General features: G+C 67.2%; 45 protein-coding genes and 2 rRNA genes (2 of these 47 cut by a window edge). 35 read left to right on the plus strand and 12 right to left on the minus strand.

Features of this window, described 5'->3' with window-relative positions; all coding sequences use genetic code 11:
* The 3 genes from HH110_RS00090 to HH110_RS00100 form a co-directional block, all read left to right on the plus strand.
* Positions 1-2031 (plus strand): 23S ribosomal RNA (locus HH110_RS00090) (it extends 848 nt beyond the left edge of the window).
* A 125-nt stretch (positions 2032-2156) separates the two neighbouring features.
* Positions 2157-2271, plus strand: a 5S ribosomal RNA gene (gene rrf / locus HH110_RS00095).
* Positions 2272-2520: 249 nt separating this feature from the next.
* Positions 2521-2751: a hypothetical protein gene (locus HH110_RS00100; protein ID WP_176987768.1), complete on the plus strand. Its 231-nt coding sequence runs from the start codon at positions 2521-2523 to the stop codon at positions 2749-2751.
* A gap of 433 nt (positions 2752-3184) precedes the next feature.
* Here HH110_RS00100 and HH110_RS00105 read toward each other — a convergent pair whose 3' ends face one another.
* From HH110_RS00105 to hemH, 3 genes are all read right to left on the minus strand, one after another.
* On the minus strand, positions 3185-4915 hold the full coding sequence (locus tag HH110_RS00105) for a methyl-accepting chemotaxis protein (RefSeq protein WP_176987769.1): 1731 nt from the start codon (positions 4913-4915) through the stop codon (positions 3185-3187).
* 364 nt (positions 4916-5279) lie between these two features.
* Complete coding sequence (locus tag HH110_RS00110; protein ID WP_176987770.1) at positions 5280-6128, minus strand: alpha/beta fold hydrolase; 849 nt, start codon at positions 6126-6128, stop codon at positions 5280-5282.
* Positions 6125-7087 (minus strand): ferrochelatase, encoded by a 963-nt coding sequence (gene hemH / locus HH110_RS00115; protein ID WP_176987771.1) that lies wholly within the window; start codon positions 7085-7087, stop codon positions 6125-6127. The genes HH110_RS00110 and hemH overlap by 4 nt, the downstream gene beginning before the upstream one ends.
* A 187-nt stretch (positions 7088-7274) precedes the next feature.
* Between hemH and HH110_RS00120 the strand changes: the two genes are divergently transcribed.
* The 4 genes from HH110_RS00120 to tatC all read left to right on the plus strand — a co-directional run bounded on the left by HH110_RS00120 (position 7275) and on the right by tatC (position 9770).
* A complete protein-coding gene (locus HH110_RS00120; protein ID WP_121041012.1) occupies positions 7275-8171 on the plus strand; it encodes a YSC84-related protein in 897 nt (298 codons plus the stop codon).
* 73 nt (positions 8172-8244) lie between these two features.
* Positions 8245-8472 (plus strand): Sec-independent protein translocase subunit TatA, encoded by a 228-nt coding sequence (gene tatA, locus HH110_RS00125; RefSeq protein WP_019185586.1) that lies wholly within the window; start codon positions 8245-8247, stop codon positions 8470-8472.
* A 15-nt stretch (positions 8473-8487) separates the two neighbouring features.
* The gene (gene tatB / locus HH110_RS00130; protein ID WP_176987772.1) at positions 8488-9024 is read left to right on the plus strand and encodes a Sec-independent protein translocase protein TatB; all 537 of its coding nucleotides are present in this window, start codon (positions 8488-8490) and stop codon (positions 9022-9024) included.
* Positions 9021-9770: a twin-arginine translocase subunit TatC gene (tatC, locus tag HH110_RS00135; protein ID WP_176987773.1), complete on the plus strand. Its 750-nt coding sequence runs from the start codon at positions 9021-9023 to the stop codon at positions 9768-9770. The genes tatB and tatC overlap by 4 nt, the downstream gene beginning before the upstream one ends.
* Before the next feature lie 43 nt (positions 9771-9813).
* On the opposite strand, the gene HH110_RS00140 is transcribed toward tatC, so the two are convergent.
* The 3 genes from HH110_RS00140 to HH110_RS00150 all read right to left on the minus strand — a co-directional run bounded on the left by HH110_RS00140 (position 9814) and on the right by HH110_RS00150 (position 13379).
* Positions 9814-10713: a BPSS1780 family membrane protein gene (locus HH110_RS00140; RefSeq protein ID WP_176987774.1), complete on the minus strand. Its 900-nt coding sequence runs from the start codon at positions 10711-10713 to the stop codon at positions 9814-9816.
* A 136-nt stretch (positions 10714-10849) separates the two neighbouring features.
* Positions 10850-11569 (minus strand): glutamine amidotransferase, encoded by a 720-nt coding sequence (locus HH110_RS00145; RefSeq protein WP_176987775.1) that lies wholly within the window; start codon positions 11567-11569, stop codon positions 10850-10852.
* Positions 11541-13379, minus strand: coding sequence for a GspE/PulE family protein (locus HH110_RS00150; protein WP_176987776.1), 1839 nt, complete (start codon positions 13377-13379; stop codon positions 11541-11543). Before HH110_RS00150 ends, HH110_RS00145 begins: the two co-directional genes overlap by 29 nt.
* Positions 13380-13460: 81 nt before the next feature.
* Here HH110_RS00150 and glyQ point away from each other — a divergent pair, with 81 nt between their 5' ends.
* The 6 genes from glyQ to HH110_RS00180 all read left to right on the plus strand — a co-directional run bounded on the left by glyQ (position 13461) and on the right by HH110_RS00180 (position 28158).
* Positions 13461-14372, plus strand: a complete 912-nt coding sequence (gene glyQ, locus HH110_RS00155) for a glycine--tRNA ligase subunit alpha (RefSeq protein WP_176987777.1) — start codon at positions 13461-13463, stop codon at positions 14370-14372.
* A complete protein-coding gene (gene glyS, locus HH110_RS00160; RefSeq protein WP_176987778.1) occupies positions 14369-16471 on the plus strand; it encodes a glycine--tRNA ligase subunit beta in 2103 nt (700 codons plus the stop codon). The genes glyQ and glyS overlap by 4 nt, the downstream gene beginning before the upstream one ends.
* Positions 16472-16748: 277 nt before the next feature.
* Positions 16749-18533 carry an autotransporter assembly complex family protein gene (locus HH110_RS00165; protein WP_176988451.1) on the plus strand — a complete coding sequence of 595 codons (1785 nt, stop codon included), beginning with the start codon at positions 16749-16751 and terminating at the stop codon, positions 18531-18533.
* The gene (locus tag HH110_RS00170) at positions 18530-22375 is read left to right on the plus strand and encodes a translocation/assembly module TamB domain-containing protein (protein WP_176987779.1); all 3846 of its coding nucleotides are present in this window, start codon (positions 18530-18532) and stop codon (positions 22373-22375) included. The genes HH110_RS00165 and HH110_RS00170 overlap by 4 nt, the downstream gene beginning before the upstream one ends.
* A gap of 107 nt (positions 22376-22482) precedes the next feature.
* Positions 22483-24630 carry a S46 family peptidase gene (locus tag HH110_RS00175; protein ID WP_176987780.1) on the plus strand — a complete coding sequence of 716 codons (2148 nt, stop codon included), beginning with the start codon at positions 22483-22485 and terminating at the stop codon, positions 24628-24630.
* A 78-nt stretch (positions 24631-24708) separates the two neighbouring features.
* Complete coding sequence (locus HH110_RS00180) at positions 24709-28158, plus strand: PAS domain-containing hybrid sensor histidine kinase/response regulator (protein ID WP_176987781.1); 3450 nt, start codon at positions 24709-24711, stop codon at positions 28156-28158.
* A gap of 30 nt (positions 28159-28188) precedes the next feature.
* Here the strand turns inward: HH110_RS00180 and HH110_RS00185 are convergent, their stop codons facing one another.
* The 3 genes from HH110_RS00185 to acs all read right to left on the minus strand — a co-directional run bounded on the left by HH110_RS00185 (position 28189) and on the right by acs (position 31864).
* Complete coding sequence (locus HH110_RS00185; protein ID WP_176987782.1) at positions 28189-28767, minus strand: manganese efflux pump MntP family protein; 579 nt, start codon at positions 28765-28767, stop codon at positions 28189-28191.
* A gap of 282 nt (positions 28768-29049) precedes the next feature.
* Positions 29050-29715, minus strand: coding sequence for a response regulator transcription factor (locus tag HH110_RS00190; RefSeq protein ID WP_070470067.1), 666 nt, complete (start codon positions 29713-29715; stop codon positions 29050-29052).
* Between the two features lie 205 nt (positions 29716-29920).
* Complete coding sequence (gene acs, locus HH110_RS00195; RefSeq protein WP_176987783.1) at positions 29921-31864, minus strand: acetate--CoA ligase; 1944 nt, start codon at positions 31862-31864, stop codon at positions 29921-29923.
* Between the two features lie 430 nt (positions 31865-32294).
* Between acs and HH110_RS00200 the strand changes: the two genes are divergently transcribed.
* The 4 genes from HH110_RS00200 (at position 32295) to xth (ending at position 37845) form a co-directional block, all read left to right on the plus strand.
* Positions 32295-33722, plus strand: coding sequence for a DcaP family trimeric outer membrane transporter (locus tag HH110_RS00200; protein ID WP_176987784.1), 1428 nt, complete (start codon positions 32295-32297; stop codon positions 33720-33722).
* 61 nt (positions 33723-33783) lie between these two features.
* The gene (locus HH110_RS00205) at positions 33784-35439 is read left to right on the plus strand and encodes an MFS transporter (protein WP_176987785.1); all 1656 of its coding nucleotides are present in this window, start codon (positions 33784-33786) and stop codon (positions 35437-35439) included.
* Positions 35440-35618: 179 nt separating this feature from the next.
* Positions 35619-37034 carry a coniferyl aldehyde dehydrogenase gene (locus HH110_RS00210; protein WP_176987786.1) on the plus strand — a complete coding sequence of 472 codons (1416 nt, stop codon included), beginning with the start codon at positions 35619-35621 and terminating at the stop codon, positions 37032-37034.
* A 43-nt stretch (positions 37035-37077) separates the two neighbouring features.
* Positions 37078-37845 (plus strand): exodeoxyribonuclease III, encoded by a 768-nt coding sequence (xth, locus tag HH110_RS00215; RefSeq protein WP_088432299.1) that lies wholly within the window; start codon positions 37078-37080, stop codon positions 37843-37845.
* 63 nt (positions 37846-37908) lie between these two features.
* Here the strand turns inward: xth and HH110_RS00220 are convergent, their stop codons facing one another.
* A complete protein-coding gene (locus HH110_RS00220; protein WP_038685456.1) occupies positions 37909-38160 on the minus strand; it encodes a GlsB/YeaQ/YmgE family stress response membrane protein in 252 nt (83 codons plus the stop codon).
* A 90-nt stretch (positions 38161-38250) separates the two neighbouring features.
* Between HH110_RS00220 and HH110_RS00225 the strand changes: the two genes are divergently transcribed.
* From HH110_RS00225 to HH110_RS00290, 14 genes are all read left to right on the plus strand, one after another.
* Positions 38251-38850, plus strand: coding sequence for a 4'-phosphopantetheinyl transferase superfamily protein (locus HH110_RS00225; protein WP_176987787.1), 600 nt, complete (start codon positions 38251-38253; stop codon positions 38848-38850).
* A 59-nt stretch (positions 38851-38909) separates the two neighbouring features.
* Positions 38910-39548: a 16S rRNA (guanine(527)-N(7))-methyltransferase RsmG gene (gene rsmG / locus HH110_RS00230; RefSeq protein ID WP_176987788.1), complete on the plus strand. Its 639-nt coding sequence runs from the start codon at positions 38910-38912 to the stop codon at positions 39546-39548.
* Between the two features lie 201 nt (positions 39549-39749).
* Positions 39750-40547, plus strand: a complete 798-nt coding sequence (locus tag HH110_RS00235; RefSeq protein ID WP_176987789.1) for a ParA family protein — start codon at positions 39750-39752, stop codon at positions 40545-40547.
* A complete protein-coding gene (locus HH110_RS00240) occupies positions 40547-41470 on the plus strand; it encodes a ParB/RepB/Spo0J family partition protein (protein WP_176987790.1) in 924 nt (307 codons plus the stop codon). Before HH110_RS00235 ends, HH110_RS00240 begins: the two co-directional genes overlap by 1 nt.
* A gap of 35 nt (positions 41471-41505) precedes the next feature.
* Positions 41506-41814: a helix-hairpin-helix domain-containing protein gene (locus HH110_RS00245; RefSeq protein ID WP_176987791.1), complete on the plus strand. Its 309-nt coding sequence runs from the start codon at positions 41506-41508 to the stop codon at positions 41812-41814.
* 42 nt (positions 41815-41856) lie between these two features.
* Entirely contained in the window at positions 41857-42582 is a 726-nt protein-coding gene (locus HH110_RS00250; RefSeq protein WP_176987792.1) for a suppressor of fused domain protein, read from the plus strand.
* 45 nt (positions 42583-42627) lie between these two features.
* Entirely contained in the window at positions 42628-43593 is a 966-nt protein-coding gene (locus HH110_RS00255) for an SDR family NAD(P)-dependent oxidoreductase (protein ID WP_176987793.1), read from the plus strand.
* An 87-nt stretch (positions 43594-43680) separates the two neighbouring features.
* The gene (locus tag HH110_RS00260) at positions 43681-44403 is read left to right on the plus strand and encodes a glycosyltransferase family 2 protein (RefSeq protein ID WP_176987794.1); all 723 of its coding nucleotides are present in this window, start codon (positions 43681-43683) and stop codon (positions 44401-44403) included.
* Complete coding sequence (locus HH110_RS00265; protein ID WP_121040949.1) at positions 44403-44744, plus strand: lipid-A-disaccharide synthase N-terminal domain-containing protein; 342 nt, start codon at positions 44403-44405, stop codon at positions 44742-44744. The genes HH110_RS00260 and HH110_RS00265 overlap by 1 nt, the downstream gene beginning before the upstream one ends.
* 118 nt (positions 44745-44862) lie before the next feature.
* Positions 44863-46650: a DUF885 family protein gene (locus HH110_RS00270; RefSeq protein ID WP_176987795.1), complete on the plus strand. Its 1788-nt coding sequence runs from the start codon at positions 44863-44865 to the stop codon at positions 46648-46650.
* A 100-nt stretch (positions 46651-46750) separates the two neighbouring features.
* On the plus strand, positions 46751-47131 hold the full coding sequence (locus HH110_RS00275; protein ID WP_176987796.1) for a DUF2946 family protein: 381 nt from the start codon (positions 46751-46753) through the stop codon (positions 47129-47131).
* Between the two features lie 54 nt (positions 47132-47185).
* The gene (locus HH110_RS00280; protein WP_176987797.1) at positions 47186-48466 is read left to right on the plus strand and encodes a TolC family protein; all 1281 of its coding nucleotides are present in this window, start codon (positions 47186-47188) and stop codon (positions 48464-48466) included.
* Positions 48463-49452 carry an efflux RND transporter periplasmic adaptor subunit gene (locus tag HH110_RS00285; RefSeq protein WP_176987798.1) on the plus strand — a complete coding sequence of 330 codons (990 nt, stop codon included), beginning with the start codon at positions 48463-48465 and terminating at the stop codon, positions 49450-49452. The genes HH110_RS00280 and HH110_RS00285 overlap by 4 nt, the downstream gene beginning before the upstream one ends.
* Before the next feature lie 35 nt (positions 49453-49487).
* A complete protein-coding gene (locus HH110_RS00290) occupies positions 49488-52661 on the plus strand; it encodes an efflux RND transporter permease subunit (RefSeq protein WP_176987799.1) in 3174 nt (1057 codons plus the stop codon).
* 43 nt (positions 52662-52704) lie between these two features.
* Here HH110_RS00290 and HH110_RS00295 read toward each other — a convergent pair whose 3' ends face one another.
* Both HH110_RS00295 and HH110_RS00300 read right to left on the minus strand, forming a co-directional pair.
* Positions 52705-53406: an NYN domain-containing protein gene (locus tag HH110_RS00295; RefSeq protein WP_194243552.1), complete on the minus strand. Its 702-nt coding sequence runs from the start codon at positions 53404-53406 to the stop codon at positions 52705-52707.
* A 142-nt stretch (positions 53407-53548) separates the two neighbouring features.
* The gene (locus tag HH110_RS00300; protein WP_176987801.1) at positions 53549-54799 is read right to left on the minus strand and encodes a glycosyltransferase; all 1251 of its coding nucleotides are present in this window, start codon (positions 54797-54799) and stop codon (positions 53549-53551) included.
* Between the two features lie 317 nt (positions 54800-55116).
* On the opposite strand from HH110_RS00300, the gene rpmB reads away from it, so the two are divergent.
* The 4 genes from rpmB to HH110_RS00320 form a co-directional block, all read left to right on the plus strand.
* Positions 55117-55353, plus strand: coding sequence for a 50S ribosomal protein L28 (gene rpmB / locus HH110_RS00305; RefSeq protein WP_019185625.1), 237 nt, complete (start codon positions 55117-55119; stop codon positions 55351-55353).
* Between the two features lie 10 nt (positions 55354-55363).
* Entirely contained in the window at positions 55364-55531 is a 168-nt protein-coding gene (rpmG, locus tag HH110_RS00310; RefSeq protein WP_172407465.1) for a 50S ribosomal protein L33, read from the plus strand.
* Between the two features lie 154 nt (positions 55532-55685).
* Positions 55686-57104, plus strand: a complete 1419-nt coding sequence (gene cls / locus HH110_RS00315) for a cardiolipin synthase (protein ID WP_176987802.1) — start codon at positions 55686-55688, stop codon at positions 57102-57104.
* A gap of 36 nt (positions 57105-57140) precedes the next feature.
* A protein-coding gene (locus HH110_RS00320; protein WP_176988452.1) for an FAD/NAD(P)-binding protein crosses the window boundary here: on the plus strand, positions 57141-57671 show its 5' end (the start). The gene runs 861 nt beyond the window's last position; only the first 531 of its 1392 coding nucleotides appear in the window; it begins with the start codon at positions 57141-57143; the stop codon falls past the right edge of the window.

Here is a 57671-nt window from a genome sequence, read left to right on the forward strand (position 1 = left end):
CTGTTATGGCTAGGGGGTCATCGCGACTTACCAAACCATTGCAAACTCCGAATACCGAGACGGACTGTATGGGAGACACACGGCGGGTGCTAACGTCCGTCGTGAAAAGGGAAACAACCCAGACCCACAGCTAAGGTCCCAAATTCACTGCTAAGTGGAAAACCATGTGGAAAGGCACAGACAGCCAGGAGGTTGGCTTAGAAGCAGCCACCCTTTAAAGAAAGCGTAATAGCTCACTGGTCGAGTCGGTCTGCGGGGAAGATTTAACGGGGCTAAGCAGTGAACCGAAGCTTGGGGTGTGCATATTTATATGTACGCGGTAGAGGAGCGTTCCGTAAGCCGTTGAAGGTGGATTGAGAAGTCTGCTGGAGGTATCGGAAGTGCGAATGCTGACATGAGTAACGATAATGCGGGTGAAAAACCCGCACGCCGAAAGCCCAAGGTTTCCTTGCGCAACGTTAATCGGCGCAGGGTGAGTCGGCCCCTAAGGCGAGGACGAAAGTCGTAGTCGATGGGAAGCAGGTTAATATTCCTGCACCTCGCGTAAGTGCGATGGAGGGACGGAGAAGGTTAGGTGTACCCGGCGTTGGTTGTCCGGGGGAAAGGAGGTAGGTTTGGATCTTTGGCAAATCCGGGATCCTTTAAGACCGAGCACCGAGACGAGCCTTTAAGGCGAAGTCACTGATACCACGCTTCCAGGAAAAGCTCCTAAGCTTCAGCTTACGCAGACCGTACCGTAAACCGACACAGGTGGGTAGGATGAGAATTCTCAGGCGCTTGAGAGAACTCGGGTGAAGGAACTAGGCAACATGGCACCGTAACTTCGGGAGAAGGTGCGCCCTTTTTGGTGGCTCATGCGAGCTATAGCTGAAGAGGGCCGCAGAAACCAGGCCGCTGCGACTGTTTATCAAAAACACAGCACTCTGCAAACACGAAAGTGGACGTATAGGGTGTGACGCCTGCCCGGTGCTGGAAGGTTAATTGATGGGGTCAGCCGCAAGGCGAAGCTCTTGATCGAAGCCCCAGTAAACGGCGGCCGTAACTATAACGGTCCTAAGGTAGCGAAATTCCTTGTCGGGTAAGTTCCGACCTGCACGAATGGCGTAACGACAGCGGCGCTGTCTCCACCCGAGACTCAGTGAAATTGAAATCGCTGTGAAGATGCAGCGTTCCCGTGGCAAGACGGAAAGACCCCGTGAACCTTTACTATAGCTTTACACTGAACGTTGAGTTCGTCTGTGTAGGATAGGTGGGAGGCTATGAAACTGTGGCGCTAGCTGCAGTGGAGCCATCCTTGAAATACCACCCTGTCGTGCTTGACGTTCTAACCTAGGTCCATAATCTGGATCGGGGACCGTGTATGGTGGGTAGTTTGACTGGGGCGGTCTCCTCCTAAAGAGTAACGGAGGAGCTCGAAGGTACGCTCAGCGCGGTCGGACATCGCGCACTGTGTGCAAAGGCATAAGCGTGCTTGACTGCAAGATCGACGGATCAAGCAGGTAGGAAACTAGGACTTAGTGATCCGGTGGTTCTGTATGGAAGGGCCATCGCTCAACGGATAAAAGGTACTCCGGGGATAACAGGCTGATACCGCCCAAGAGTTCATATCGACGGCGGTGTTTGGCACCTCGATGTCGGCTCATCACATCCTGGGGCTGTAGTCGGTCCCAAGGGTATGGCTGTTCGCCATTTAAAGTGGTACGCGAGCTGGGTTCAGAACGTCGTGAGACAGTTCGGTCCCTATCTGCCATGGGCGTTGGAGATTTGAGAGGGGCTGCTCCTAGTACGAGAGGACCGGAGTGGACGAACCTCTGGTGTTCCGGTTGTCACGCCAGTGGCATTGCCGGGTAGCTATGTTCGGAAGCGATAACCGCTGAAAGCATCTAAGCGGGAAGCGCGCCTCAAGATGAGATCTCCCGGGGCACAAGCCCCCTGAAGGAACCATATAGACTATGTGGTTGATAGGTCAGGTGTGTAAGTACAGCAATGTATTGAGCTAACTGATACTAATGATCCGTGTGGCTTGACCATATAACCTCAAGTTGCCTTGGCCGACATGACATGTCGATAGATCCCAAGTGCACGCTACGTCACAAGACTTACGAGAGGCAGGCGCCTTAATCCGTTCTTTAGGATGGCGACGCTCCAACTGTCTCCCTGGTGAAATTAGCGCTGTGGAACCACCCGATCCCATCCCGAACTCGGAAGTGAAACGCAGCTGCGCCGATGGTAGTGTGGCCTAAGCCATGCGAGAGTAGGTCATCGCCAGGGTTTTTACCCGAAAACCCCGCTGCTCACGCAGCGGGGTTTTCTTTTTGTCTGCGATTCAGCGACTCAGCGATCCTCCTGGCGAGGACGAACGTCGAGTGCGCCGCCTTTCCCGGCGGTCGCCGCTTTCGAATCGGGCATTCTGGATGATGCGGGAACGCACGCCGGGCAACGTCGCATCGCTCACGCCGCGCCTCGGCCGGCGCCTGCAGATCACGCGCGGCACGCGCAACGCGCGATATCGATATCGCGGTGGCGAAGGTGCAGCGCATGATTGCCTGCGGGTCCAAGATGGCCGCACTGGTTCCCGGATCGCTGCACTGGTTCCTGGAGGCTGCACTGGTTCCAGGCGGGCTGTGCCGCGCGAGCGGGGTGCACCCCGTGCATCGTGCGAAGTTTGATCCAGTGGACGTCACCGACAGGCATGCCCGACCAGGCATGGAGCTGGCTGTCGCGGCAGCGTGGACGCTGATCCTGATGTGATGCTTACGCTGGTGCCCGTGGTCCTTGTGCCCGTGTTCACCGCCCTGCGCGGGAACGGATCCTGACGACAGGGCACCGGCGACACCACGCCCTGCAAGGTGTGTCCGGGGCGGCATGGTCTGGGCAGGATCAGTCAACGCGTGGCGCGGATTGGCCATGCGTTCGGAAGCGAGCTTGGTTCGCGGTGCCAGACGCCACAGACGTGCAGCTGGCTGCGGCGACAGTGATGCTGTTCGCCGGGCAGTGATGGGGTGCCAGCTTCGACCAATGCAGTCCCGGTATCGCTGTCGTAACGCTCCTTGGCCAGCGCGTCCGCTGCATCGGCCCGCAGGCCAACCCAACCATCGCGTGTCAGCCAGGCGGTCGAGCATGTCGCCGCCTGGCTGCAGGGCGCGCGCCGCAGCGGGGCGCTGGGCGGTGAGGCAGATGAGCCTTACGCGGCTGCGCGGTAGGCCTGTTCCTGATGACGGAACACCGCCACCGCCTGGGTCAGGTCGGCGGCCTGGGCTTCGAGCAGGCGTGCGGCGGCACTGGCTTCTTCGACGAGGGCGGCATTCTGCTGGGTCGCATCGTCCATCTGTGCCACGGTCTGGTTCACCTGGTCGATGCCCGCCGCCTGCTCCTGCGAGGCCGAGGAAATCTCGGCCATGATGCCGCTGACGCTGGCCACGCTGCTGACGATCTCGCCCATGGTCTGCCCCGCGTCCTGGACCAGGCGCGCGCCTTGGGCGACCTGCACCACGGAGGCATCGATCAGTCCTTTGATCTCCTTGGCCGCGTCGGCGGATCGCTGGGCGAGGATGCGCACTTCGCTGGCGACCACTGCAAAGCCGCGGCCCTGCTCGCCGGCACGGGCCGCTTCCACGGCGGCGTTGAGCGCCAGGATGTTGGTCTGGAAGGCGATGCCGTCGATCACCCGGGTGATATCGCCGATTCGTTGCGACGCGGTCTGGATCGCATCCATGGTGGTCACCACCTGGCTGACCACCTGGCTGCCGCGCGTGGCGACATCATGCGCACCGTGCGCCAGCGCGCTGGCCTGGCGTGCGTGCTCGGCGTTCTGGCGCACGGTCGACGTCAGTTCCTCCATCGAGGCGGCGGTCTCTTCCAGATGCGCGGCTTGGCGCTCGGTGCGCTCGGACAGGTCATCGTTGCCGCTGGTGATTTCGTGGGCGGCAAGCGAGATGGAGCCGGTGCACTGTTTGATGCGCTCCACCATCGCGGTCAGTTGCTCGGCTGTGGCGTTGGCATCGCGCTGCATGGCCTGGAACGAGCCATGGAAGTCGCCGTGCATGCGCTGGTCCAGATCGCCATCGGCCAGGGCCGACAGCACGCGGCGGATCTCGCCGACCGTGCCGCCCACGCTGTCCAACAGTTGGTTGATCCCGCCGGTCAGGCCATTGAGGAAGCTGGCGCCCCCCTCGGTGGCCTGCAGCCGGCGATCAAGATCGCCCTTGCTGGCAGCCTCGACGATGTCCGCCACCGCGGTTTCCAGCAGCAGTTCGTGGGTGCGGTCATGCCACTCCACCGCGAAGCCCTGGCGTTGGCCCTGCGCATCGAACACCGGCGTCACCACCTGGGCGAAGTGCACCGGTCCGATCCGCACGCGACCGTGGTGGGTAACCATCAAGGTGTTGAGGATGCCGCGGATGCGATCCGGATCCACATGGAAGCGGTGGATGCTGCTGCCGACCAGGCGTTCGGCGTCGAAGTCGGGGAAGGCCTCGCGCAGGCTGGCCTGCTGGTTGCGCAGCAGGCTCACTACGGCCTGGTTGACGTAGCGGATCACGTGGTCGTTGTCGGCGATCATCATCGCCGTGCGCGAGACATCCAGTGCCTGTCTTACCTGGGCGTCGTGGGCATGCCCGATGCTGTCGCGGGCGTGGTCGCGCGCCGCTTCCGCAGCCACGGCGATCGATCTCTGCTCGGCCTGTCGCAGGGCGTGGGCCTGCCGCCGCGAACGCAGCGCCACCAGGCCCAGCAGCGCGGCTGCGACCGCGATGAAGGGCATGGCCCACGGCTGCCGCTGCCAGATCGCCGTGCTCACGGCCGCAGCAAGCAGCACGCCCGTCGCGAGCAGATACGCGGTGTCCACGGAGGCCCGGGGCGATCGCGCGCGCAGTTGGTCGGGCGGTCGGGAGGTGGCAGCAGGAAGGGCGGACATGGCGGCTCCAGGATCAGTAGAAAGCAGAGAGCCCGCGGCGCGTACGCACGCAGGCGGATGCCGCATCCGTCACCGGCGAAGCGGTGGGTGCGGCAGCGGGAAGAAACGGATGGGCGCGCGGGGAACGGGCAGCGGCGGACGCCGCGTCGGCGGTGGCGATCACCGCCGGCATGGCCCGGTCCTGTGGGCGATGGCACGGCCAATCCGGCATTGCGACGACGTTCCCTGGAAGCCTGGGTGATGCGCGGCTTCGCAACGGCGGAGCAAGCGACGACAGTGCGGCCGAGGAAAATCGGCCTGCATCATCGGTATCGGTCGCTGCCGGGATAAGTTGAGTGCGACCGTGTGTCGCACCGCGCCGGGACTACCCGGCCAGGAAGGTCCGGATCACCTCGGCCACCACCTGCGGATGCTCCATGTGCAGATGATGCGTGCCCGGGAACACCGCCAAGCGACCGTCGCGCAGCAGCGAGATGCGCTCGCTCCGCAACGGCTCGGGGTAATAGGACTGCGCCGGTGTCGCGTAGATCACCTGGGTCGGGCATTCGATCGCCGCGAGCAGGTCGTCGATCTGCGCTTCGCTCAGGCGCATCGCGGTGGGCAGCATCAGGCGTTGATCGCTGCACCAGCTGTACCCGCCGTCGACCGGTTTGACGCCACGCTCCACCAGCAGCCGTGCGCACGGCTCGCTGAGCTGGTTGGTCATCATGCGCGCGCGGATCGGTGCGGAAAGATCGGGAAACACGCGCAGCCTGCGGGTGGGCAGCGCACGCGCGGCACGCACATGCTCGCGCAGGCGCTGCGCGGTTTCATTCTCGGGCCCGCGCAGGCCGCCCAGCGCTTCGATCGCGATCAGGCGTTCCACGCGTTCCGGCGCGGCGGCCGCGGCAAGGCTGGCGATGCCGGCCCCCATCGAATGGCCGAGCAGCACGAAGCGGTCCCAGCCCAGCGCATCGGCGACGTCGAGGACATGGCAGATCGCACCGGGCGTGTTGTATTGCGTGCCGGGCGGCAGATGCGCGCTATGGCCGTGGCCGGGCAGGTCGATCGCGACCAGCTCCAGCCCGGGCAGCTGCGCCGCCAGCGGGACGAAGCTGGCGGCGTTGTCGAGCCAGCCGTGCAGAGCAAGCACACGCTGGCCACCCGTGCCCGGGGAGCGCAGGCCGGCCACCGTGGTGCCGGCAACCGGCAGCGAGAAGGACGTCAGGGTCATGCCAGCGCCGCGATGCTCAGCCGCGACAGCGCCAGTGCATGCGCCTGCGCGTCGTTGAGGCAGGGGATGTAGCGCATCGTCGCGCCGCGCTGGGCGACGGTTTCGGTGAAGCCCATCGCCACCTCTTCCAGGGTTTCCAGACAGTCGGTGGCGAAGCCGGGGCAGACCACGTCCATGCTGCGCACGCCACGTTCGGCCATCGCCCACAGCGTGGGTTCGGCGTAGGGCTGCAGCCATTTCTCGCGGCCAAAGCGTGATTGGTAGGTCAGCTGCCAGGCATCGTCGGCCAGCTCCAGCGCCTGCGCGATCGCCCGCGCACTGGCTTCGCAGCGCTGCGGATACGGATCGCCGGCGTCGGCCAGGCGCTGCGGAATACCGTGGAAGGAAAACACCAGCGTCTCGCCACGGCCGTGCTGTTCCCACCACTGGCGGATGCTGCCCGCGACGGCGGCGACCCAGTCCGGATCGACCGCGTAATCGCGCACCAGGGTCACGGTGACGCCGGGATGTTTCGGCTGCCACTCGCGCACCTGGTCCTCGATCGAGGCGGTGGTGGTGGTCGAGTACTGCGGATACAGCGGCAGCACCACGATCCGTTTCATCCCTTCGGCGGCCAGACGATCCAGCTCGGCCGGCAGCGCCGGGGTGCCATAGCGCATCGCGTGGCGCACCCGCAGATCGGGCATCAGGCCCTGCATGGCCTCGGCCAGGCGTCGGGTGTAGACCATCAGCGGGGAGCCGTCCGGCAGCCAGACCTGGGCGTACTTGGCGGCCGAGCGACCACTGCGCAGCGGCAGGATCAGCCCGTACAGCAAGGGTTTCCAGAACAGCGGCGGAATCGCGACCACGCGCGGATCGCTGAGGAACTCAGCCAGGTAGCGACGCACCGCCGGGGCGGTTGGCGTCTCGGGCGTGCCTAGATTGACCGCCAGCACGGCGGTGTCGGGTGCGTCGAGCATGCCGCCATTCTCGCAGGTCTACGCGATTGGCGGGATGGATTTGGATGATGAACGTGATCCAGCAGGCTTATCGATAGCCCGGAATACTCATTGCCGATTCATCGCGGGCCTTCTAACGTCGAGAAGCGTATCGACCCCGGTCGTACCTGCCGCTATCTTGTATGAATCGACTTTCTGGAGCCCACCCATGCGCCGCCTCAGCCTTGTACTGCTGATCTCCGCCAGCCTGCTGTCGACCCAGGCGATGGCCGGGCCACAGGAGGACCAGCGCGCCCGCAATGCCGTGCGCGTCCTGAATGAAATCCAGGACATCCCCGAGCAGGGGATTCCGGACAAGCTGCTCGACGAGGGCCGCGCGGTCATCGTCATTCCCGACACGATCAAGGCCGGTCTGGTGATCGGTGGCCGTCGCGGCCACGGCCTGATGTCGGTCAAGACGCCGGACGGCAGCTGGTCCAACCCGGTTTTCGTCAAGCTCACCGGCGGCAGCATCGGCTTCCAGGCCGGCGTGCAGTCCTCCGACGTGGTGCTGGTGTTCCGCAATGACCGCAGCCTGGACAATCTCGTCAACGGCAAATTCACCCTGGGCGCCGATGCCGGCGTCGCCGCAGGCCCGGTCGGCCGCAACGCCGCCGCCGCCACCGATGGCCAGCTGAAGGCCGAAATCTGGTCCTGGTCGCGCGCCCGCGGCCTGTTTGCCGGTGTGGCCCTGGATGGCGCCGTGCTGCAGATCGACGACGCCGCCAACCTGGATGCCTACGGCAGCAACACTACGCCGCGCATGGTGTTCGAAGGCCGCGTCGGCGAGCCGCCGTCGGTGGACGTGGTCGCCTTCCGTGATCGCCTGGAAGAAGCCACCTACACCGCCCGCGAGAAGCGCGGCACCGCAGGCAGTGCGCCTGCACCCGCCCCGGCGCCGCGCGCCGCTGCCGTGCCGGTCCGACCTGAACAGGCGCCGGCCCCGGCCGCCGCTGGCGCGACCACCGCCCCGTTGCAGTCCGTGCCGGCGCAACCGGCCCCGCAGCAGGGCTTCCAGCCGGTCGGTGACGGTGAAGTCCGTACCGAATCGCTGGATGGCAACTGACTTTTGTCACGCGCGCCGGCTTACCGCCGGTGCGCTATGCTCAACCGTCTGATCACTACGTAACGAGCGAGTCATGGGCAGTTTCAGCATCTGGCATTGGTTGGTCGTGCTGGTCATCGTTCTGCTGGTGTTCGGCACCAAGAAACTGACCAGCGGCGCCAAGGACCTTGGCAGCGCCGTCAAGGAATTCAAGAAGGGCATGCGCGACGAGGACAAGCCGAACGCGCAGCTCAGCGACAGTTCGCGTCCGCAGGACTCGACGACGACGTCGCAGACCGAGCACGATCGCGACCCGCGCTGATCCGGGCGGCTTGGCGTGTTCGATATCGGTTTCAGTGAACTGCTGGTCATCGCGGTGGTGGCCCTGGTCGTGCTCGGCCCCGAGCGGCTGCCCAAGGCCGCCCGCTTCGCCGGGTTGTGGGTGCGCCGTGCGCGCAACCAGTGGGATTCGGTGAAGCAGGAGCTCGAACGCGAGCTGCATGCCGAAGAGATCAAGCGGCAGTTCGACGATGTGAAATCCTCGGTGCGTGATACCGAGTCGCAGTTGCGCGCCAGTGGCGAAGCGGTCCGCCGCGAAGCCGAGCAGATGCGCCAGGACGTGGCCCGGCAGGGCGATGACGTTGCCGCGGAGGCCGACGACGAACCGGTGATGACCGGTCCCGCACCGGGCTCCCCGGCCAGCGTGGCCCAGCACGTGGTGGCGACCGACGAGGCCGAACCGCCGCGCGATGCGATGTCGCCGCCCGGAATCGATGGCAGCGCGCCACGTGTGGAGCAGCCTGCGGCTCCACCGGCCCTGGCGGACACTGCGCCGCGCACGCCTGCGCCGCCGAGCGAGGAGACGCCGCGATGAGCGAGCATGAAAGCAGCGAGAGTTCGCTGGTCGAACACCTGATCGAACTGCGTGCGCGCCTGGTGCGTGCGTTGATCGGCCTGGGCGTGGTGCTGCTGGGCCTGATGCCGTTCTCGCGGCAGATCTACACGATGATCGCCGAACCGCTGATCTCGCAGCTGCCGAACGGGCAGACGATGATCGCGACCAATCCGGCCGGCGCCTTTTTCGCGCCGTTGAAGCTGACTTTCTTCGTGGCGGTGTTCATCGCCGTGCCGTGGCTGTTGTTCCAGCTGTGGTCGTTCGTGGCGCCGGGCCTGTATGCCCGCGAGAAACGCCTGGCGGTGCCCTTGCTGGCCTCGTCGGTGCTGCTGTTCTACCTGGGCTGCGCGTTCGCGTACTTCCTGGTGTTGCCGGCGGTGTTCCATTTCCTCACCACGTTCCGCCCGGAAGTGATTGCGATCACCCCGGACGCGACGGCGTACCTGGATTTCGTGCTGGCGATCTTCTTCGCCTTCGGTACCAGCTTCGAGCTGCCGGTGGCGATGGTGATCCTGGTGCTGCTGGGCTGGATCACGCCGCAGCAGTTCAAGGAAGGTCGGGGCTACGCGATCGTCGGCATCTTCGTGCTGGCCGCGGTGCTGACGCCGCCGGACGTGGTCTCGCAGCTGATGCTGGCCATTCCGATGTGCCTGCTCTACGAGCTGGGCATCCATGCCGCGCGCTGGCTGGTGCCGCGCGCCGGTGGGAAAGAACAGCCGGAGTGACGCACAAACAAAAACCCCGGCCTTGGCCGGGGTTTCGTGTTGATCAGGCCGCGAACACGTTGTTCGGGCCCGGCATCGGCGGCGGGGTCTGGGGACCCTGCTGGCCGAACATCTGCTTCCACGCCGTGTAGATGGCACCGGCGAAGACCGGCATCACCACGCCCATCAGCAGCAGCTGCGCGACGAACAGGGCGAGCATCGTGCCGCCGATCAGCTGCGCGATCAGGGCCACCAGCATCACGCCGAAGTAGATCGCGAACACGGCCACGAAGGCGAGCAGGAAGAACACCACCATCGCCAGCACGTTGTGCAGGCAGGCGCGCAGGCTCAGGCGCATCGCCTGCAGGCCGTTGCGGTGCTCGAACATCACCTGCGGCGGCAGGGTGAACAACGCCAGCGCCATGGCCAGGAAGGTCACCACCACCAGCGCCAGCCACAGCAGGATGCGCATCGCCGGCAGGCTGGCCATCAGCTCTTCGATCTGGGCCGGGTCGGGCTGCGCGCCGGACTGGCTGATCGCGTTGAGCTGCACCATCACCTCGCTCAGGTGCTGCAGGCCACTGCTGCCGATCAGCACCAGCAACAACACACCCAGGAACAGGCCGGCCACCAGCTGCGGCAGCAGCGAGGCGAGCAGGTTCAACGCGCGGCCTTCCTGCAGGCCCTGCAGCAGGTGCGCGGGCTGTGCGACGCGACCCTGGTCGACTTCGCGCACGGCCCAGACCAGGCCGCCGAAGAACAGCGGGCCGGCCAGTGCCATCAACAGCTGCGCCAGCGTGCTCAGCGCCGGGCTCACCATCGCCAGCGACATCACCAGCAACGCGGCCACGGCCCAGATCACGCCGAGCAGGCCCAGCGCCAACGGCGCCTTGCGCAGCAGGGTGAAACCCGACACCAGCCATTCCGCGCCGGCGGAGGCCGGCAGCTTGCGAATCTCGCTCATAACATTCCGGGACAGGGGAGGAGGCGCGAACGCCCGATTGCGGTCGATTATCCCTGTTTTCCCGACGCGTGACCTGAAGGCCGCCACGCGCGGCGCGGACGCTGCGTTGCGCCCGGAGGCGGTACCGGCGCGGGCGTCAGGCGTTGCGCGCCTGGCGGACGAAACGGCGCAGCAGCTGGCGGGCCAGCGGGGCGGCGCTGACGTCGCGGGCGACGCTGCGCGCGCAGCCGCCGTGCTGGCGGATGCACTCGGCGCGGGCGCGGACATAGCCGCGCATGTGGTGGGTGGCGAACTCCGGATGGAACTGGACACCCCAGGCATGCGCGCCCCAGCGGAACGCGTGGCAGTTGTCCTGTGCCGAGCGCGCCAGGATCGCCGCGCCCTCGGGTGCGCGCAGCACCGTCTGCAGGTGGGTGGCATGCGCCGGGAAGCGCGCCGGCAGGCCGCCGAACAGCGGATCGTCGACGGCCGCAGGGTCGAGCGCCAGTTCGATCGTGCCGGACTCGCGTCCGGCCGGGTTGTAGGCGACTTCGCCGCCCAGCGCGTGGGCCAGCAGCTGATGGCCGTAGCAGATGCCGAACACCGGGCGGTCGTCGTGGGCGGCGTCGCGCAGCCACTGCGCGCTGCGCTCGCTCCATTCTGCGCGGTCGGTGACGTAGGCGGCCGAGCCGCTGACGATCACCCCGGCGAAATCGCGGTGGCTGGGCAGGGTACCGCCGTGCTCCACATCGACCACTACCGTCTCATCGGCATCCAGCCCGGCCGCGACCCGGATCCAGTGCGAAAACCGCCCGTAGCGGCGCAGCGAGGCGACGGGTTGGCCGGTTTCAAGAATCAGGAACGGGGCGGAATTCATCCGGGGGAGGCAGGACCGAGAGGACTTCCTCGATTGTAGTCAGCCCTGACGCTACCTTTTCAAGCCCCGCGCGGCGCAGGGTTCGTACCCCTTCAGCACGTGCGGCACGGTTGAAGGCGGCCAGATCCATGTCCGCGCGGATGTGCCGGCGCAGGCTGGAACCCAATGGCAGCAACTCATACAGGCCGACGCGGCCAAGGAAACCGGTGCGCCGGCAGTCGATGCAGCCGACCGGTGCATATGGCGTGGGCGCCTCAGGTAATGCCGCATCGGCATCAGTCAGCACCGCCCATTGCTCGGCCGAGAGCACCGTGGGCACCTTGCAGGTGGTGCACAGGGTGCGCACCAGCCGCTGGGCCAGCACCCCGTTGAGGGTGGAAGCGAGCAGGTAATGCGGCACGCCCAGGTCGAGCAGGCGGGTGATCGCCGAGGGGGCATCGTTGGTATGCAGGGTGGACAGCACCAGGTGGCCGGTCAGCGAGGCCTGGACCGCCATCTGCGCGGTCTCCAGGTCGCGGATCTCGCCGATCATGATGATGTCCGGGTCCTGCCGCAGCAGGGTGCGCACGCCGCTGGCGAAATCCAGGTCGATGTTGGTCTGCACCTGCATCTGGTTGAATTCCGGCGCGATCATTTCGATCGGGTCTTCCACGGTGCAGACATTCACGTCCGGCGTGGCCAGGCGCTTGAGCGTGGAATACAGGGTCGTGGTCTTGCCCGAGCCAGTCGGGCCGGTGACCAGCACGATGCCGTGCGGGCGCTCGACCAGGGCGGTCCAGCCGGCCGCCTCCTGCGGGCTGAAACCCAGCTGGTCGATGCTCTTGAACGCCGCATCCGGGTCGAAGATGCGCATCACGCACTTCTCGCCGAACGCGGTGGGCATGGTCGACAGGCGCATTTCCACTTCGCGCCCGCCCGGTGAACGGGTCTTGATGCGGCCATCCTGCGGGCGCCGGCGCTCGGCCAGATCCATCCGGCCCAGCACCTTGATCCGGCTGACCACGGCGGTCATCACCGCCGGCGGCACCTCGAACACCTTGTGCAGCACCCCATCGATGCGGAAGCGCATGCGCCCCATGTCGCGGCGCGGCTCCAGGTGGATGTCCGAGGCGCGCTGCTCGTAGGCGTACTGCAGCAGCCAATCCACGATGTGCACGATGTGCTGGTCGTCGGCGTTGACGTCGCCGGCGCGGCCCAGCTCGACCAGCTGCTCGAAGCTGGGCAGGGAGCTGCTGGTTTCGCTGCGCACATCGCCACGGGCGCCGCGCACCGAACGGGTCACCCCGTGGAACTCCATGGTGTAGCGGTGCAGGTCGAGCGGGTTGACCATCGCCAGCTCGATCCGGCGGCGGCTCAGGTGCTGCAGGTCGCGCAGCCATTCCTGGGCCAGCGGCTCGCTGGTCGCGACCAGCACGCGATCGCTGTCCACGGCCAGCGGCAGGAAGCGGTGGCGGCGCGCGTAGGCGTGGGAGACCAGGGCGGTGACCGCCGAGACGTCGACCCGGGTCGGGTCCACCCGCAGGTAGCGCACGCCCGCGCGCTGGGCCAGCCACTCGCTCAGGCGCTCCAGGCCGAGTTCGCCGCCGGCGCTGGCGCCCAGCTTCAGGTTGGCCAGCAGCACCAGCGGATGGACCTCACTGGCGTTGCGCGCGCCCTGGGCGGAAAAACGGATGCGCTCCAGGTCGGCGGCTGCGACCAGGCCATCGGCGACCAGCGCCGCGGCGACCTGGTCGAAATCTAGGCGGCCGTGTGGCAGGGGCAGGACCCCCTCAGGGGCGCTGGCAAAAGCCGCTGGCAGGCGTGGTTCCATCCTCCATTTCCCCAGGCACGGAAGGCCCGTGCGGTCGGTCGCTATACTAGCGCACCCCTTCTGCAGGCAAGAATCCGCCGCATGTCCGCCACTCCGAACGTTCCGATCACTTTCCAGGGCCTGATCCAGACCCTCAACCAGTATTGGGCGCAGCAGGGCTGCGTGCTGATCCAGCCGCTGGACCTGGAGGTCGGTGCCGGCACCTTCCACCCGGCCACGTTCCTGCGCTCGATCGGTCCGGAAAGCTGGAATGCCGCGTACGTGCAGCCCTCGCGTCGCCCGACCGACGGCCGTTATGGCGAGAATCCCAACCGCCTGCAGCGCTATTACCAGTACCAGGTGGCGATGAAGCCCAGCCCGGACAACATCCAGCAGCTGTACCTGGATTCGCTCAAGGCGCTGGGTATCGATCCGCTGGTGCACGACCTGCGCTTCGTCGAGGACAACTGGGAATCGCCGACCCTCGGCGCCTGGGGCCTGGGCTGGGAAGTCTGGCTCAACGGCATGGAAGTCACCCAGTTCACCTACTTCCAGCAGGCCGGCGGCCTGGAGTGCAAGCCGGTGCTCGGCGAGATCACCTACGGTCTGGAGCGCCTGTGCATGTACCTGCAGAACTGCGACAACGTCTATGACCTGATCTGGACCTACGGTCCGGACGGCACCCCGGTCACCTATGGCGATGTGTACCTGCAGAACGAGATCGAGCAGAGCACCTACAACTTCGAATACGCCGACGTGGACGAGATGTTCCACCGCTTCGATGCCTGCGAAAAGGAAGCACAGAAGCTGGTCGATGTCGGCCTGCCGCTGCCGGCGTATGAGCAGGTCTGCAAGGCCAGCCATGCGTTCAACCTGCTGGATGCGCGCCGCGCGATCAGCGTGACCGAGCGCCAGCGCTACATCCTGCGCGTGCGCGCGCTGGCCCAGGCCGTGGCCAGGCTGTACGAGGCCAAGCGCCTCGAAGCCGTCGCCGCCAAGGAGGTGCAGGCATGAGCACGATGCAGCCGCTGCTGATTGAACTGGGTACCGAAGAACTGCCGGTCAAGGCGCTGCCGGGCCTGGCCCAGGCCTTCTTCGATGGCATCGTCGACGGCCTGAGCAAGCGTGGCGTGGCCATCGAACGTGGCGATGCCAAGCCACTCTCGACCCCGCGCCGCCTGGCCGTGCTGCTGCCCGGCGTGGCCGTTGAGCAGCCGGAACAGCATTCCGAAGTGCTCGGCCCGTACCTGAACATCGCGCTGGATGCCGAGGGTCAGCCGACCAAGGCGCTGCAGGGCTTCGCCGCCAAGGCCGGGATCGACTGGACCGCGCTGGAGCGCACCACCGATGCCAAGGGCGAGCGCTTCGTGCACCGCTCCACCACGCCGGGCGCGCGCACCGCGACCCTGCTGCCGGAGATCCTGCGCGAGGCGATCGCCGCGATGCCGATCCCCAAGCCGATGCGCTGGGGCAGCCACACCTACGGCTTCGCCCGCCCGGTGCATTGGCTGGTGCTGCTGCACGGCCCGGACATCATCGAGGCCGAGGTGCTGGGCCTGAAGGCCGACCGCATGAGCCGCGGCCATCGCTTCATGCATGACAAGACCGTGTGGCTGAGCGCGCCGGAGGACTACGTCGCCTCGCTGCAGGCCGCCTACGTGCTGGTCGATGCCGACGCGCGCCGCGCGCGCATCGTCGAGCAGGTCAACGCTGCGGCCGCCGAGGCGGGCGGCCAGGCGCGCATCACCCCGGACAACCTGGAGCAGGTGGTCAACCTGGTCGAATGGCCGGCGCCGGTGCTGTGCAGTTTCGAGCGCGAGTTCCTGGCGGTGCCGCAGGAAGCGCTGATCGAGACGATGGAGATCAACCAGAAGTTCTTCCCGGTGCTCGATGCCGGCGGCAAGCTGACCGAGAAGTTCATCGGCATCGCCAACATCGAGTCCAAGGACGTCGCTGAAGTGGCCAAGGGCTACGAGCGCGTGATCCGTCCGCGGTTCTCCGATGCCAAGTTCTTCTTCGACGAAGATCTGAAGCAGGGCCTGGAATCCATGGGCGACGGCCTGAAGACCGTCACCTACCAGGCCAAGCTGGGCTCGGTGGCCGACAAAGTGACCCGCGTGGCCGCACTGGCCGAGGCCATCGCGCCGCAGGTGGGCGTGGACCCGGTGCTGGCCCGGCGCGCCGCGGTGCTGGCCAAGAACGACCTGCAGTCGCGCATGGTCAACGAGTTCCCGGAACTGCAGGGCATCGCCGGCCGGCATTACGCCGTGGTCGGCGGCGAGTCGCCGGACGTGGCGCTGGCCATCGACGAGGCGTACCAGCCGCGCTTCGGTGGCGATGACATCGCACTGTCGCCGCTGGGCAAGGTGCTGGCGATCGCCGAGCGCCTGGACACGCTGGCCGGTGGCTTTGCCGCAGGCCTGAAGCCCACCGGCAACAAGGATCCGTTCGCGCTGCGCCGCAATGCGCTGGGCCTGGCCCGCACGGTGATCGAGAGCGGCTTCGACCTGGACCTGCGTGAACTTTTGACCAAGGCCCACACTGGTACTCCTTTATCTAAGGACAAAGGTCTCCTCGCCTCTGGTCTCGTAAGCATGGAGGCCACTGAGCTGTACGACTTCGTGATCGACCGCCTGCGCGGCTACTACGCCGACAAGGGCGTGCCGGCCACGCACTTCAACGCGGTCGCCGAGTTGAAGCCGGCCTCGCTGTACGATTTCGATCGCCGCATCGATGCCATCGGCACCTTCGCCGCGCTGCCGGAAGCCGAGGCGCTGGCCGCGGCCAACAAGCGCATCCGCAACATCCTGCGCAAGGCCGAGGGCGACATCCCGGGCATGATCGACCCGGCGCTGCTGGCCGAACCGGCCGAGAGCGAACTGGCCGAAGCGGTGGAAGCGGCGATCGATGACAGCAACGCCAGCCTGCACCAGAAGGACTACGTGAGCGTGTTGAACCGGTTGGCGCGCCTGCGCCCGCAGGTGGACGCGTTCTTCGATGCGGTGATGGTCAATGCCGAGGATCCCGCGCTGCGAGCCAATCGCCTGGCCCTGCTCAAGCGCCTGGGCGACCGCCTGGGCAGCGTGGCGGCGATCGAACACCTGTCCAACTGACGCTGCGGGGCAGGACGCCCCGAGGCTCACCAGAAGGCGCGACGGCTTCGGCGGTTCGCGCCTTCTGCGTTTCCAGGGGGTGGCGGCGCAATGCGCACCGTTCGCGCCGGGAACGTCATGAGACGTCGCGGACGGTTCTGTCCGACGCCGTGCCGTCATCGCTCAGGGCCGATGCGTCCGCAGCGACTTTCTCGCGGAATTTAACGGCGTCTTCACCGTCGTTCTGAAACTGCCACGCCGATTTCGCATGCCCGCGATGGCCCGTTATGCTGTCGCCATGCAGCCAACGAAATTCGCCCTTCCCCTGATGTTCCTGTCCCTTGCCACCGCCTCGGTGGCACATGCGCGGGGGACCATCGAAAAAGTGGACATCAAAGGACTGGACAAGGGCGACGACGCCGAGATGATCGAGAACATCGAGGTCTCGCTGTCCCTGTACGACACCATCGGCAAGGTCCAGGGCGAGTCGCGCCTGGAGTACCTGTTGTCCCAGGCCGAGCGCCAGACCCGCGAGGCGCTGGAGCCTTTCGGGTATTACAACCCGACCATCACCGTGGACAGCCCCCGCGAAGGTGAAAACCTGCGCGTGGTGATCCAGGTCGACAAGGGGCCGCCGACGCTGGTCCGCCGCGAACACATCGACATCACCGGCCCGGCCCAGCTGGACCAGTACCTCCAGGAAGACCTGGAGAACTTCAAGCCGCGCAAGGGCCAGCGGTTCGAGCACACCGAATACGAAGCCAGCAAGATCCGGGTGACCCGGCGCCTGGCCGAACGCGGTTACTTCGATGCCGACTTCACCCAGCGCCAGGTCCAGATCACCCGCGCCGAGAACGCGGCCGACGTCGATCTCACCTGGGACAGCGGGCGCCGCTACAACATGGGCGAGATCCGCTTCCACCAGGATTACTTCGTCGACAAACTGTTCGACCCGCTGGTGTACTGGGACGAAGGCAGCTACTTCCACGAAGGCAAGCTCGACCGCCTGCGCGAGTCGCTGACCAAGCTCGATTACTTCAGCGTGATCGACATCCAGCCGCGCCCGGACCAGGCCGACGAGAACGGCGACGTGCCGGTGGACGTCAGCCTGACCCGCGCCAAGCGCACGATCTACACCGCCGGTCTGAGCTACGGCAGCGAGAGTGGCGCCGGTGTCCGCGGTGGCCTGGAACGGCGGTTCCTCAACAGCCGCGGCCACAAGATGAACACCCAGCTCGACTACGCGCAGAAGCGCAAGAGCCTGGTCACCAGCTACCGGATTCCGGGTTTCGCGTGGCTCGATGGCTGGTATGCGTTCACCGCCAGCGCCTATGACGAGCAGACCGATTACATCGACCTGCGCAACTTCAAGCTGTCGGCCAGCCGCAGTGGCGAGATCAACGAGTACTGGACCGCCATCGCCTCGATCAACGCCCTGCGCGAGCGCTGGCGCTATGCCTCCGGCACCGAATTCACCGACGCCGTCTACAACACCTCCACCCTCGTCTACCCGCAGCTGGTCGCCGACTACGTCAACGTCGACGATGAGATGTTCCCGCGCCGCGGCCTCAGCGGCAGCGCGACCCTGCGCGGCGGCATCGAGGGCGCAGGTTCGGACACCAGCTTCGTGCAGGCCAACATGGTGCTGCGCTGGTATGTGCCGATCGGCGACACCGACCGCCTGATCCTGCGCGGTGAGGGTGGCACGACCTGGACCAGCGACCTGGTGGCGATGCCGCCGAGCCTGCGCTTCTTCGCCGGTGGCGACCGCAGCATCCGCGGTTACGCCTTCCGCGAAGTCGGCCCACGCACCGCACCGCCGGACAAATTCGCGCTCGGCGCGAAGAACCTGGTGGTCGGCTCGGCCGAGTATGAGCATTACTTCAAGGGCGGGCCGTGGGGCGCGGCCGTGTTCGTCGATACCGGCAGCGCATTCGACAACACCATCGACCTGCACACCGGTGTGGGCTTCGGCGTGCGCTGGAAATCGCCGGTGGGCCCGGTGCGCGTCGATGTCGCGCACGGCCTGAACAACCCGGATTCGCAGTTCCAGCTGTACCTGAACATCGGAGCGGACCTGTGAGCACGCCGACGCCCTCCGCACCCGCCACCCCGCCGCCGCCGCGCGTGCGTTTCTACCGCAAGCGCCGCTTCTGGGCGTGGTCCGGCTTCACCGTGCTCGGCCTGGTGCTGCTCGCGCTGCTGCTGGTGTACTGGCTGCTGCAGACCGTGGCCGGACGCGATGTGCTGCTGGCCCAGGTGGTCGCACGCTTGCCGGTCGGCGCGTCGCTGACGTGGAGCAAGGTGGATGGCCCCGTCGCCGGGCCGCTGGTGCTGCACGATCTGGACTTCCGCTACGACGACATCCATTTCACCGCCGAGCGCGCCTATCTGGATCCGGACATCCGGCCGCTGCTGGGTCGCAAGCTGCAGCTCGATGCCTTGCAGATCAAGAACGCGACGTTGAACCTGGCCAAGAGCGATGAGCCGTTCGAACTGCCCTCGTGGCCGGACTCGCTGCCGCAGATCGAAATGCCGCTGGCGATCCAGGCCGACACCATCATCATCGATGGCTTCCGCATCACCCAGGCACAGCAGCCGCTGATCGACATCGCCAAGGTGCGCGGCGGCGTTGAGATCGCCAATGGCGAATTCCGCGCGACCCAGCTCAAGGTCGACAGCGACATGGGCGATTTCCGCGTGGACGGCCGTTATCTGCCGCGCAGCGATTACGACACCGACATCACCATCGGCGCGCTGATGCCGGCCCCGCGTGGGCGCACCCCGGCGCGGCTCGGCCTGGTCGCACGCGGCGATCTGGGCCATATGGAAGTGGCGATCGCCGGCAACGCGCCGGCGCCGCTGCAGGCCAGCCTGGTCTTCGATGGCCGCACCGATCCGGTGTGGAAACTCACCGCGCGCAGCAGGGAACTGGACCTGGCGCTGCTGGTACCGGGGATGGATGCGAGCACCAGCACGCCGATGGCGCTGGACGTGCAGGCCGACGGCAAGGGCGGCCAGGCCAATCTGCAGGGCAGCTTCAAACAGGGCGACATCGCGGTGGAACTGGCGCCCTCCAAGGTGGGACTGGCCGACCAGGTGCTGACCGTCTCGCCGCTGCAGGTGAAGGGCTTCGGTGGGCAGGCGCGGCTGGAAGGCGTCGCCGATTTCACCGACAAGGAAAACGCCAGCCTGCGCTTCTCCATCGTCGCCAACGACCTGACCTTCGTGCCCGCCGCTGATACCACCACCCCGGGCGCCGCGGCGCCGGTGCCGGTGACGCTGAAAGAAGCGCGCATGGGCCTGGCCGGTACGTTGAAGGCATGGGCGGCGGTTGGCCGTGCCTCGGTCGAACGCGAGAAACAGGTCGCCGACCTGACCTTCGACGTGCGCGGCAACGATCGGGCCGCGATCATCAAACAGCTGCAGGCGAGCACCCCGGGCGGTTCGCTCGATGTCACCGGCCAGGTGGCCTGGGCACCGCAGCTGGACTGGGACGTGGCCGCCAAGCTGGCCGGTTTCGATCCGGGCTACTTCGCTCCGGGCTGGGACGGCAAGCTGTCCGGTTCGTTTGCATCGAAGGGCCGCCAGCTGCCGCCGCCGGCAGGCAGTCCGGTCGGCACCGCCGGCAGCTATGAAGCCACGGTCGATGTGCCGGGCATCAAGGGCACGCTGCGCAAACGCGCGCTGGATGCGCAAGGCAGGTTCGCGCTGCGCGGCGAGCAGGGCGAAGGCAATCTCAAGCTCGCGGTGGGCAGCAGCCGACTGACCGCCAAGGGCTCGGTCGGTGACCGCCTGGATATCGATGCGCAGCTGGATCCGGTGCAGCTGGCCGACCTGCTGCCCAACAGCAGCGGCAGCCTGCGCGGCCACGTGCTGATCAAGGGCGCGCGTACCGCGCCGGACATCACCGCCGATCTGGTCGGCAGCGGCCTGCGCTGGGACGACTGGAGCGCCGAGGCGATCAGCATCAAGGGGCGCCTGCCGTGGCAGGGCGACAGTGGCACGCTGGCGGTGCAGGGCAGCAAGGTGCAGGTCGGCATGCTGCTGGACACGCTCAACGTGGATGCCCGCGGCAGTCTCTCCAATCTGCGTCTGGATGCACAGACCAAAAACGAACTGGGTGCCGTCGCGCTGCAGGGCGGCGTGCGGCAGCAGGGCCAGACCTGGCGCGGTGACCTCACCGCGCTGCGCATCGCACCGATGAAGGGCGATGCCTGGAGCCTGCGCGCACCGGCTGCCTTCAGCGTGCAGGGCAGCAACTTCACCCTGAGCGATGCCTGCCTGGGGTCGGCCACCGGTGGCGCACTGTGCGCCAGCGCGAACTGGCCGCGCGAAGGCCTGCTGGTGCGTGGCGATGCACTGCCGCTGGCGCTGGTGCAGCCGTGGCTGCCCCCGCAGTCCGGGCGCCGCATCTTCCTGCGCGGTGAAGTGAATCTGGATGGGCGCATCCGTCCCCGCGGCAACGCATGGGAAGGCAGTGCCTCGGTTACCTCGCGCGAAGGCGGGGTGCGCCTGGGCGACAACGCGCGTGGCGAGCTGGTGCGCTACGACCAGTTTTCGGTGAACCTGGAGATGACCCCGCAGCAGATCAACGCCAAGCTCGGTGTCGGTTTCCAGGGCGACGGCTTCGTCGATGCCAAGGTGCAGACCGGCTGGGATGCCAACGCACCCCTCAACGGCGAGCTGTACATGAACATCGCGCGCTTGTACTGGCTGGAGCTGTTCTCGCCGGACATCGTGCGGCCGACCGGGCTGATCGAAGGCCACGTGAGTCTGCGCGGCACGCGCGGCACGCCGTCGCTGGGCGGCGAAGCCACGCTGAGCAAGTTCAACGGCGAATTCCCCGCGCTGGGGCTCACCTTCGCCGAAGGCAAGGGCAGCTTCACCGCGCAGCCGGATGGCTCGGCCAAGATCACCGCGCAGGCCAACTCCGGCAAGGGCACGTTGTATGTCGATGGCGGGCTGTCCTGGTTCGGCGATGCACAGCCGCTGCAGCTGCATATCCACGGCGAAAACGTGTTGCTGGCCAATACCAGCGAACTGCGCGTGATCGCCAATCCGAACCTGGACTTCACCCTGGCCGGCAGCGCGATGCAGCTGCGCGGCACCGTGCATGTGCCCGAAGCAGACCTGGACCTGGAACGCCTGGATCGTGGCACCTCGGTTTCCGAAGACGTGGTGGTGCTTGATCCGGTCGATCCGGAAGAGGGCCCCAGCTCGCCGCTGGACATGGACCTGACCGTGAGCCTGGGCGACAAGGTCAAGATGGCCGGATTCGGCCTGAAGGGTGCGCTGACCGGCAAGATGCAGGTATGGGCGCGCCCCGGGCGCGAGATGACCGCCAACGGCGGGCTGGAAGTCAGTGGCCGCTACAAGGCCTACGGACAGGACCTGACCATCACCCGCGGCAATTTGAACTGGAACTACAACGCGGTCTCCGATCCGCGCATCAACATCCGGGCCCAGCGCGCCGTCGGCGATGTCACCGCCGGCATCGACGTGACCGGGCGGGCGCAGTCGCCGCGCGTGGATGTGTGGTCGGAACCGGCGATGTCGCAGTCCGAAGCACTGGCCTACCTGGTGCTGGGCCGCAGCCTCACCGGTGCCAGCAGCGACCAGGCCCAGCAGGTCAACGCGGCTTCGGCGGCGCTGTCGGCCGGCAGCGGCCTGCTCGCCTCGCAGCTGGGGGCCAAGCTCGGCCTGGACGACGCCGGCGTGAGCCAGTCGCGCGCGCTGGGCGGCTCGGTGATCGGCTTCGGCAAGTACATCTCGCCCAAGCTCTACATCGGCTACGGCGTCTCGCTGGTCGGCAGTGGCTCGGTGCTGACGCTGAAGTACCTGCTGCGCCGCGGTTTCGATGTGGAACTGGAATCGAGCACGGTGGAGAACCGTGGGTCGCTGAACTGGCGAAAAGAAAAGTAGGTCACGACCGTTGGTCGTGATGCGGGTGCTTGCCCAACCATCGGCCGTTGCCCCTGCCGGGCGCAGCGGCTAAGGTCTCGGGCTGTTCTGACGTACCGGATGTGCCCATGTCTTCACGCAAACCCCTCACCGCCGCGCTGGCGCTTGGCCTGACCCTCGCCGCCGGCGCCCATGCCGATGAAGGCATGTGGATGCCGACCCAGCTGCCGGACCTGGCCAAACCGCTGAAGGCGGCCGGCTTCAAGGGCAACCCGGGCGACCTGGCCAACGTCACCGCGCCGCCGCTGAGCGCGGTGGTGCGGGCCGGTGGCGGTACCGGCTCGTTCGTCTCAGACGACGGCCTGCTGCTGACCAACCACCACGTCGCCATGGGCGTGATCCAGTACAACAGCTCGGCCGAGCACAATCTGATCAACGACGGCTTCATCGCCAAGGGTCGCAGCGATGAGCGCGCGGCCAACCCGGATTTCCGCGTGCTGGTCACGGTCGGGTTCGACAAGGTCACCGATGAAGTGCTGCGCGATGCCCGCGGCAAGACCGGGCGTGCGTACTTCGACGCGGTGGACCGCGCCAGCAAGCAGCTGGTGGCCGACTGCGAGAAGGAGGGCAACATCCGCTGCAGCGTGGCGGACATGTACTACGGCACCGATTTCTATCGTATCCGCCAGCTTGAGCTGAGCGATGTGCGCCTGGTCTATGCGCCGCCGCGCGCGATCGGCAACTACGGCGATGAGATCGACAACTTCATGTGGCCGCGCCACACCGGCGATTTCACCCTGCTGCGCGCCTACGTCGGCAAGGACGGCAAGCCCGCGCCGTACAGCGTGGACAACGTGCCCTACCACCCGCCGGCCCACCTGAAGATGGCAATCGACGGCCCGAAGACCGGCGATTACGCGATGCTGGCCGGCTATCCGGGCATCACCTACCGCCATCGCACGGCCGCGGAATTCGCCAGCCAGATCGATGCGGTGCTGCCGCGCCGCGTGGCGGTGTTCCAGCAGATGATCGACACCATCGAGTCGGCCAGTGCCAAGGACGCCCAGGCACGTACCCGTTACGCTTCGCAGCTGCAGTCGCTGAAGAACAACCGCAAGCGGGCCGCCGGTGAGCTGGAAGGCCTGCTGCGCAGCGATGCCAAGGCCCAGCGCGCCGCCGATGAAGCGGCGATGCTGCAGGCCACCGATGCGAAGTACCAGGGCGATATCCAGTCGCTGCTGACCTCGCTGTCCAGCGGTGCCTCGGTGGGGGAGCGCGATCTGCTGCTCGACCTGCTCTCGGCGCAGAGCCAGCTGCTGCGTTCGGCATTGACCCTGGAGCGCCTGCGCATCGAATCGGCCAAGCCCGATGCCGAGCGTGACAGCGGCTACCAGCAGCGCGATCTGGCGCTGATCGAAGGCGTGCTCAAGCAGGTCCAGCGCCGGTACGATCCGGCCATCGAAAAGGCCCTGCTGACCACGCTGCTGACCCGTTACCAGCAGCTGCCGGACGCGCAGCGCGTGCCCGAGTTCGATGCCGCCTTCGGCCGCACGCCGGCCGCGCTGGCCAAGACCCTGGACACGCTCTATGCCAGCACGCATCTGGGCGACGAAGCCGAGCGCCTGTCGCGATTTGCCGCCGCACAGCAGGGCAAGGCACTGGCGCGCGATCCGCTGATCGACCTGGCCGGCCCGCTGGTCGCCGCGCAGCTGCGCCTGGATGACGAGCGCAAGACCCGCGAGGGCGAGCAGCTGCGCCTGCGCCCGGCCTACATGCAGGCTCTGTTCGCCTGGCGTGCCAAGCAGGGCCGTGCGGTCTACCCGGATGCCAACCGCACGCTGCGCATCAGCTACGGCAAGGTCGAAGCGCTGTCCCCGCGCGATGCGGTGCATTTCGACCCGGTGACCACCGTGGCCGGGATCGTCGAGAAGAACACCAACGCCTATCCTTTCGATGCGCCCAAGCCGCTGCTGGACGCGATCGCCAAGGGTGATTTCGGCTCCACCGCCGATCCGGTGCTGAAGACCCAGACGGTCAACTTCCTGACCAACCTGGACACCACCGGCGGCAACTCCGGCTCGCCGGTGCTCAATGCCAAGGGCGAGCTGATCGGCCTGAACTTCGACAGCAACTGGGAGTCGGTCAGCGCCAGCTGGTGGTTCGATCCGCGCTTTAAGCGCGCGGTGCACGTGGACATGCGCTACCTGCGCTGGCTGCTGGCCAAGGTCTACCCGGCACCCGAACTGCTGAAGGAAATGGGCGTCCCCGCCGAATAAGGCACGGCGGCCCGCCCTGGAACGCCACGACCAACGGTCGTGGCCTACACTGCGGGCTGCTCTCACGGAAACACCCGCGTGGTCTCCAGCTGGATCCTGCTGTTGGTGTCAGTGGTCTACGCCGCGCTGCTGTTCGCGGTGGCGTGGTGGGGCGACCGTCGCCCGATGTATCCGAACCGGCCGTGGCTGCGGCCGGTGGTCTACAGCCTGGCGCTGGCGGTGTACTGCTCGTCGTGGACGTTCTACGGTGCGGTCGGCACGGCGGTCCGCAACGGGATCGGCTATCTGCCGATCTACCTGGGGCCGCTGCTGCTGTGGGTGTTCGGCTGGCGCATCATCGAACGCCTGGCGCTGATCGCCCGCAGCCAGAACGTGGTTTCCATCGCCGATTTCATCTCTTCGCGCTTCGGGCGCTCGCGCCGCCTGGCCGCGCTGGTGGCGGTGATCGCGCTGATCGGCATCGTGCCGTACCTGGCCCTGCAGTACAAAGCGGTGGCGATGAGCCTGCAGGTCCTGACCGGCAACGTCGGCCCCACCGGCTTCTTCACCGATCCGGCGCTGTACGTGGCGCTGCTGATGGCTTTGTTCGCCACGCTGTTCGGCACCCGCCAGGTGGACGCCACCGAGCACCACCACGGCATGATGCTGGCGATCGCGCTGGAATCGATGATCAAGCTGATCGCGATGGTCGCGCTCGGGCTGTTCGCCTACCTGTGGCTCAACGACCGCACCGATGCGGTGATCGAGTCAGCGCATACGCTGTTCACCGGGCTGCCGCCGGTGGGCTTCATCTCGCAGACGCTGCTGAGTTTCCTGGCGATCATCTGCCTGCCGCGCCAGTTCCACGTGGCCGTGGTCGAGTGTGGCGACGTACGCGACATCCGCCGCGCGCGCTGGATGTTCGGTGCCTACCTGGTGATCATCTCGGCGATGGTGATCCCGATCGCCACCGCCGGCGTGACCCTGTTCGGCACCGGTGGCAGTGTCGCCGATGACAGCATGGTGCTGGCGCTGCCGCTGGCCGAAGGCCGCAAATTCCTGGCGCTGGTCGCCTACGTCGGCGGTTTCTCGGCGGCCACCGGCATGGTCATCGTGGCCTCGATCGCGCTGGCCACCATGGTCAGCAACGACCTGGTGATGCCGGTCCTGCTGCGCCGCAGTGGCGACCATCAGGAAGCGGCGGATGTCGCCTCGCGCGTGCTGTGGATCCGGCGCACCGCGATCCTGCTGCTGGCGCTGGTCGCCTACAGCTATTACCGCGGCAGCAGCAACGACAGCACCCTGGCGTCGTATGGGCTGATGGCCTTCGCGGCGGTGGCGCAGTTCGCGCCGGGGCTGATCGGCGGGCTGTACTGGCGCGGTGCCAGCCGCCGGGGCGTGGAGGTCGGCATGCTGCTCGGCTTCGCCACGTGGGTCTACACGCTGCTGCTGCCCGCGCTGACCCACGCCGGGTGGATGGACGAGGCCTGGCTGGTGCAGGGGCCGTTCGGGATCGGCTGGCTGCAGCCGCAGCATCTGTTCGGCATGAGCGGCTGGGACCCGCTGACCCACGGCACCTTCTGGTCGCTGCTGGTCAATGTCGCGGCGATGGTGCTGGTCTCGGTGCGCTGGCGCCCGGGCGTGGACGAGCGGCTGCGCGCCGCCCCGTTCCTGGACCCGTATGCGCAGCGGCCCTCGGTGGCCGGCGCCTGGCCGGGCAACGTGCATGTGGGCGACCTGCTGGCGCTGGCCTCGCGCGTGGTCGGTGACCGCCATGCCCGCCGGTCCTTCTTCGAGCAGGCCCAGTCGATGGACCGCGAGCTGCAGGCCTCCGCGCCGGCCGACCGCGCCTGGGTCCAGTTCACCGAGCGCCTGCTGGCCGCTTCGATCGGCGCGGCCTCGGCGCGCCTGCTGCTGACCAGCCTGCTGCGCGGCTCGGGCATGGACCTGGGCGAAGTGGTGGCGGTGCTCGACGAAGCGGGGCAGGAGCTGCGCTTCAACCGCGAGATCCTCTCCACCACGCTGGAGAACATCAGCGCGGGGGTCAGCGTGGTCGATCCGGACATGCGTCTCACCGCATGGAACCGCCGCTACCAGCAGATGTTCGGGTATCCCGACGGGATGCTCTACGTAGGTCGGCCGGTCGCCGACCTGATCCGCTACAACGCCGAGCGCGGCGAGCTCGGCGAGGGCGACATCGAGCTGCAGATCAACCGCCGCATCGGCTACATGCGCGCCGGCTCGCCGCACATCTTCGAGCGCACCCGCAGCGACGGCAAGGTGATCGAGATGCGTGGGCAGGCCCTGCCCGGCGGTGGCTACGTCACCAGCTACAACGACATCACCGACTACAAGCACGCCGAACGCGCGCTGCTGGAGGCCAACGAAACCCTGGAGCAGCGCGTGGCCGAGCGCTCGCACGAAGCCGAGGTGGCGCAGCAGTCGAAGACGCGCTTCCTGGCCGCGATCAGCCATGACGTGCTGCAGCCGCTCAATGCCGCCCGCCTGTTCGCCTCGGCGCTGCGCGAGAGCCACCACAACAACGAAGAGCAGCGGCACCTGGCCGAGCGCGTCGATGCATCGCTGCGCGCCGCCGAGGAGCTGCTGGACGGCCTGCTGGACGTCTCGCGCCTGGACGCCGGTGGCCTGCACCCGGTGATCGGCGATTTCGATGTCAGCCTGCTGATGCGCGAGCTGGCCGCGCAGTACTCGCCGGTCGCCGCCGGGCGCGGGCTGCGCATGGACCTGTTCGCGCGTCCGGCCTGGGTGCGCAGCGATCGCCGCCTGCTGCGCCGCGTGCTGCAGAACTTCCTGGCCAATGCGCTGCGCTACACGCGCCAGGGCCGCATCGTGCTGGCGGTGCGCCATCGCGGGCCGGAGGTGGAACTGCAGGTGTGGGATACCGGCCCCGGCATTCCCGAGCATCACATGCAGCAGATTTTCGATGAGTTCCACCGCTACCAGCAGCCGTTCGACTGGGGTGAGCAGGGGCTTGGGTTGGGGCTGTCGATCTGCCAGCGCATCTCGCGCCTGCTCGATCACCGCCTCAACGCGCGCAGCCGGGTCGGCAGCGGCAGCATGTTCTCGATCCTGCTGCCGCTGGTGGCCGCGCCGGCCCTGCCGACGGCGACCGCGCTGCCGGCGCCGAGCCCGGTCACCCGCGCCGATTCACTGGCCGGCATGCGCGTGCTGTGCGTGGACAACGACCAGGAGATCCTGGACGGCATGCGGGCGCTGCTGGGGCGCTGGCAGGTACAGGTGATCACCGCCAGCACGGTCGACCAGGCGCTGGAGAAAGTGGTCGAGCGGCCGGATGTGATGCTGGTGGACTACCACCTGCATGACCGCCTGGACGGGCTGGACACGCTGGTGGCACTGGGCCAGAAGGCCGGGCGTGCGATTCCCGGCGCGCTGCTCACCGCCGATGGGCGCGATGAGCTCAAGCGGATGGCACGTGACCGCGGCTACCGGTTGTTGACCAAGCCGATCAAGCCGGCCTCGCTGCGCGCCTTCCTGGCTGCCTTCCACGACACCCGCGGCGATCTCTAGCCGCGGGGCCGTGGCCGTGGCCGTGGCCGGTCAGGCGATGGCGCCGCTGAGGTGTTCGTACAGGATGGTCGAGCCGATGATGATCAGGATCAGGCCGCCGATGATCTCCGCACGCTTGCCGACCATGCCGCCCAGCACGCGGCCGAGCATGATGCCCGCGGTCACCATGATCAGGGTGCACAGGCCGATGATGAGTGCCATCACGCCGATATGGACGTCGAGGAAGGCCAGGCCGATGCCGACCGCCATCGCATCGATGCTGGTGGCAAAACCGGTCATCGCCAGGCGCCAGAAGCCGTGGTGCTTGCTGGTGTCTTCGTCCTCGGCGCCGTCATCGGGGCGCAGGCCGTTGATGATCATGTGCACGCCCAGCGCGCCGAGCAGGCCGAACGCGATCCAGTGATCGAAGGCCTCCACGTACTGCAGTGCGGCGCGGCCGAGCAGCCAGCCGATCACCGGGGTGATGCCTTCGATGACACCGAAAATCAGGCCGGCGCGCAGCGCGTCGGAGAAGCGCGGTCTGCGCATGGCCGCGCCTTTGCCGATCGCCGCGGCGAAGGCATCGGTGGACATGGCAAAGCCGATCAGCAGGATCGAAACAGGAGACATGGGGATACGCGGCAGGTCGGGCGACTGCGAGCAACGGACCGCGAACGCGCCCAACCTGTCGTTGCGCACGCGGACCGCTGGTCTCGCCAACCAAGATGGCTACCCGCACCACGGCGCACTGGCCGAGTATGTTGATGCGGGCGATTCCTTCAGCAGGAATCCGGCTACTCCCCAAGGGGACGCGAAGCTTAGCACCGGGGGTGCAGCGTGGAGCGTCCACCGCGAATTGCGCAGGTAACGCTGGAATTCATAGCTCCGGCTATAACGCCGGCGCGCGTGGATCTACTCTTCTTCCGGCGGCAACACGATCTGTTCGTCATCGATGGCCAGCTTGCCGGCCATCAGCACCGCCTGGGTGCGGTTGGTGACGCCGAGCTTGCGCAGGATCGCGGTGACGTGGGCCTTGATCGTCGCTTCGGACACGTTGAGGTCGTAGGCGATCTGCTTGTTGAGGCGACCGGCGCCGAGCATCTGCAGCACCCGGAACTGCTGCGGGGTCAGCTCGCGCAGGCGCTGGCCGATCTCGCGTTCCTCGCGGCCGGTCGGTGGCACGTTGTGCGCTTCCGGCGGCGCCCAGGTCTCGCCATCGAGGATAGTGCCCAGCGCATGGCCGATCGTGTCCGAATCGGCGGACTTGGGGATGAAGCCGAAGGCGCCATGGTCGAGCGCGCGGCGCATCACCGTCGGCTCCTCGCGCGCGGACACCACCACCACCGGCAGCTGCGGGTGCAGGGCGCGCATATGCACGAGCGCGTTGAAGCCCTGCGCACCGGGCATGTTGAGGTCCATCAGGACCAGGTCGGCGTCGGTGTGCTGGTCGGCCAGCTGGTACAGCGCTTCCACGCTGTCCGCTTCGTACAGCTGCACGCCGGGGATGACGCGTTGCACGGCCCCGCGAAGGGCTTCGCGGAACAGCGGATGGTCATCGGCAATCAGGAGGGTCGTCATGGTGGGGGCCATGTTGCGGAGGAGTGCAGCGGCGCAACGAACGAGTCTATCGAGGTGACAGCCCCCTGAGTCAGGAGGCTGCCGCGAAGCGGCGGGGTGTGGGTGCTGGTGAGACGGGGCCCACGATCCGCTTGCGGACCGTGGGAGCGACAGCGCGAACGCGATGACGCGGCCCCATCCTGCGCCTTCACGGCGAAGGACTACTTCACTTCACTTTCCGCTCTTCCACCAGAGAGGCCACGACCGACGGATCGGCCAGGGTCGAGGTGTCACCGAGCTGATCGGGTGCGTTCTCGGCGATCTTGCGCAGGATGCGGCGCATGATCTTGCCCGAGCGCGTCTTGGGCAGGCCGGGCGCCCACTGCAGATGATCAGGCGCGGCGATCGGACCGATCTCCTTGCGCACCCAGGCCACCAGTTCCTTGTGCAGTTCCTCGCTCGGCGTTTCGTCGGCGATCAGGGTGACGTAGGCATAGATGCCCTGGCCCTTGATGTCGTGCGGGAAGCCGACCACGGCCGCTTCGGCCACCTTCGGGTGCGAGACCAGCGCGCTTTCCACTTCGGCAGTGCCGATGCGGTGGCCGGAGACGTTGATCACATCGTCCACGCGGCCGGTGATCCAGTAGTAGCCATCTTCGTCACGACGGCAGCCGTCGCCGGTGAAGTAGCTGCCCGGGTAGGTGCGGAAATACGTATCGATGAAGCGCTGATGGTCACCGTAGACGGTACGCATCTGGCCCGGCCACGAATCGCGGATGACCAAATTGCCCTCGGTGGCCCCCTCCTGGATCTCGCCGTCGGCGTTGACCAGGGCCGGCTGCACGCCGAAGAAGGGCAGGGTGGCCGAACCCGGCTTGAGATCGACCGCGCCGGCCAGCGGCGAGATCAGGATGCCGCCGGTTTCGGTCTGCCACCAGGTATCCACGATCGGGCAGCGGCTGTCGCCGACCACCTCGTAGTACCAGCGCCACGCTTCCGGATTGATCGGTTCGCCGACGCTACCGAGCAGGCGCAGCGAACTGCGCGAGGTGCGCTTGACCGGTGCATCGCCTTCGCGCATCAACGCGCGGATCGCGGTGGGAGCGGTGTAGAAAATGGTGACCTGGTGCTTGTCGATCACCTCCCAGAAGCGCGAGGTATTCGGGTAGTTCGGCACGCCTTCGAACATCACCGAGGTCGCGCCGTTGGCCAGCGGGCCGTACACGATGTAGCTGTGGCCGGTGACCCAGCCGACGTCGGCGGTGCACCAGTAGATGTCGTCCTCGCGCAGGTCGAACACCGCTTCATGGGTGTAGGCCGCGTACAGCAGGTAGCCGCCGGTGGTGTGCAGCACGCCCTTGGGCTTGCCGGTGGACCCGGAGGTGTAGAGGATGAACAGCGGATCCTCGGCATTCATGCGCTCGGCTTCGCACTGCGCCGGCTGCGGATCCACCACGTCATGGAACCAGCGGTCGCGCGGGGCCTGCATGTCCACCGCGCCGCCGGTGTGGCGGACCACCAGCACCGTTTCCACGGTGGTGGTGCCGGGCAGCTTCAGCGCGGCATCGACATTGGCTTTGAGCGGAATCTTCTTGCCCCCGCGCAGACCTTCGTCGGCGGTGATGATCAGCTTGCTGCCGCAGTCGATGACGCGGTCGGCGATCGAGTTCGGGGCGAAGCCGCCGAACACCACCGAATGGATCGCACCGATACGCGCACAGGCCAGCATGGCCACCGCGGCGTCGACGATCATCGGCAGGTAGATGGTGACCCGGTCGCCCTTCTTGACGCCGAGGTTGCGCAGCGCGTTGCCGAGGCGGCAGGTGCGCTCATACAGCTCGCGGTAGGTGACACCCTGGGCCGGTGCGTCGGGGCTGTCCGGTTCGAACAGCAACGCGATCTTGTCGCCGCGCTTGTCGAGTTGGCGGTCCAGGCAGTTGACGCTGGCGTTGAGCTCGCCATCTTCGAACCACTTGATCCGGAAATCGTCGAGCTGGTAGCTGACGTTCTTGATGCGGGTGGGTTTCTTGAACCAGTCCAGGCGCTCGGCGGCCTTGCCCCAGAAGGCATCCGGATGCTCCACCGATTCGCGGTAGAGCTGCTGGTACGTGTTCCTGTCGATCCGCGATGCCGCGGCGAACGCGGCGTCGACGGGGTAAAGATCAGCCATGGCACCCTCACTTGCACGTTGACTTGGGTTGTGCGGTCGCAACATAAGTGACGACCTCTCCCCCTCAGTTTGCCGCATCCACCCGCCTGCGCGTTACCGGGGTGGTTAGACCATGGTCGAACGCCGACCACCCCGATATGACATGGCCGTTGACCCCGGTAGCTCACGACCGTTCGCCGCGGTAGCTCACGACCGTTCGCCCCGGTAGCTCACGACCGTTGGTCGTGAGGCAGTGCGTACCGACCAACGGTCGGTACCTACGCGGTGCCTTCGGCACCTGCCGACCGCCTGCCGGCGCCCGGGTCGTACTCGCCCCGTCGGGGGGGAGTACGACTAATGGCCAATAGCTTCGGTGCGTCAACGCGCCGCACCCTCGGCTCGACCGTGCCCCATGCGCGGCATCACCTTGCCACCCGGGAGAGAGGGCAACATGAGCCACCGTTTGCTGAGGACGACACGCCGGCCACTGGCCGCCGCCATGTTCGTCGCATTGATCGCGCCAGGCATGGCGTTCGCCGAAACCGCAAAAGAGAAAGCACTGGAAGCCCGCGTCGTGGAACTGGAGCGCCAGGTCCAGCTGCTGCTGTCCAACCAGCAGCAACAGCAGGTCCAGATCAGCCAGGCCCAGACCGAGGTCACCGCCGTGCGCACGGTCCAGGCGCAGCAGCCGGTGGCGGCCACCGTGCCGGCCGGCAAGCAGCCGATCCAGGTCACCACCATCACCCCGGGTGCCGCGCCGGGCACCACGGTCAAGATCGGCGGCTTCATCAAGGCCGATTTCCTGGCTACCCAGACCGGCGACGGCCAGCTGGCCGACGACGCCACCGGCCGCGCGCTGTACCTGCCGGGCCAGACCCCGGTGGCCGGTGCCGGCGGCAGCGGCGAGCGTTCGGACGTGGACTACAACGCCCACGCCAAGTTCTCGCGCTTCAACCTGGGCATCGACAATGTCAGCGAGGCCGGCAACAAGTCCGGTGCGTTCTTCGAGATGGACTTCTTCGGCAACTCGCTGGGCAACCAGACCGCCACCAATACCTACGGTGTGACCCTGCGTCACGCCTACATGTACTGGAACAACTGGATGGCCGGCCAGACCTGGTCGAACTTCATGGACGCGGCCTCGCTGCCGGAAGCCGCCGACTTCGTCGGCCCGACCGACGGCGTGATCTTCGTGCGCCAGGCCCAGATCCGCTACACCCAGGGCGGCTTCAGCGTCGCGCTGGAAAACCCGGAAACCACGCTGCTCACCGGCGCCCGCAATCCGGTCACCGGTGCGTGGACCAACGTGGCCAGCAACTCCGATCGCGGCGCATTGCCCGACCTGACCCTGCGCTATGGCTGGAAGGGTGACTGGGGTACCTTCGGCGTCGGCGGCGTGGTCCGCCAGTTGAAGGTCGACAACCAGACCACCGGTGCCGATGCGGACAAGATCGCCGGCGGCCTGACCCTGGGCGGCAAGTGGGTGATGGGTCCGACCGACACGCTGCATTACCAGGTCACCGGCGGCGAAGGCATCGCGCGCTACATCGGCCTGGGCGTCACCGCCGATACCGCGTATGACATCGCCCGCGACGAACTCAACCCGACCGGCGTGCTGGCCGGCTACGTGGGCTGGCGCCACGCCTTCACCCCGAAGCTGCGCACCAACCTGATCTACGCGCGCAGCGATTACGACAACGACGGCAGCCTCGGCCCGCTGGTCACCAAGAGCGTGCAGAGCATCCGCGGCAACGTGTTCTACACGCCGATGCCCAAGGTCGATGTCGGCGCCGAGCTGATGTACGGCGTGCGCGAGATCGAGGATGGCCGCAAGGGCGATATCAGCCGCCTGCAGTTCACGACCAAATACAGCTTCTAAATGCGTGCCGACCCACGGTCGGCACCTACCAACAACGATTGCTTCGGAGGGGAAGCGTCCCATGTCAACAACACCTGCACCGGCGAAAGCCCAACTTACCCAGGGACACAAGAAGGTCATCTTCGCGTCCAGCCTGGGTACCGTCTTCGAGTGGTACGACTTCTTCCTGTACGGCTCGCTCGCCGCGATCATCGCCAAGCAGTTCTTCAGCGGCGTCAATGAAACCACGGGCATGATCTTCGCCCTGCTGGCGTTCGCGGCCGGCTTCTTCGTGCGCCCGTTCGGCGCGGCCTTCTTCGGCAGCCTCGGCGACCGCATCGGCCGCAAGTACACCTTCCTGGTCACGATCCTGATCATGGGCATCTCGACCTTCCTGGTCGGCGTGCTGCCCAACTACGCCTCGATCGGTTTCGCCGCTCCGGTCATCCTGATCATCCTGCGCCTGGCCCAGGGCCTGGCGATGGGTGGCGAGTACGGTGGTGCCGCGACCTACGTCGCCGAGCATGCACCGGCCGACAAGCGTGGCCTGTACACCAGCTTCATCCAGTGCACCGCGACGCTCGGCCTGTTCATGTCGCTGCTGATCATCCTGGCCTGCCGCTACTTCCTGGGCAATGAGGCGTTCGAAGCCTGGGGCTGGCGCATTCCGTTCCTGGTCTCGATCGTGCTGCTGGGCGTGTCGGTGTGGATTCGCCTGCAGCTGAGCGAGTCTCCGCTGTTCCAGCAGATGAAGGCCGAAGGCAAGGGCTCCAAGACCCCGTTCCGTGACAGCCTCAAGGACGGCAACCTCAAGCTGATGCTGCTGGTCCTGCTCGGCGCCGCAGCCGGCCAGGCCGTGGTGTGGTACGGCGGCCAGTTCTACGCGCTGTTCTTCCTGAGCAGCATGCTCAAGGTCGACGCCACCACCTCCTACCTGCTGATCGCCGCCGCGCTTGCACTGGGCGTACCGTTCTTCATCTTCTTCGGCTGGCTGTCGGACCGTATCGGCCGCAAGAAGATCATCCTGGCCGGCTGTCTGCTGGCCGCGATCACCTACATCCCGATCTTCAAGGGCCTGACCCACTTCGCCAACCCGGCCATCGAAGAAGCGCGCACCAACTCGCCGGCGCTGGTCAATGCCGATCCGAACACCTGCTCGTTCCAGTTCGATCCGGTCGGCATGCGCAAGTTCACCAGCTCCTGCGACGTGGCCACCGCGGCCCTGACCAAGGCTGGCGTGCCGTATGAAGTGCAGCCGGCACCGGCCGGTTCGCTGGCGGTGGTCAACGTGGGCACCTCCAAAGTGACATCGTTCGAGGCCGCCGGGTTGACCAAGGATGAGCTCAAGGCCAAGGGCGATGCCTTCGGTGGGGAGCTCAAGGGTGCATTGGGTGCGGCGGGTTATCCGGCCAAGGCCGACAACGCACGCATCAACATCCCGGGCACGATCTTCATGCTGTGGCTGCTGGTGCTCTACGTGACCATGGTCTACGGCCCGATCGCCGCCTACCTGGTGGAACTGTTCCCGACCCGCATCCGCTACACCTCGATGTCGCTGCCGTACCACATCGGCAACGGCTGGTTCGGTGGCTTCCTGCCGGCGATTTCCTTCGCGCTGGTGGCCGGTACCGGCAACCTCTACTACGGCCTGTGGTACCCGATCATCATCGCGTTGATGACGGTCGTGGTCGGTGGCCTGTTCCTGCACGAAACCAAGGATGTGGACATCACCAAGTAACGGTGATCGCCACGGCATGACGAAGGGGCCGCGATGCGAATCGTGGCCCTTTCTGTTTCCGGGGTAGTGCCGGCCGCTGGCCGGCTCCCGATCAACCGGCGGGTACGCGTGCGAGGTTGCCGGCCAGCGGCCGGCACTACCGATCCCGCCATCACGCAGCCTGCCGCTATAGTCAGGCCATGAGCGATGCCCACACCGATCCCGCCGCGCTTCCCGCGATCCTGCACGCCCTGCGTACCGCCTGGCAGGCCAATCGCCCGACGCTGGACCAGCGCCGCGGTGACCTGCAGCGCCTGCGCGCGGCCCTCAAGGCCCGCCTGCCGGAGATGGCGGCCGCGATCTCGGCCGACTTCGGCCACCGCTCCACCCACGAATCGCTGATCGCCGATGGCATGACCGTGCTCGGCGACATCGATCATCTGTGCGGCCATCTGCGCGGCTGGATGCGGCCGTGCCGGGTCGGTGTCGGCTGGCGGTTCTGGCCGGCGCGCGCGCAGACCCGCGCGGTGCCGCTGGGCGTGGTTGGCGTGATCTCGCCGTGGAACTACCCGGTCAACCTGGCGCTGATTCCGCTGGCCACCGCCATTGCCGCCGGCAACCACGTGATCCTCAAGCCGTCCGAGCACACGCCGCGCACCAGTGCCTTCCTGCAGTCGCTGCTGGCCGAGGTATTCCCGTCGGATCGCGTGGCGGTCGTGCAGGGCGATGGAGACCTCGCCAGCGCCGTGGCCGGCTCGCCGCTGGACCACCTGGTGTTCACCGGCTCCACCACCATCGGCCGCAAGGTCATGGCGGCGGCCGCCGAGCACCTCACCCCGTTGACCCTGGAACTGGGCGGTAAATCCCCCGCTATCGTCTGCAGCGATTACCCGCTGGAGAAGGCGGCCGCGCGCCTGGCCACGGGCAAGTTCTTCAATGCCGGGCAGACCTGCATCGCGCCGGACTACGTGCTGATCGACGGCCATCGCCAGCGCGAGCTGGTGCAGCAGCTGCAGACCCAGGTGCAGGCGCGCTATGGCGATTTCAGCGACGCCGCGGATTACACGCGCATCATCCACGAGGGCCAGTACCAGCGGCTGCGCGGCTATCTCGAGGAGGCCCGCGCGCGGGGCGTTCCGGTGATCGAACTGGCGACGGTCGATCCCGAGCGTGCCCAACGCGAGCGGCTGATCGTGCCGACCATCGTGCTCGATCCGCCGGCCGATCTGGCCCTGATGCGCGAAGAGATATTCGGTCCGATCCTGCCGGTCTGCGCGTATCCGGATCTGGATGCTGCCATCGCGGAGGTGCAGTCACGTGACCGTCCGTTGGCGCTGTACGTTTTCAGTCACGAACGCACGCAGGTGGAACGGGTGCTGGCGCAGGTCGTGGCCGGCGGCGTCACCGTCAACGACACGCTGCTGCATTTCGCGGTCAATGGGCTGCCGTTCGGCGGCGTCGGCCCGAGTGGCATGGGCGCGTACCACGCGCGTGCCGGCTTCGATGCGATGAGCAAGCAGCTGCCGATCCTGTGGCAGTCGCGCTGGGCCGCCAGCGATCTGCTCAAACCGCCGTATTCGAAGATCGCCGGGATGTTGAAGATGATGGTGCGGTAGGGGGTCGCCGACGAAGGCGCGCCCCACAGGTAGAATGGCGCACATGAAAATCGCCTCCTGGAACGTCAACTCGCTCAACGTGCGCCTGCCGCACCTGGAACAATGGCTCACGGCGTTCGCGCCGGACGTGGTCGGCATCCAGGAAACCAAGATGGAGGACCACAAGTTCCCCGACGCGGTGCTGGCCGGGCTGGGCTACCGCAGCGTGTTTGCCGGGCAGAAGACCTACAACGGCGTCGCGCTGCTCTCGCGCGAACCGGCGCAGGACGTCCAGATCGGCATTCCCGGCTTCGAGGATGAGCAGAAGCGCGCCATCGCCGGGACCGTCAACGGCGTGCGCATCATCAATCTGTACGTGGTCAACGGCCAGGACGTGGGCACCGACAAGTACGCCTACAAGCTGCGCTGGCTCGAGGCCGTGCACGCCTGGGTCGAGGCCGAGCTGGCCAGGTACCCGGAGCTGGTGGTGATGGGCGACTTCAACATCGCGCCCGATGCCCGCGACGTGCACGACCCGCTGGTCTGGAACGAGAACCACATCCTGACCTCCACCGCCGAGCGCGGCGCCCTGAACAAGCTGCTGCAGCTGGGCCTGCACGACGCCTTCCGCCTGCACAGCGAGGAAGAGGGCGTGTTCAGCTGGTGGGACTACCGGGCGGCCGGCTTCCGCCGCAACCTGGGCCTGCGCATCGACCTGACCCTGGTCTCCGACGCGCTCAAGGCGCGCGCGCTGGCCTCCGGCATCGACCGCGAACCGCGTACCTGGGAACGCCCCAGCGACCACGCCCCGGCGTGGGTGCAGTTGGGTTGACCGCGGAAACAACAAGGCCCGGCAGTGCCGGGCCTTGTCGATCGAACGAAGTACGTGAGCGCGTCAGCGGACGCTTCGACGCGTAAACAGGTTCACGATCGCGAGCAGGATGACGGCACCGATCAGCGAGAACAGGAACGTACGGATGGTGATTGCTTCATTGATGCCACCGCCGAACAGCCAACCGGCCAGCAGTGCGCCGATGATGCCGACCACGATGTTGAGGATGATGCCTTGCTGCGCGTCCCGCTTCATGATGATGCTGGCAAGCCAGCCCACGATGCCGCCGACGATCAACCAGATGATGATGCCCATAGCGTTGACTCCCTCTGTGCGGTTGCAACCTGTGCAGTTGACGGCACACCCCGTGAAGTCGTCGTGCAGCCGCGATGGCGGGGGCGTGGCATGAGCCTGCCGGCCACCCTCGACGGCCCCTGGCGCTTCGGCCCGGTCACGGTCTGGCGCCTGCCGCACGTGGCGGGCACCCGTGGCGAGCCACAGGCCCGGGTGCTGCTGGCCGGGCAGCTGGGTGGCGAACCGGAGGATCTGCCGCTGCAGCGCGACCCGCGTGGCCGGCCGGAGCTGCATGGCCCGCTGGCGCATGTGGGCACCGGCTGGAGCCACAGCCACGGGCTGCTGCTGGTCGCGATGGGCGAGGGGGTCCGGCTCGGGGTGGACCTGGAGCCGCTGCGCCCGCGCCCGCGGATGCTGGAGATCGTCCAGCGCTTCTTCCACCCGGCCGAGATCGCCTGGCTGGAGTCGCTGGACGAGACCGCCCGCAACCACTGGTTCTTCCGCGTGTGGTGCGCCAAGGAAGCGCTGCTCAAGGCGCAGGGGCAGGGCATTTCGTTCGGCCTGCACCGGCTGCAGCTCGCGCCGGGCATCGATGGTGGCCTGCACCTGGCGTGGTGTGACCCCGAACTCGGACCTGCCGAGCGCTGGCACCTGCATGAGTGGCAGGCGGCCGATGATTTCCGGGCCGCGCTGGCATTCCATGCCCTGTAATGGATGCCCGTCGTCCCCGGGCGCCGCTGCCGCCGCAGGCAAGATGCGATAATCACGGCATGACTGATCACACACTTCCGTCCGGCGTGGCCGACGCGCTGGAGCGCGGGCTGTCGGCGATGGGCCTGGAGGCCGCGCTGGCACCGCCGCTGCTGACCTACCTGACCCTGCTGGACCGCTGGAACCGTACCTACAACCTGACCGCGATCCGCGACCCGCTGGAGATGGTCACCCGCCATCTGCTCGACTCGCTGGCGATGCAGCCCTACCTGGAGGTTGGCACCCTGGCCGATCTGGGGACCGGCCCCGGGCTGCCGGGCATCCCGCTGGCGATCGCGCGCCCGCAGCTGCAGGTGACCCTGGTCGAGAGCAACGGCAAGAAGGCCCGTTTCATGCGCGAAGCCGTTCGCCAGCTGGGCCTGGGCAATGCCCGCGTGGCCGAGTCGCGCGCCGAGGCGCTGGCCGAACCGGCCGCTTACGACCACCTGACCGCGCGCGCGATGGACACCCTGGCCGGGATCATCCGGGTCGGTGGGCATCTGCTGCGCCCCGGTGGCCGTCTGCTGGCGATGAAAGGCGTGTACCCGCACGACGAGATCGCGCAGCTGCCGGCCGGCTGGTCGGTCGATAAGGTGGTGCCGCTGAGCGTCCCCGGGTTGACCGGTGAGCGCCATCTGGTGGTGGTCACCGGCCCGTGAGCCGGTGACTTCACTGCCCGCATCGCCCGTCCCACGGTCGTCCTGCCCCTCTCCCGGCCTGGCCCCGTGCCGCGTCGTCGGCGTGCCCGTGGGCGCGGCTGCGGCATTGCGGCGCGTGCCTGCCGCGCATCTCACAGTGCATGACACGCCCCATATACGCATAATGACCAGTCCCACTCCCTGCCGATGAGGCTCACCCGCATGGCCCGCATCATCGCCATCGCCAACCAGAAAGGTGGCGTCGGCAAGACCACGACCGCCGTCAATCTGGCCGCCTCCCTGGCTGCTGCACCCAAGCGCGTGCTTCTTGTCGACCTCGATTCCCAAGGCAATGCGACCATGGGCAGCGGCGTGGACAAGCGCGAAGTCGCCTCCTCCACCTGTGACCTGCTGCTGGGCGAAAGCACCGCGGCCGAGGTCCGGGTCAAGACGCCGGAAGGCTTCGACCTGCTCCCGGGCAACATCGACCTGACCGCCGCCGAGATCCAGCTGATGGACCAGAGCGAGCGCGAGCAGCGCCTCAAGCGCGCGCTGGCCCCGATCCGCGACGAATACGACTACATCCTGATCGACTGCCCGCCGGCGCTGTCGCTGCTGACGCTCAACGCGCTGGCCGCCGCCGACTCTGTGATCGTGCCGATGCAGTGCGAGTACTACGCGCTGGAAGGCCTGAGCGCGCTGGTGGAAACCATCGAAGCGCTGCGCGCCAACCTCAATCCCGCGCTGGAGATCGAGGGCGTGCTGCGCACCATGTTCGATGTGCGCAACAACCTGGCCAACGCCGTGTCGGCCGAGCTGACCGAGCACTTCGGCGAGCAGGTGTTCCGCACCATCGTGCCGCGCAACGTGCGTCTGGCCGAGGCGCCCAGCCATGGCCAGAGCATCGTCGGGTACGACCGTGCCTCGCGCGGTGGCGTTGCCTATCTCGGCCTCGCCGGCGAGATCATCCGTCGCAACAACCAACGCAAGAAGGCCGACAAGGCCATGGAGACCGCCTGATGAGCACCAAGCCTGCCCTTGGCAAGAAACGCGGCCTCGGCCGTGGCCTCGACGCGCTGTTGGGGCCCAAGGGGGCGGTGACACAGGTTCAGGCAGCGGCGGTGGTCGAGCCGCAGCCGGGTGAAATCCTGCGCAAGCTGCCGGTCGGCCACCTGCAGCCGGGCAAGTACCAGCCGCGCCGCGACATGGACGAGACCAAGCTCGGCGAGCTGGCCGAGTCGATCAAGTCGCAGGGCGTGATCCAGCCGATCCTGGTCCGCCAGCTTGGTCCGGACCGCTTCGAGATCGTGGCCGGCGAACGCCGCTGGCGCGCCTCGCAGCTGGCCGGCCTGGATGAAGTGCCGGTGGTGGTGCGCGAACTGGAAGACCGCACCGTCATCGCGATGGCGCTGATCGAGAACATCCAGCGCGAAGACCTCAACCCGCTCGAAGAAGCCGAAGCACTGCAGCGGCTGATCACCGAATTCGCGCTGACCCACGCCGAGGCCGCGCAGGCTGTCGGCCGCTCGCGTGCGGCGGTCTCCAACCTGCTGCGCCTGCTCGAGCTGCCGGTCGCGATCCGCCTGCTGCTGGAAACCCGTCGGCTGGAAATGGGCCATGCCCGCGCGCTGCTGACGCTGGCGCCGGAACTGGCCAGCAAACTGGCCCAGGAAGCGGCCGACCAGGGCTGGTCGGTGCGCGAAGTCGAGCACCGCGCGCAGCAGTTCGCCGCCGGCAAGGTGCCGGGCGCGCTGCGCAAGAAGCCCGCGGCCGCCGCGCCGCAGGCCGACATCGCCTCGCTGGAAACCGAACTGTCCGAGTCGCTGGGCGCCCGCGTGGCGATCAACCACGGCCGTGGCGGCAAGGGCAAGCTGATCATCCATTACACCGACCTGGACACGCTGGATGGCGTGCTCGACCGACTTCGCGCACAGAAGGGCTGAGTCCCCCGCAGGCGTCAGAGGATCCCCCCCAAGCAATGAACCCCACCAAGGTCGACCGCAACCATCTGTTGCGTCTGACCGACCTGCCGAATGTCGGGCCGGCCTGTGAGAAAGATCTCCGTCTGATCGGCATCCGCGTGCCAGCGCACCTGCGCGGTCGCGATGCCTATGACATGTACGCGCAGCTGTGTCTGCGCACCGGCGTGATGCACGACCCCTGCGTGATCGATGTGTTCCTGTCGGTGGTGCGTTTCATGCAGGGCGAGGCACCGCGGCCGTGGTGGGATTTCAGCAAGGAACGCAAGGCCACGCTGGCCAAGGAAGCGCCGCTGAGCCTGTGGTGAAGCGGCGCACCCGGCAACCGGCAGCCATCACCGGGAGCACCCATGAGCAATGAACACGACGACGTAAGCCCGGGCGGCAGCCCGATCCTGCTGCACACGCAGGAAAAGGACTTCGAGCCGGCACACGGCGAGGAATCCATCGAGCAGATCAGCGCGCATATCGAGCACTACCTCGGCCCGATCTCGGGCGTGTTCCACGAGATCGTCTCCGACGCGGTGCACATCGACGTGCACGTGGTGCCGGCCACCGAGGACATGCCGTACCTGCGGCTGGTGACCTCGGGCATGAGCGACCTGCCGATGCCGCTGCCCGAGGGCGTGGAAGCGCCGCAGCATATGGAGCTGATGCTGACCCTGCCGGCCGACTGGCCGATCCAGCACGGCGACTTCGACAACGAAGCCCACTACTGGCCGATCCGCCTGCTCAAGAGCCTGGCCCGGCTGCCGCACAAGTACGACACCTGGCTGGGGTTTGGCCACACCGTGCCCAACGGCGATCCGGCCGAGCCCTATGCACCCGGCGTCGGCTTCGATGGCGCGATCGTACTGCCGTCAGTGAGCGCGCCGGAGGGTTTCAGCCACCTGATGATCGACGATGCAAAGACCATCGTGTTCATGACCCTGGTGCCGCTGTATCCCGAAGAGATGGCGCTGAAGCTGAAGAAGGGCAGCGATGCGCTGCTGGACCGCTTCGATGCCAAGGGCGTCAAGGACATCATCGAACCGGGCCGGGTCAACGTGGCGAGGAAGCGTTTCGGCCTGTTCTGAGCGCATCGGCGATATCCTGTGCGCTGGTAACCCAAGACATCTGCCATGACCATCCTCGTGACCGGCGCCGCCGGCTTCATCGGCGCCAACACCTGCAAGGCCCTGCTCGCGCGCGGTGAGCGCGTCGTCGGCCTGGACAACTACAACGACTACTACGATCCGCAGATCAAGCGCGATCGCGTGGCCGCGCTGTGCCCGCAGGCCGACATCCGCGTGCTCGACCTGACCGACCGCGAGGGCCTGGCCGCGCTGTTCGACGAGGTCCAGCCGACCCGGGTCATCCACCTGGCCGCGCAGGCCGGCGTGCGTTACTCGCTGGAAAATCCGCATGCCTACGTCGACAGCAACCTGACCGGCTTCGTCAACATGCTGGAGCTGTGCCGCCATCGCGGCGTGGCCCATCTGGTGTATGCCTCCAGCAGCTCGGTGTACGGCGATTCGGCCACCCCGCCGTTCTCCGAAGACCAGCGCATCGACAAGCCGCGCTCGCTGTACGCCGCGACCAAGGCCGCCAACGAGCTGATGGCCTACACCTACGCCCAGCTGTTCGGCCTGCATGCCACCGGCCTGCGCTTCTTCACCGTGTACGGCCCGTGGGGCCGCCCGGACATGGCACCGCTGCTGTTCTCGCGCGCGGTGCTGGCCGGCCGCCCGATCGATGTCTTCAACGACGGAAAAATGCAGCGCGACTTCACACATGTCTCCGACATCGTGGAAGGTATCCTCGGCGCGCTGGCGCATCCGTCCAGCGAGGTCGTTCCGCATCGTGTCTTCAATCTCGGCAATCACACGCCGATCGAGCTGGAGCACTTCATCGGTGTCATCGAGGCCGCCGCCGGACGTCCCGCGCAGAAGGTCTACAAGCCGATGCAGCCGGGCGACATGGTCCGCACCATGGCCGATACCACGCGGGCGCATGACGCTTTCGGCTATGAGCCGACCATGCCGATCGAGCGCGGTCTGCCGCCGGTGGTGGCCTGGTGCCGCGATTATTTCGGTACTCACGCCTGACACACACGCACCCATTCATCTTCGGATAACCTCGGGTGCGGAAAATGCGCGCTCTTTTTCGATCCTGGCCATTCGCAGAGTCCGACCATGAGCCAACCCCAGTTGTCGGTCGTCGTCCCGGTCTTCAATGAACGCGACAACGTCACGCCCCTGATCAACGAGATCACCACCGCGCTGCGCGGACGGATCGAGTTCGAAATCGTCTATGTCGACGACCATTCGCGCGACGACACCCTGGCGGTGCTGCAGTCCCTGAAGGCCACCACGGCGGAACTGCGGGTGCTGCACCATGTCACCCAGAGCGGGCAGAGCACCGCGGTGCGCAACGGCGTCAAGCACGCCCGCGCGCCCTGGATCGCGACCCTGGACGGTGACGGCCAGAACGACCCGGCCGACATCCCCGGGCTGCTCGCCGCGCGCGCTGCGGCCTTCAGCGAGGTGAAGCTGTTCGCCGGCTGGCGCGTGCACCGCCAGGATTCGGGCAGCAAGCGCTGGGCGAGCAAGTGGGCCAACGCGATCCGGGCGCGCATGCTGCGCGACGACACGCCCGATACCGGCTGCGGCATCAAGCTGTTCGAGCGTGCCGCGTTCCTGGACCTGCCGTATTTCGACCACATGCACCGCTACCTGCCGGCGCTGATGCAGCGTGCCGGCTGGAAGACCCTCAGCGTGCCGGTCAATCACCGCCATCGCACCGCGGGCGTATCCAAGTACAACAACCTCGGCCGCGCCCTGGTCGGCATCCGCGACCTGCGCGGGGTCGCCTGGCTGATCACGCGCAGCAAGCGCACCGCCGTGGAAGAACGCTGATGGAACTGCACTGGCTCGACCAGCCGCTGACCTGGCTGTACTGGACCGGCCTGCACGTCACCGGCTGGAAGCTGATCGGCTACACCGGCGCACTGATGTTCGGCGGCCGCTGGCTGGTCCAGTTCGTTGCCTCGCGCCGCGCCGGCAAGCCGGTGATCCCACGCCTGTTCTGGTACATGAGCGTGGTCGGCAGCCTGATGACGCTGAGCTACTTCCTGTTCTCGGCCAAGCAGGACTCGGTGGGCGTGTTGCAGAACCTGTTCCCGGCGTTCACCGCGCTGTACAGCCTGAAGCTGGATATCGCGCACCGCGGATGGAAGCGGGACAAGGCCACGCACTAGGGTGAATCCACGCCATGCGTGGATGCTTGCCGTGTCGCGGGCAGGACCTTTGATCCATGCAGCGCCCGGCCGCTTGGTGCCATCATCGGGGTTTGCCGTCCCTCGGGAACCCCTGACCGTGAAATCACCGCTCGTTGCTGCGCTGCTGCTCGCCCTGGCCCTTCCTGCCGGCGCTGCCCTGGCCGCGCCTCCGGCTGCCCCGGCCGCCGCCCCGGCCAGCCTGGCCACTGAAGGTCCTGCCGATGCGCAGTTCCGCGCCATCTACGAGAAGGAATGGGCCTGGCGCGAGGCCGGGGGTGGTGAAGCCAGTGAGGATGGCGACGGCCCGGCCAACGCCACCCGCATGCCGGATGTCGGCGCGGCCGCGCAGCAGGGACGCCTGAAGGTCTGGGACGACGTGCTGGCCCAGCTGGACAAGGTCGACACCAAGGCGCTCTCGGCCGAAAACCGGATCAACTACGCGATCTACCGTGACCAGGTGTTCAACCTGGCCGCCGACGTGCGCCTGCGCGGCTATGAGATGCCGTTCAATGCCGATTCCTCGTTCTGGTCCAACCTGTCCTTCATGGCGCGGCGCGAGATGAAGACCGCGCAGGACTACCGCAACTACATCGCGCGCCTGAACGATGTGCCGCGCTATTTCGACCAGCAGACCGAGAACATGCGCGCCGGCCTCAAGCGCGGTTTCAGCGTCCCGCGTGCGGTGCTCGATGGCCGCGAGGTGTCCATCGCCACCGTGTCCGAACTGAAGGACCCGACCCAGTCGCCGCTGTACGCACCGTTCAAGAAGCTGCCGGCCGGCATCCCCGCCGCCGAGCAGGCGCAGCTGCAGGAGCAGGCCCGCCAGGCCATCGGCGGCAGCGTGGTGCCGGCCTTCGCCAAGCTGCGCACCTTCTTTGTCAGCGAGTACGTGCCGCAGGCGCGCACCACCCTGGCCGCCGAGGCGATGCCGGGCGGCAAGGCGTACTACAAGCAGCAGATCCACGAGTACACCACGCTGGACTTGACCCCGCAGCAGATCCACGAGATCGGCCTGAAGGAAGTCGCGCGCATCCAGGCCGAGATGGACGGCATCATCAAGCAGGTCGAGTTCAAGGGCAGCTTCGCCGAATTCCTGACCTTCCTGCGCACCGATCCGCAGTTCTATGCCAAGACCCCGGACGAACTGCTGCACCGCGCCGCCTGGATTTCCAAGCGCGTGGATGGCGTGATCGGCAAGTACATGACGCTGCCGCGCGCACGCTTCACCATCGTGCCGGTGCCGCCGGACATCGCCCCGTTCTGGACCGCGGGCCGCGGTGGCATGGGCACCTACTGGCTCAATACCTACAACCTGCCGGCGCGGCCGCTGTACAACCTGCCGGCGCTGACCCTGCACGAGTCCGATCCGGGCCATGCGCTGCAGGGCGCGCTCGCGGCAGAGCAGGGCGAGCAGCCCGCGTTCCGTCGCAACAACTACATCTCCGCGTACGGCGAAGGTTGGGGCCTTTACTGCGAGAAGCTCGGCGTGGAGATGGGCATCTACGAAACCCCGTACGAGGATTTCGGCCGCCTGACCTACGAGATGTGGCGCGCCGCGCGCCTGGTGATCGATACCGGGGTGCACCACAAGGGCTGGACCCGCGAGCAGGCGCTGTCCTACCTGCGCGACCACACCGCGCTGAGCGAGCATGAAGTGACCACCGAAGTGGACCGCTACATCTCCTGGCCGGGCCAGGCGCTGAGCTACAAGCTCGGCGAGATCGCGATCGTGCGCCTGCGCACGCAGGCCGAGCAGGAGCTGGGCGACCGTTTCGACGTCAAGGCCTTCCACGACGCCGTGCTGAGCCAGGGTTCGGTGCCGCTGCCGGTGCTGGAGGAACAGATCCAGGCCTTCATCGCCCAGCGCAAGGCCGCGGCCAGCTGATCCGCGTGGGGGCCGGTCATCGTGCCCGCCCCCGCCAACGTGAACCACCGGAACGCGCTGCGATTGTGTAACGGCTTCGCACCCGGCTACCCTGCGGGCCATGTTCCGTCGTGCCCGCCTGCGTCCGTCCCTGCTGCTCCGCCTGCTGATGCTGGTGGTGGTCGGTGTGGGCGTGTTCGGCAGTTCGCTGGCCTCGGCCCTGGCCGATATCCACCTGACCGTGCACGCGGACAGCAGCGAGCTGCATGGCAGCCTGGATGACGCGGCGTCCACCGCGCCGGGCGATGACGATGGCAATGACGACTGGCTGCATGCCCTGGTGCATTGCGGCCACTGCCATGGCCACGGCGGCGTGCTGCCGATGGCCGCGATGGCCTGGAGCCTGGCGGCCGCCCCCAGCCACGGTGTCCCTGCCGGGCTGATCGCGCAGCTGCGCTCACAGCCGCCCGAGAACCTGCTGCGTCCTCCGATAGCGATCTGATGCCCTGCGGCCGCGCGCCGCCGTTTGCCATCTGACCGTTTTCTGGAGACTCCCATGTGGATGCGTCTGGCAGCCTTGGCTGCCATTGCGTTCGTGCCGTGCGTGTACGCACAGGGCACGACACCCGCCGTACCGTTGACCCTCGACGACGCCATCGCGCGCGTTGCCCAGTACCACCCCGACCTGCGCCTGGCCGATGCCCAGCGTCCGGTGTGGGAAGCCCGCCGTGACGCCGCCGGGCTCCCGCCCCCGCTGACCCTGGGCGTGGAGCTGGAGAACGCGCTGGGCACCGGCGACAGCCGCGGCTTTGATGCAGCTGAAGCCACCGTCACCCTGGCCGGCGTGCTGGAACGTGGCGGCAAGCTGGATGCCCGCCGCGCCGTGGCCCAGGCCAACCTGGACAGCCTGGCTCCGCAGCGCGAAACCGCGCGGCTGGACCTGATGGCCGAGGTCGCACGCCGCTATCTGGCGGTGACCGACGCGCGCCAGCAACTGCGCATCGCCGAGACCGATATCGAACAGCGCAGGCGCGCGGTCGCCGCCGCACGGCTGCGCCTGCAGGCCGGTGCCTCGCCGGAATCGGTGCTGATGACCGCCCAGGCGATGCTGGCCCAGGCCGAACTGGACCGCGATCGCGCCAAGCAGATGGATCAGTCCGCGCGTGCGGCGCTGTCGGCGTTGTGGCGCCAGCGCGATCCTGGCTTCGATGTCGTGACTGGCGACCCCATGCAGCTGCCCGCGCTGCAGGACTTCGCGGTGCTCGCCGACGAACTGCAGCGCACCCCGGAACTGGCCGTGCTGGCCGGCGAACGTCGCATCCGCGAGGCGCAGGTGCAGCTGGCCCGCACCCAGGCGCGGCCCGATGTCAGTTGGCAGGTCGGCGTGCGCAACAGCCGGGATACCCGCGATACCTCGTTGGTCGCGGGTTTCAGCCTGCCCTTGGGCAGCGTGCGCCGCGCCGCGCCGGAGATCCGCGCGGCCGAGGCCGAACTGGCGCTCAACAGCGTGGAGCGCGATGCGCGCGCACTGCAGTTGTACGCCACGCTCGCCGAAGCGCATGGCCGCTACCTGACCTCGCGGCTGGAAGTCACCCGCATGGGGCGCGATGTGCTGCCCCAGCTGCAGCGTGCCGAGAACGCTGCCGAGAAGGCCTGGCGTGCCGGCGCGATCAGTTACATGGAATGGGCCCAACTGCAGGCGATGCGGATCGACGCACGCCAGCGCCAGCTTGAGGCGGCCATCGCCGCACAGACCGCCCTGATCGAAATCCAGCGCCTGACCGGCCAGAGCATGGTCGCCGCTACCGACACCGTGTCCACGGAGGACCGCCGATGACCCTTTCCCAGACCCGTACCGCGCTGGCTGGCAGCCTCTTGATCGCGCTGATGGCGCTCACCGGCTGCGGCGGCACTGAACCCGCTGCGGCACCGGCCAAGCCGGCCGGGACCGATGCCGGCCATGGTGAGGCCGGGCACGACGATGATCATGACGATCACGACGCCCCGGAAAGCACCACCATCGCCGCGGCCATGGCCGACCAGGCCGGCATCCGCGTCGCACCGGTCGTGGCCGGCACCATCGCCGACGAACACGACGTGCAGGGTCTGTTGACCCCGGTCGATGGCCGCGTCGCCCAGGTGATGGCGCGCTTCCCCGGCCCGATCCGCTCGCTGCGCGCCAACGTCGGCGACCGCGTGCGCGCCGGCCAGGTGCTGGCCAGCATCGAGAGCAATCTCAGCCTCACCACGTACACGGTCAGCGCACCCATCGGTGGCGTGGTGCTCGCGCGCCAGGCCCAGGTCGGCGGCATCGCCGGTGAGGGTACGCCGCTGTTCGAGATCGGCGATCTCTCCACCTTGTGGGTGGACCTGCATATCTTCGGCAACGACACCCAGCACATCACCGCCGGCGTGCCGGTCACCGTGTCGCGGATGACCGACGGCGTCAGCCAGGCCACCACGCTGGAACGTGTGCTGCCCGGCACCGCCACCGCCAGCCAGAGCACGGTCGCCCGCGCGACGCTGCGCAACGACGACGGTCAGTGGCGGCCCGGTGCCGCGGTCAAGGCGCGGATCGTCGTGGCCAGCACGCCGGCTGCGCAGGTGGTGCCGCTGAGCGCGCTGCAGACGATGGACGGCAAGGACGTGGTGTTCGTGCGCCAGGGCGATACCTATGCCGCGCGTGCGGTCACGCTCGGTGCGCGTGATGCCGGCAAGGTCGAAGTGCTCGGTGGCCTGACCCTCGGCGAAGCGGTCGTGGTCGAGCAGAGCTACGTGGTCAAGGCCGATATCGGCAAGGCAGGGGCATCGCATGAACATTGACGTGCTGCCGTTCCCTGCAGACGGAGGGCGCCACCATGCTTGAGCGCATCATCCGCGCCGCCATCGCCCATCGCTGGTTGATGATGGCCCTGACGTTGGTGCTGATCGTCATCGGCAGCTGGAGCTTCACCCGGCTGCCGATCGACGCCACCCCGGACATCACCAACGTCCAGGTGCAGATCAACACCGCCGCCCCCGGCTATTCGCCGCTGGAGACCGAGCAACGCATCACCTACCCGGTGGAAACGGTGATGGCCGGCCTGCCAGCCATGGAGCAGGCGCGTTCGCTGTCGCGCTACGGGCTCTCGCAGGTCACCGTGGTGTTCAAGGACGGCACCGACATCTACTTCGCGCGCCAACAGGTCGCCGAACGCCTGCAGCAGGTCAAGTCGCAGATTCCGGACGGCCTCGATCCCCAGCTGGGACCGATCTCCACCGGCCTCGGCGAAATCTTCATGTACACCATCGACGCCGATCCCAAGGCACGCAAGGCCGATGGCACGGCGTACACCGCCACCGACCTGCGTACCCTGCAGGACTGGGTGATCCGGCCGCAGCTGCGCAACGTGCCCGGCGTGACCGAGGTCAACACCATCGGTGGCTTCCAGCGGCAGGTGCACATCACTCCGGATCCGGCCCGGCTGCGCGCGCTGGGCTTCACGCTGGAAGATGTCGCGCAGGCGGTGGAGACCAACAACCAGAACGTCGGCGCCGGTTACATCGAACGCAACGGCCAGCAGTTCCTGGTGCGCATTCCCGGCCAGGTCGCCAACCTGGAGGAGATCGGCAACATCGTGCTGGCCCGCCGCGAAGGCGTGCCGATCCACGTGCACGACGTCGCCCAGGTGCAGGACGGACCGGAGCTGCGCAGTGGTGCGGCCACCCAGAACGGCCATGAAGTGGTGATGGGCACCGTGGTGATGCTGATCGGGGCCAACAGCCGCGATGTCGCCCAGGCCGCGGCGGCGCGCCTGCAGCAGGCGCAGGCCAGCCTGCCCGAGGGCGTCACCGTCACCGCCAGCTACGACCGCACCGCGCTGGTGGACCGCACCATCGAGACGGTCGCCAAGAACCTGATCGAAGGCGCGTTGCTGGTGATCGTGGTGCTGTTCCTGCTGCTCGGCAATTTCCGTGCGGCGCTGATCACCGCGGCGGTGATTCCGCTGGCGATGCTGTTCACGCTGACCGGCATGGCCCGCGGCGGTGTGTCGGCCAACCTGATGAGCCTGGGCGCGCTGGACTTCGGCCTGATCGTCGACGGGGCGGTGATCATCATCGAGAACTGCCTGCGCCGCTTCGGCGAACGCCAGCACGTGCTCGGCCGCGACATGACCCGCGAAGAACGCTTCGCCGAAACCGCCAGCGCCACGGCCGAAGTAATCCGCCCCAGCCTGTTCGGGCTGGGCATCATCACCGCGGTGTACCTGCCGATCTTCGCGCTTACCGGGGTGGAAGGAAAAATGTTCCACCCGATGGCGATCACGGTGGTGCTGGCCCTGACCGGTGCGATGGTGCTGGCGCTGACCTTCGTTCCCGCCGCGATCGCACTGTTCCTCGGGGGACGTGTGCAGGAGAAGGAGAACCGCCTGATGGCGTGGGTGCGCCGGCGCTACGAGCCGATGCTCGCGTTCGCCCTGCGTCGCGGCCGCTGGATGGTCGGCGGTGCGCTGGTGCTGGTGATCGGCTGCGGCCTGCTGGCCACGCGGCTGGGCAGCGAGTTCGTGCCGAACCTGGACGAAGGCGATGTCGCCATGCACGCGATGCGCATCCCCGGGACCAGCCTGACCCAGTCGATCGAGATGCAGAAGCAGATCGAGAACCGGCTGGTGCAGTTCGCCGAGGTGGACAAGGTGTTCTCCAAGATCGGTACGCCGGAGGTCGCCTCCGATCCGATGCCGCCCTCGGTGGCCGATACCTTCATCATGATGAAACCGCGCAAGGCCTGGCCGGATCCCCGCAAATCGCGCGCGGCCCTTCTCGGCGAGCTGGAAGAAGCGGTCGAGCAGCTGCCCGGCAACAACTACGAGTTCACCCAGCCGATCCAGATGCGCACCAACGAGCTGATCTCCGGCGTGCGTGCCGACGTGGCGGTGATGTTGTTCGGCGATGACCTGGACACGCTGCTGTCGGTCGGCAAACGCATCGCGGCGGTGGCCGGCACCGTGCCGGGCGCGGCCGACGTGCGGGTGGAGGAAACCAGCGGGCTGCCGCTGCTGACCGTCACCCCGAATCGCACCGCGTTGGCCGGCTATGGGTTGAATCCTGGGCAGGTGCAGTCGACCGTGGCCACGGCGGTGGGCGGGCAGGTGGCAGGGCAGTTGTTCGAAGGCGACCGCCGCTTCGACATCGTGGTGCGCCTGCCTGAAGCGCTCCGCCAGGATCCGGCCGCACTGGCGGACCTGCCGGTGTCGCTGGAACCGGCGCTTGCGGATGCGGCCGATGAATCCAGCAGAGCGGGCAGCTGGACCAGCGGCAGTGCACGCACGGTGCCGTTGCGTGAGCTGGCGACCTTGAGCAACAGCGAAGGGCCGAACCAGGTCAACCGCGAGAACGGCAAGCGCCGGATCGTGGTCACCGCCAACGTGCGCGATCGCGATCTCGGCGGGTTCGTCGGTGACCTGCAGCAGGCGATCGGACGGGATGTGCAGGTGCCCAACGGCTACTGGATCGAGTACGGCGGCAGCTTCGAGCAGCTGATCTCGGCCAGCCAGCGCCTGTCGGTCGTGGTGCCGGTGACATTGGCGATCATCTTCGCGCTGCTGTTCTGGGCGTTCGGCTCGGTCAAGGATGCGGCCATCGTGTTCAGTGGCGTGCCGCTGGCTCTGACCGGCGGCGTGCTCGCGCTGGCGCTGCGTGGTATTCCGCTGTCGATCTCGGCCGGCGTCGGCTTCATCGCGCTGTCCGGCGTGGCCGTTCTGAACGGGCTGGTGATGATCAGTTTCGTCCGCAGCCTGCGCGAGCACGGCACGCCGCTGCCGGAGGCGGTACGCGACGGTGCGCTGGGCCGCCTGCGCCCGGTGCTGATGACCGCGCTGGTGGCCTCGCTCGGCTTCGTGCCGATGGCCTTCAACGTGGGCGCCGGCTCGGAAGTGCAGCGCCCGCTGGCGACCGTGGTGATCGGTGGCATCGTCTCGTCCACGCTGCTGACCCTGCTGGTGCTGCCGGTGCTGTACCGGTGGCTGCATCGGAAGGAATCTGGCGCGGTATGAAGGGCCAGGTCCGCACGTGATGCAACGTGCGGACCTGGCTGCCTCACCAATGCGCTGGTTTGTCGATGGGCTTCTTTCCGGTCTGGATCCGGTCAGGCAACTGGCAGGACGCCAACTCTTCATCGTGGATATGGCTGCGCGCCCAATGCGCATTCGCTGACAGCGAGGACATCATGTTGCGGTGGACAGCGGCACCTGCCTCGGGAGGCCGCCTTGGTGTGATCACGCCAAGGCGAATACCCGGAAAATCTTCCCTGATGGCGCGTAGCACCGGTTCCACATCACTGTCGTTGGAGCACACCACCAGCTGCGAGAATCTTCCTGACGCGGCGTCGCGATACATTGCCAGCGCAATGTTCACATCCGTCTGTTTTTCCTCGAGCTTCCAGACCTTCACCCTGTCTGCCCGGTTGAAGGGCTGCCCATCGACATACCGCGGCATCTTCGTACCGCTGCGATCATGCGTGTGGGTTCCCATTGTCTTCTGGAAGCGGCTTCCGTGACGTACTTCGTGCCCACGCAGGAAGCTGTCCTGGGCGATCGTGGAGGCATTGCCGTGGGTCGAAAACCGGGCGAGGCAAAACGCGCTGAAGTACCTGACCAACGTCATCTGTGACGTCGGCGTCTGCTCATGCACCAAACGCTCGAGCAGCCTGACAAGATCGATCCACTTGTAGGGCGTTCCCCGGATCCGGCCATAGTAGAAGTTATAGCCATCAACGTAGACGGCGGTGGTTTCAGTCATGCGCACGTTCCTTCGGGCATGAAAAAACCGCCTTTCGGCGGTTTCTTCGTCCCAAGCCGTTTAGCCAACTGAATGACAACGGCGAGGGCGGGGTCGTGGGGCCATTACAGCAGCCCGTTGCCGTGGCGGTCAAATGACGGGGTCACACCTTGGTGCCGCCTCGTCCACTCAGCACTGATCGGTTTTCTGCCAGCCATTGCTGGATCAGATCGACCGCTTCCGCCACGCCCTCTTCCGTGCCCATCGCCCTTCCCAGAGCAGCCGCCCGTCCGCGCGTTTCGGCGTGCTCGACGAAGTCCAGTGCCCGCCTCAGTGTCCCGGCGTCCAACCGCTTCGGCGACAGCGCCGCCGGTGCCACGCCCAACTGCTGCAGCCGGTCCGCCCAGAAGAACTGGTCCGCGGCGAACGGCATCACCAGCGACGGCACCGCGGCCCGGCAGGCCGAATGCGTGGTGCCGCTGCCACCGTGGTGGATGACCAGCGCGCAGCGCGGGAACAGTGCTTCATGTGGGGTCGGCCCGAGCACGAACACGTTGGGCGGGAGCGGGGTGCTGGGCAGCCCGGCCCAGCCCGGGAACAGCACTACCCGCCGCGGCGCCAATGCCGCCAGCAGCGCGGGCAGCACGTGGTCGCGATCGAAGCCGGTCATGCTGCCGAACCCGAGGTAGACCGGCGCGGGGCCAGCGTCCAGGAAGGCCTGCAGATCCGGCGGCGGCTGCCAGCCACGTTCGGGCGCGCGCCACTGACCGCAGATCCGGTGATTGGACGGCCAGTCCGGCGGAGGCGGCAGCAGACTCGGCGAGATGCCGTACAGCATCGGCAGATCCCGCCAGGGGGAGGCGCGCCGCGGCATGCCCAATGCCCGTCGCGCGGCGTTGATCGGACGGCGGAAGGTCCGCCACACCGCCTGGTTGACCAAGGTGTAGCTGAGGCGATTGAGCGCGCCGGGCAGGCGCAGCCGTGGCAGGAACGGGGAGGGGAAGCCGGCGGTCGGGGTCAGCGGAATCATCCCGGTGCCGATCACCGGCAGCCCCTGGTGTTCGGCCACGGCCAGGCCCACGAAGGCGGCCAGCCCGCCGGTCAGCACCGCATCGCACCCGGCGGCCGCCGCGTCGGCCTGGCGCATCCAGCCGGGCACGTGCCGTTGCGCCATCCGCGCTAGGCCCCGCGAGGCGGCGAGCCGGGCGTTGCCGCGCGAGACCAGCGCCACCACCTCGTCATGGATGTCGCCCTCCAGCGCGGCATGCGGGACGCCCAGCTCGCGGGCGGTCTCCAGCGTGCCGCGCTCGGCCAGCAGCAGCACCTCATGGCCGGCGCCGATCAGCCCATGGCAGAGCATCACCAGCGGGCGGGTGTCGCCTTCGGTGCCGTAGGTCACGGCGAGCAGCTTCATGAAAGGCCGCAGGCGAAGGAGAGGAAAGGCGCTGGGGTCATCGTCACGTCCGGGTTGCAGGCCCGGGCAGCCTAGCGGAGGGGCTGTCACGGGACCGGGATGGCGCGCCTGGGCCAGGCCAGCTTGCCGCAGGCCCCCGGAGCGGGCATAATGCGCGGCTCGCTGTGTCCAAAAACCTTTGGATCGGTGGCCGGGAACACGTCATCCGGCCCGCCCTCGACAGCGTAACCCTTTGATTCTCATGACGTGTGGCGGGAAACCGCCGAGGCCGCCGTCGCCCGGGCTATGGGCTGACAACTACTTTATCGAGGTGCGCAATGTCCCGCGTATGCCAAGTTTCCGGCAAGCGAGTGCAGACGGGTAACAACGTCTCGCACGCCAACAACAAGACCCGTCGTCGTTTCCTGCCCAACCTGCACGAGCGCCGCTTCTGGGTTGCCAGCGAAAACCGCTGGGTCAAGCTTCGTGTTTCCGCGCATGCCCTGCGCACCATCGACAAGAACGGTATCGACTCCGTTCTGGCTGAGCTGCGTTCGCGCGGCGAAAAGGTCTGAGGAGTAAACGATCATGGCAGGCAAGCGCGATAAGATCCGTCTGATTTCGACGGCCAACACTGGCCACTTCTACACGACGGACAAGAACAAGAAGAACACCCCCGGGAAGATGGAATTCCTGAAGTACGATCCGGTCGTGCGCAAGCACGTCCTGTACAAGGAAGGCAAGATCAAGTAATCCGCAAGGGTTCTTGAGCTTCCCGAAAAAACCCGCCCCCCGTGGCGGGTTTTTTCATGGGCCGGCGATACGTGGAGCCGGCCAGCGCCCGGCACCACCGGTTGCATGCAGCGGCCCATGGCAGAATGCGGTTCCCCTCCCGACGGGCGACGCGATGCTGTTCGAGTGGCTGCTGGGTTCGTGGCTGTTGATGCTGGATTGGCTGATCCGGCTGGCCGCGCTGTTCTGGATTCCCAGCCGCACCACGCCCGGTGCCGCACGCAGCTGGTTGCTGCTGGTGGGCTTCGTGCCGCTGCTCGGGCTGCCGTTGTATCTGCTGTTCGGCCATCCGTGGTTGTCGCGCCAGCGCGTGCAGCGCCAGGCCGAAGCGTCCCAGGTGATCCGCGAAGAGCAGGCCCTGCAGCCACCGCTGCGCTGGACGCCCCCACCGGATACCGCCACCGCCGAAATCGTGCCGCTGATCGAGCGCCAGGGCGATTTCATGCCCATCCACGGCAACGCGGTGGACCTGCTCAACGATTACGACGCCTCGCTGCAGGCACTGATCGAGGACATCGACCAGGCGCGCGAGCGCGTGCACCTGCTCTACTACCTGATGTTCGACGATGCGGTCGGCGAGGCCATCGTGCAGGCGCTGCAGCGGGCCGCGGCGCGTGGAGTGCACTGCCGGTTGCTGCTCGATGCGGTCGGTGCCAAGCGCGGGCTGCGCCACTATCGGCGCCGCCTGCAGGCGCTCGGCGTGGACGTGCGCGCGATGCTGCCCGGCGGCCTGCGCTGGCGCCGCAGCGGCCGCATGGACCTGCGCAACCACCGCAAGATCGCGGTGATCGACAACCGCGTCGGCTATATCGGCTCGCAGAACCTGGCGGGGCCGCAGTTCGTCGCCGGCTACCCCAACAAGGAGCTGGTGGCGCGCGTGCGCGGGCCGGTGGTGGCGCATCTGGAAGCGGTGTTCGCCAGCGACTGGTACATGGAAACCGGGCAGCGCCTGGACGTACTCACGGCGGTGCCGGTGTGCTCCGCCGACGTGCCGACCCAGCTGCTGCCCAGTGGTCCGGCGTATCCCTTCAGCAATGCGCGCGATGCGGTCAACGCGCTGATCCATCTGGCGCGGCGGCGCATCGTGCTGGTCACGCCGTATTTCGTGCCGGACGAAGCGACCCTGAGTGCGCTGCGCATCGCGGCGTTGTCCGGCGTGCAGGTGCAGCTGATCCTCTCGGCCAGCACCAACCAGCGGCTGACCTCGTGGGCGCAGGAGGCGTACTACGATGAACTGCTGCGCAGCGGTGTGCGGATCGCGCTGTACGCGCCGCATTTCCTGCATGCCAAGCACCTGACCGTCGATGAGGACATCGCCCTGGTCGGCTCGATCAATCTCGACATCCGCTCGTTCGCGCTCAATGCCGAGATCGGCATGCTCTGCTATGACGCTGGCATGGTGCGCCAGCTGGCGCAGATCGAAGCCGACTATCTCGAACACGCGCACCCGCTGGACCTGGCGACGTGGCGCCAGCGACCGGCATGGAAGCGCAGCCGCGAAGGGATCGCGCGGCTGGCCGATGCGTTGATGTAGTGCGCTGTGACGCACGTGGACGGCCGATCCACGCGCATCGCCTACAATCCGGGCATGACTGCGTCCGATATCCACCGCCAGTGTGATCTGGCCATCGTCGGCGGCGGCGCTGCCGGCGTCCTCGTCGCGCTGCAGGCCCTGCGCCATGCAACCCGGCCGTCACGCATCGTGCTGTTCGAGCCGGCCTCGGTCCTGGCCGAAGGCATCGCCTACGCCACGCCGTGGCCGGAGCACCTGCTGAACGTGCCGGCCGGCAAGATGAGCGCGCTGCCGGATCAGCCCGCGGATTTCCTCGATTACCTGCTCGACAGCGATGCGGTTCCCGACGTGCCGCGCGCGGTACTCGCGGACCAGTTCGTGCCGCGCCGCCACTATGCCGCCTACCTGCGCGCCCGGCTGGAGCAGGCGCGCGCGCACAGCGCGGCGGCGCTGGAGGTGGTTGAACAGCCGGTGTTCGCGCTGCAGCCCGACGCACACGGCGTGCAGCTGCGGCTGGATGACGACATGACCTGGAACGCGCGGCGGGTGGTGCTGGCCTGCGGCAACAGCATGCGCCCGCTGCCGGTT

Origin of the sequence: Stenotrophomonas sp. SAM-B, from assembly GCF_013387485.1 — a bacterium.
GTDB lineage: Bacteria > Pseudomonadota > Gammaproteobacteria > Xanthomonadales > Xanthomonadaceae > Stenotrophomonas > Stenotrophomonas maltophilia_AA.

What these genes read in the sequence shown, in the direction of transcription:
- glyS (WP_176987778.1), top strand. Translation starts at nt 14,369, where the DNA reads ATGAGCACGATGCAGCCGCTGCTGATTGAACTGGGTACCGAAGAACTG.
- rsmG (WP_176987788.1), top strand. Translation starts at nt 38,910, where the DNA reads ATGACTGATCACACACTTCCGTCCGGCGTGGCCGACGCGCTGGAGCGC.
- tatC (WP_176987773.1), top strand. Translation starts at nt 9,021, where the DNA reads ATGAGCGAGCATGAAAGCAGCGAGAGTTCGCTGGTCGAACACCTGATC.
- HH110_RS00200 (WP_176987784.1), top strand. Translation starts at nt 32,295, where the DNA reads ATGAGCCACCGTTTGCTGAGGACGACACGCCGGCCACTGGCCGCCGCC.
- HH110_RS00225 (WP_176987787.1), top strand. Translation starts at nt 38,251, where the DNA reads ATGAGCCTGCCGGCCACCCTCGACGGCCCCTGGCGCTTCGGCCCGGTC.
- HH110_RS00150 (WP_176987776.1), bottom strand. Translation starts at nt 13,379, where the DNA reads ATGGAACCACGCCTGCCAGCGGCTTTTGCCAGCGCCCCTGAGGGGGTC.
- HH110_RS00260 (WP_176987794.1), top strand. Translation starts at nt 43,681, where the DNA reads ATGAGCCAACCCCAGTTGTCGGTCGTCGTCCCGGTCTTCAATGAACGC.
- HH110_RS00185 (WP_176987782.1), bottom strand. Translation starts at nt 28,767, where the DNA reads ATGTCTCCTGTTTCGATCCTGCTGATCGGCTTTGCCATGTCCACCGAT.
- HH110_RS00265 (WP_121040949.1), top strand. Translation starts at nt 44,403, where the DNA reads ATGGAACTGCACTGGCTCGACCAGCCGCTGACCTGGCTGTACTGGACC.
- HH110_RS00250 (WP_176987792.1), top strand. Translation starts at nt 41,857, where the DNA reads ATGAGCAATGAACACGACGACGTAAGCCCGGGCGGCAGCCCGATCCTG.
- HH110_RS00165 (WP_176988451.1), top strand. Translation starts at nt 16,749, where the DNA reads ATGCAGCCAACGAAATTCGCCCTTCCCCTGATGTTCCTGTCCCTTGCC.
- HH110_RS00295 (WP_194243552.1), bottom strand. Translation starts at nt 53,406, where the DNA reads ATGACTGAAACCACCGCCGTCTACGTTGATGGCTATAACTTCTACTAT.
- HH110_RS00290 (WP_176987799.1), top strand. Translation starts at nt 49,488, where the DNA reads ATGCTTGAGCGCATCATCCGCGCCGCCATCGCCCATCGCTGGTTGATG.
- hemH (WP_176987771.1), bottom strand. Translation starts at nt 7,087, where the DNA reads ATGCTCGACGCACCCGACACCGCCGTGCTGGCGGTCAATCTAGGCACG.
- HH110_RS00175 (WP_176987780.1), top strand. Translation starts at nt 22,483, where the DNA reads ATGTCTTCACGCAAACCCCTCACCGCCGCGCTGGCGCTTGGCCTGACC.
- HH110_RS00220 (WP_038685456.1), bottom strand. Translation starts at nt 38,160, where the DNA reads ATGGGCATCATCATCTGGTTGATCGTCGGCGGCATCGTGGGCTGGCTT.
- HH110_RS00235 (WP_176987789.1), top strand. Translation starts at nt 39,750, where the DNA reads ATGGCCCGCATCATCGCCATCGCCAACCAGAAAGGTGGCGTCGGCAAG.
- HH110_RS00210 (WP_176987786.1), top strand. Translation starts at nt 35,619, where the DNA reads ATGAGCGATGCCCACACCGATCCCGCCGCGCTTCCCGCGATCCTGCAC.
- HH110_RS00275 (WP_176987796.1), top strand. Translation starts at nt 46,751, where the DNA reads ATGTTCCGTCGTGCCCGCCTGCGTCCGTCCCTGCTGCTCCGCCTGCTG.
- acs (WP_176987783.1), bottom strand. Translation starts at nt 31,864, where the DNA reads ATGGCTGATCTTTACCCCGTCGACGCCGCGTTCGCCGCGGCATCGCGG.
- HH110_RS00205 (WP_176987785.1), top strand. Translation starts at nt 33,784, where the DNA reads ATGTCAACAACACCTGCACCGGCGAAAGCCCAACTTACCCAGGGACAC.
- HH110_RS00285 (WP_176987798.1), top strand. Translation starts at nt 48,463, where the DNA reads ATGACCCTTTCCCAGACCCGTACCGCGCTGGCTGGCAGCCTCTTGATC.
- HH110_RS00145 (WP_176987775.1), bottom strand. Translation starts at nt 11,569, where the DNA reads ATGAATTCCGCCCCGTTCCTGATTCTTGAAACCGGCCAACCCGTCGCC.
- xth (WP_088432299.1), top strand. Translation starts at nt 37,078, where the DNA reads ATGAAAATCGCCTCCTGGAACGTCAACTCGCTCAACGTGCGCCTGCCG.
- cls (WP_176987802.1), top strand. Translation starts at nt 55,686, where the DNA reads ATGCTGTTCGAGTGGCTGCTGGGTTCGTGGCTGTTGATGCTGGATTGG.
- HH110_RS00255 (WP_176987793.1), top strand. Translation starts at nt 42,628, where the DNA reads ATGACCATCCTCGTGACCGGCGCCGCCGGCTTCATCGGCGCCAACACC.
- HH110_RS00140 (WP_176987774.1), bottom strand. Translation starts at nt 10,713, where the DNA reads ATGAGCGAGATTCGCAAGCTGCCGGCCTCCGCCGGCGCGGAATGGCTG.
- HH110_RS00280 (WP_176987797.1), top strand. Translation starts at nt 47,186, where the DNA reads ATGTGGATGCGTCTGGCAGCCTTGGCTGCCATTGCGTTCGTGCCGTGC.
- glyQ (WP_176987777.1), top strand. Translation starts at nt 13,461, where the DNA reads ATGTCCGCCACTCCGAACGTTCCGATCACTTTCCAGGGCCTGATCCAG.
- HH110_RS00110 (WP_176987770.1), bottom strand. Translation starts at nt 6,128, where the DNA reads ATGACCCTGACGTCCTTCTCGCTGCCGGTTGCCGGCACCACGGTGGCC.
- HH110_RS00105 (WP_176987769.1), bottom strand. Translation starts at nt 4,915, where the DNA reads ATGTCCGCCCTTCCTGCTGCCACCTCCCGACCGCCCGACCAACTGCGC.
- tatA (WP_019185586.1), top strand. Translation starts at nt 8,245, where the DNA reads ATGGGCAGTTTCAGCATCTGGCATTGGTTGGTCGTGCTGGTCATCGTT.
- HH110_RS00300 (WP_176987801.1), bottom strand. Translation starts at nt 54,799, where the DNA reads ATGAAGCTGCTCGCCGTGACCTACGGCACCGAAGGCGACACCCGCCCG.
- HH110_RS00245 (WP_176987791.1), top strand. Translation starts at nt 41,506, where the DNA reads ATGAACCCCACCAAGGTCGACCGCAACCATCTGTTGCGTCTGACCGAC.
- HH110_RS00240 (WP_176987790.1), top strand. Translation starts at nt 40,547, where the DNA reads ATGAGCACCAAGCCTGCCCTTGGCAAGAAACGCGGCCTCGGCCGTGGC.
- HH110_RS00120 (WP_121041012.1), top strand. Translation starts at nt 7,275, where the DNA reads ATGCGCCGCCTCAGCCTTGTACTGCTGATCTCCGCCAGCCTGCTGTCG.
- HH110_RS00190 (WP_070470067.1), bottom strand. Translation starts at nt 29,715, where the DNA reads ATGACGACCCTCCTGATTGCCGATGACCATCCGCTGTTCCGCGAAGCC.
- rpmB (WP_019185625.1), top strand. Translation starts at nt 55,117, where the DNA reads ATGTCCCGCGTATGCCAAGTTTCCGGCAAGCGAGTGCAGACGGGTAAC.